Annotated in this window: 52 protein-coding genes and 1 pseudogene (2 of these 53 cut by a window edge); 26 read left to right on the top strand and 27 right to left on the bottom strand. The window is 33.7% G+C overall.

Features of this window, described 5'->3' with window-relative positions:
- The 5 genes and pseudogenes from R2782_RS01880 to R2782_RS01860 form a co-directional block, all read right to left on the bottom strand.
- Positions 1-1,043: the 5' portion of an ABC transporter ATP-binding protein gene (locus R2782_RS01880; protein WP_371266367.1), read on the bottom strand. Its footprint begins 805 nt before the window's first position; 1,043 of the gene's 1,848 nt are visible here — the first part of the coding sequence; its start codon is at positions 1,041-1,043; the stop codon falls past the left edge of the window.
- Positions 1,043-2,770, bottom strand: coding sequence for a phospho-sugar mutase (locus R2782_RS01875; RefSeq protein ID WP_371266366.1), 1,728 nt, complete (start codon positions 2,768-2,770; stop codon positions 1,043-1,045). Before R2782_RS01875 ends, R2782_RS01880 begins: the two co-directional genes overlap by 1 nt.
- Before the next feature lie 5 nt (positions 2,771-2,775).
- Positions 2,776-3,267 (bottom strand): annotated as a pseudogene (locus tag R2782_RS01870) (ORF6N domain-containing protein).
- Between the two features lie 38 nt (positions 3,268-3,305).
- Entirely contained in the window at positions 3,306-4,265 is a 960-nt protein-coding gene (locus R2782_RS01865) for a glycosyltransferase family 2 protein (protein WP_371266365.1), read from the bottom strand.
- Between the two features lie 46 nt (positions 4,266-4,311).
- Positions 4,312-4,824, bottom strand: coding sequence for a DUF4199 domain-containing protein (locus R2782_RS01860; RefSeq protein WP_371266364.1), 513 nt, complete (start codon positions 4,822-4,824; stop codon positions 4,312-4,314).
- 235 nt (positions 4,825-5,059) lie between these two features.
- Between R2782_RS01860 and R2782_RS01855 the strand changes: the two genes are divergently transcribed.
- Entirely contained in the window at positions 5,060-5,311 is a 252-nt protein-coding gene (locus tag R2782_RS01855) for a type B 50S ribosomal protein L31 (protein WP_371266363.1), read from the top strand.
- Between the two features lie 64 nt (positions 5,312-5,375).
- Here R2782_RS01855 and R2782_RS01850 read toward each other — a convergent pair whose 3' ends face one another.
- The 11 genes from R2782_RS01850 to R2782_RS01800 form a co-directional block, all read right to left on the bottom strand.
- A complete protein-coding gene (locus tag R2782_RS01850; protein ID WP_371266362.1) occupies positions 5,376-7,163 on the bottom strand; it encodes an SPOR domain-containing protein in 1,788 nt (595 codons plus the stop codon).
- Between the two features lie 148 nt (positions 7,164-7,311).
- Entirely contained in the window at positions 7,312-8,232 is a 921-nt protein-coding gene (locus tag R2782_RS01845) for an alpha/beta hydrolase (protein ID WP_371266361.1), read from the bottom strand.
- Between the two features lie 2 nt (positions 8,233-8,234).
- Positions 8,235-13,295: a T9SS type B sorting domain-containing protein gene (locus R2782_RS01840; RefSeq protein WP_371266360.1), complete on the bottom strand. Its 5,061-nt coding sequence runs from the start codon at positions 13,293-13,295 to the stop codon at positions 8,235-8,237.
- 32 nt (positions 13,296-13,327) lie between these two features.
- Positions 13,328-15,619, bottom strand: coding sequence for a choice-of-anchor L domain-containing protein (locus tag R2782_RS01835; RefSeq protein ID WP_371266359.1), 2,292 nt, complete (start codon positions 15,617-15,619; stop codon positions 13,328-13,330).
- 16 nt (positions 15,620-15,635) lie between these two features.
- Positions 15,636-16,475 (bottom strand): ABC transporter permease, encoded by an 840-nt coding sequence (locus tag R2782_RS01830; RefSeq protein WP_371266358.1) that lies wholly within the window; start codon positions 16,473-16,475, stop codon positions 15,636-15,638.
- A 32-nt stretch (positions 16,476-16,507) separates the two neighbouring features.
- Positions 16,508-17,404: an ABC transporter ATP-binding protein gene (locus R2782_RS01825; RefSeq protein ID WP_371266357.1), complete on the bottom strand. Its 897-nt coding sequence runs from the start codon at positions 17,402-17,404 to the stop codon at positions 16,508-16,510.
- Positions 17,405-17,489: 85 nt separating this feature from the next.
- Positions 17,490-17,729: a hypothetical protein gene (locus tag R2782_RS01820; RefSeq protein WP_371266356.1), complete on the bottom strand. Its 240-nt coding sequence runs from the start codon at positions 17,727-17,729 to the stop codon at positions 17,490-17,492.
- Between the two features lie 155 nt (positions 17,730-17,884).
- The gene (locus R2782_RS01815; RefSeq protein WP_371266355.1) at positions 17,885-18,943 is read right to left on the bottom strand and encodes a nucleoid-associated protein; all 1,059 of its coding nucleotides are present in this window, start codon (positions 18,941-18,943) and stop codon (positions 17,885-17,887) included.
- A 73-nt stretch (positions 18,944-19,016) separates the two neighbouring features.
- A complete protein-coding gene (locus R2782_RS01810) occupies positions 19,017-19,556 on the bottom strand; it encodes a hypothetical protein (RefSeq protein ID WP_371266354.1) in 540 nt (179 codons plus the stop codon).
- An 86-nt stretch (positions 19,557-19,642) separates the two neighbouring features.
- Positions 19,643-20,221 carry a GDP-mannose pyrophosphatase NudK gene (gene nudK, locus R2782_RS01805; protein ID WP_371266353.1) on the bottom strand — a complete coding sequence of 193 codons (579 nt, stop codon included), beginning with the start codon at positions 20,219-20,221 and terminating at the stop codon, positions 19,643-19,645.
- Positions 20,221-20,583, bottom strand: coding sequence for a hypothetical protein (locus R2782_RS01800; RefSeq protein WP_371266352.1), 363 nt, complete (start codon positions 20,581-20,583; stop codon positions 20,221-20,223). The genes nudK and R2782_RS01800 overlap by 1 nt, the downstream gene beginning before the upstream one ends.
- Positions 20,584-20,831: 248 nt before the next feature.
- Here R2782_RS01800 and R2782_RS01795 point away from each other — a divergent pair, with 248 nt between their 5' ends.
- From R2782_RS01795 to R2782_RS01770, 6 genes are all read left to right on the top strand, one after another.
- A complete protein-coding gene (locus R2782_RS01795; RefSeq protein ID WP_371266351.1) occupies positions 20,832-22,985 on the top strand; it encodes a carboxypeptidase-like regulatory domain-containing protein in 2,154 nt (717 codons plus the stop codon).
- A gap of 229 nt (positions 22,986-23,214) precedes the next feature.
- A complete protein-coding gene (locus R2782_RS01790) occupies positions 23,215-23,835 on the top strand; it encodes a hypothetical protein (RefSeq protein ID WP_371266350.1) in 621 nt (206 codons plus the stop codon).
- An 8-nt stretch (positions 23,836-23,843) separates the two neighbouring features.
- Positions 23,844-25,178, top strand: a complete 1,335-nt coding sequence (locus R2782_RS01785; protein ID WP_371266349.1) for a histidine kinase — start codon at positions 23,844-23,846, stop codon at positions 25,176-25,178.
- A gap of 11 nt (positions 25,179-25,189) precedes the next feature.
- On the top strand, positions 25,190-25,489 hold the full coding sequence (locus R2782_RS01780) for a 2TM domain-containing protein (protein WP_371266348.1): 300 nt from the start codon (positions 25,190-25,192) through the stop codon (positions 25,487-25,489).
- Positions 25,490-25,500: 11 nt separating this feature from the next.
- Positions 25,501-25,809 carry a 2TM domain-containing protein gene (locus tag R2782_RS01775; protein ID WP_371266347.1) on the top strand — a complete coding sequence of 103 codons (309 nt, stop codon included), beginning with the start codon at positions 25,501-25,503 and terminating at the stop codon, positions 25,807-25,809.
- Between the two features lie 97 nt (positions 25,810-25,906).
- Positions 25,907-26,662 (top strand): LytR/AlgR family response regulator transcription factor, encoded by a 756-nt coding sequence (locus tag R2782_RS01770; RefSeq protein WP_371266346.1) that lies wholly within the window; start codon positions 25,907-25,909, stop codon positions 26,660-26,662.
- A gap of 49 nt (positions 26,663-26,711) precedes the next feature.
- Here the strand turns inward: R2782_RS01770 and R2782_RS01765 are convergent, their stop codons facing one another.
- The 3 genes from R2782_RS01765 to R2782_RS01755 form a co-directional block, all read right to left on the bottom strand.
- The gene (locus R2782_RS01765; protein ID WP_371266345.1) at positions 26,712-27,755 is read right to left on the bottom strand and encodes an Omp28-related outer membrane protein; all 1,044 of its coding nucleotides are present in this window, start codon (positions 27,753-27,755) and stop codon (positions 26,712-26,714) included.
- 4 nt (positions 27,756-27,759) lie between these two features.
- Positions 27,760-28,467: a T9SS type A sorting domain-containing protein gene (locus R2782_RS01760; RefSeq protein ID WP_371266344.1), complete on the bottom strand. Its 708-nt coding sequence runs from the start codon at positions 28,465-28,467 to the stop codon at positions 27,760-27,762.
- Positions 28,468-28,561: 94 nt separating this feature from the next.
- A complete protein-coding gene (locus R2782_RS01755; RefSeq protein ID WP_371266343.1) occupies positions 28,562-30,277 on the bottom strand; it encodes an Omp28-related outer membrane protein in 1,716 nt (571 codons plus the stop codon).
- Between the two features lie 207 nt (positions 30,278-30,484).
- Here R2782_RS01755 and R2782_RS01750 point away from each other — a divergent pair, with 207 nt between their 5' ends.
- A complete protein-coding gene (locus tag R2782_RS01750; RefSeq protein ID WP_371266342.1) occupies positions 30,485-30,964 on the top strand; it encodes a TlpA family protein disulfide reductase in 480 nt (159 codons plus the stop codon).
- Between the two features lie 2 nt (positions 30,965-30,966).
- Positions 30,967-32,676: a DUF6029 family protein gene (locus R2782_RS01745; protein WP_371266341.1), complete on the top strand. Its 1,710-nt coding sequence runs from the start codon at positions 30,967-30,969 to the stop codon at positions 32,674-32,676.
- A 64-nt stretch (positions 32,677-32,740) separates the two neighbouring features.
- On the opposite strand, the gene R2782_RS01740 is transcribed toward R2782_RS01745, so the two are convergent.
- From R2782_RS01740 to R2782_RS01720, 5 genes are all read right to left on the bottom strand, one after another.
- Positions 32,741-33,760 carry a COX15/CtaA family protein gene (locus R2782_RS01740; protein ID WP_371266340.1) on the bottom strand — a complete coding sequence of 340 codons (1,020 nt, stop codon included), beginning with the start codon at positions 33,758-33,760 and terminating at the stop codon, positions 32,741-32,743.
- 72 nt (positions 33,761-33,832) lie between these two features.
- Positions 33,833-35,254 carry a CCA tRNA nucleotidyltransferase gene (locus R2782_RS01735; protein WP_371266339.1) on the bottom strand — a complete coding sequence of 474 codons (1,422 nt, stop codon included), beginning with the start codon at positions 35,252-35,254 and terminating at the stop codon, positions 33,833-33,835.
- 3 nt (positions 35,255-35,257) lie between these two features.
- Entirely contained in the window at positions 35,258-35,830 is a 573-nt protein-coding gene (locus tag R2782_RS01730; protein WP_371266338.1) for an L-threonylcarbamoyladenylate synthase, read from the bottom strand.
- A 232-nt stretch (positions 35,831-36,062) separates the two neighbouring features.
- A complete protein-coding gene (locus R2782_RS01725; RefSeq protein WP_371266337.1) occupies positions 36,063-37,166 on the bottom strand; it encodes a glycosyltransferase family 4 protein in 1,104 nt (367 codons plus the stop codon).
- A gap of 6 nt (positions 37,167-37,172) precedes the next feature.
- Positions 37,173-38,024 (bottom strand): glycosyltransferase, encoded by an 852-nt coding sequence (locus R2782_RS01720; RefSeq protein WP_371266336.1) that lies wholly within the window; start codon positions 38,022-38,024, stop codon positions 37,173-37,175.
- A 73-nt stretch (positions 38,025-38,097) separates the two neighbouring features.
- On the opposite strand from R2782_RS01720, the gene R2782_RS01715 reads away from it, so the two are divergent.
- The 3 genes from R2782_RS01715 to R2782_RS01705 all read left to right on the top strand — a co-directional run bounded on the left by R2782_RS01715 (position 38,098) and on the right by R2782_RS01705 (position 40,602).
- On the top strand, positions 38,098-38,862 hold the full coding sequence (locus tag R2782_RS01715; RefSeq protein ID WP_371266335.1) for a Kdo domain containing protein: 765 nt from the start codon (positions 38,098-38,100) through the stop codon (positions 38,860-38,862).
- A gap of 39 nt (positions 38,863-38,901) precedes the next feature.
- A complete protein-coding gene (locus R2782_RS01710; protein WP_371266334.1) occupies positions 38,902-39,717 on the top strand; it encodes a glycosyltransferase family 2 protein in 816 nt (271 codons plus the stop codon).
- Positions 39,718-39,783: 66 nt separating this feature from the next.
- Positions 39,784-40,602 carry a glycosyltransferase family 2 protein gene (locus R2782_RS01705; protein ID WP_371266333.1) on the top strand — a complete coding sequence of 273 codons (819 nt, stop codon included), beginning with the start codon at positions 39,784-39,786 and terminating at the stop codon, positions 40,600-40,602.
- A gap of 2 nt (positions 40,603-40,604) precedes the next feature.
- Here the strand turns inward: R2782_RS01705 and R2782_RS01700 are convergent, their stop codons facing one another.
- Positions 40,605-41,654 (bottom strand): glycosyltransferase family 9 protein, encoded by a 1,050-nt coding sequence (locus tag R2782_RS01700; RefSeq protein WP_371266332.1) that lies wholly within the window; start codon positions 41,652-41,654, stop codon positions 40,605-40,607.
- A 9-nt stretch (positions 41,655-41,663) separates the two neighbouring features.
- Positions 41,664-42,479: a 2,3,4,5-tetrahydropyridine-2,6-dicarboxylate N-succinyltransferase gene (locus R2782_RS01695; RefSeq protein ID WP_371266331.1), complete on the bottom strand. Its 816-nt coding sequence runs from the start codon at positions 42,477-42,479 to the stop codon at positions 41,664-41,666.
- Positions 42,480-42,596: 117 nt separating this feature from the next.
- On the opposite strand from R2782_RS01695, the gene ruvX reads away from it, so the two are divergent.
- The 5 genes from ruvX (at position 42,597) to R2782_RS01670 (ending at position 46,326) form a co-directional block, all read left to right on the top strand.
- Complete coding sequence (gene ruvX / locus R2782_RS01690) at positions 42,597-43,013, top strand: Holliday junction resolvase RuvX (protein ID WP_371266330.1); 417 nt, start codon at positions 42,597-42,599, stop codon at positions 43,011-43,013.
- A gap of 107 nt (positions 43,014-43,120) precedes the next feature.
- Positions 43,121-43,708: a peptide deformylase gene (gene def, locus R2782_RS01685; RefSeq protein ID WP_371266328.1), complete on the top strand. Its 588-nt coding sequence runs from the start codon at positions 43,121-43,123 to the stop codon at positions 43,706-43,708.
- 23 nt (positions 43,709-43,731) lie between these two features.
- Positions 43,732-44,157, top strand: coding sequence for a DUF5606 domain-containing protein (locus tag R2782_RS01680; protein ID WP_371266327.1), 426 nt, complete (start codon positions 43,732-43,734; stop codon positions 44,155-44,157).
- Between the two features lie 60 nt (positions 44,158-44,217).
- The gene (gene mazG / locus R2782_RS01675; RefSeq protein WP_371266326.1) at positions 44,218-44,991 is read left to right on the top strand and encodes a nucleoside triphosphate pyrophosphohydrolase; all 774 of its coding nucleotides are present in this window, start codon (positions 44,218-44,220) and stop codon (positions 44,989-44,991) included.
- 186 nt (positions 44,992-45,177) lie between these two features.
- The gene (locus R2782_RS01670; RefSeq protein WP_371266325.1) at positions 45,178-46,326 is read left to right on the top strand and encodes a T9SS type A sorting domain-containing protein; all 1,149 of its coding nucleotides are present in this window, start codon (positions 45,178-45,180) and stop codon (positions 46,324-46,326) included.
- A gap of 66 nt (positions 46,327-46,392) precedes the next feature.
- Here R2782_RS01670 and R2782_RS01665 read toward each other — a convergent pair whose 3' ends face one another.
- Positions 46,393-47,073 (bottom strand): Crp/Fnr family transcriptional regulator, encoded by a 681-nt coding sequence (locus R2782_RS01665; RefSeq protein ID WP_371266323.1) that lies wholly within the window; start codon positions 47,071-47,073, stop codon positions 46,393-46,395.
- A 104-nt stretch (positions 47,074-47,177) separates the two neighbouring features.
- On the opposite strand from R2782_RS01665, the gene R2782_RS01660 reads away from it, so the two are divergent.
- The 9 genes from R2782_RS01660 to R2782_RS01620 form a co-directional block, all read left to right on the top strand.
- On the top strand, positions 47,178-49,574 hold the full coding sequence (locus tag R2782_RS01660; protein WP_371266322.1) for a heavy metal translocating P-type ATPase metal-binding domain-containing protein: 2,397 nt from the start codon (positions 47,178-47,180) through the stop codon (positions 49,572-49,574).
- A gap of 85 nt (positions 49,575-49,659) precedes the next feature.
- Positions 49,660-49,854, top strand: a complete 195-nt coding sequence (gene ccoS / locus R2782_RS01655; RefSeq protein WP_371266321.1) for a cbb3-type cytochrome oxidase assembly protein CcoS — start codon at positions 49,660-49,662, stop codon at positions 49,852-49,854.
- 2 nt (positions 49,855-49,856) lie between these two features.
- Positions 49,857-52,046: a cytochrome-c oxidase, cbb3-type subunit I gene (ccoN, locus tag R2782_RS01650; RefSeq protein ID WP_371266320.1), complete on the top strand. Its 2,190-nt coding sequence runs from the start codon at positions 49,857-49,859 to the stop codon at positions 52,044-52,046.
- Positions 52,047-52,051: 5 nt separating this feature from the next.
- Positions 52,052-52,225 (top strand): CcoQ/FixQ family Cbb3-type cytochrome c oxidase assembly chaperone, encoded by a 174-nt coding sequence (locus tag R2782_RS01645; protein WP_371266319.1) that lies wholly within the window; start codon positions 52,052-52,054, stop codon positions 52,223-52,225.
- Positions 52,226-52,247: 22 nt separating this feature from the next.
- Complete coding sequence (locus R2782_RS01640) at positions 52,248-53,204, top strand: cbb3-type cytochrome c oxidase N-terminal domain-containing protein (protein WP_371266318.1); 957 nt, start codon at positions 52,248-52,250, stop codon at positions 53,202-53,204.
- A 53-nt stretch (positions 53,205-53,257) separates the two neighbouring features.
- Positions 53,258-54,676: a cytochrome c oxidase accessory protein CcoG gene (gene ccoG / locus R2782_RS01635; RefSeq protein WP_371266317.1), complete on the top strand. Its 1,419-nt coding sequence runs from the start codon at positions 53,258-53,260 to the stop codon at positions 54,674-54,676.
- Between the two features lie 48 nt (positions 54,677-54,724).
- Positions 54,725-55,171 carry a FixH family protein gene (locus R2782_RS01630; RefSeq protein ID WP_371266316.1) on the top strand — a complete coding sequence of 149 codons (447 nt, stop codon included), beginning with the start codon at positions 54,725-54,727 and terminating at the stop codon, positions 55,169-55,171.
- A gap of 64 nt (positions 55,172-55,235) precedes the next feature.
- Entirely contained in the window at positions 55,236-55,937 is a 702-nt protein-coding gene (locus tag R2782_RS01625) for a sulfite exporter TauE/SafE family protein (RefSeq protein WP_371266315.1), read from the top strand.
- 139 nt (positions 55,938-56,076) lie between these two features.
- On the top strand, positions 56,077-57,671 hold the 5' portion of the coding sequence (locus tag R2782_RS01620; RefSeq protein WP_371266314.1) for an elongation factor G. It continues 535 nt past the right edge of the window; 1,595 of the gene's 2,130 nt are visible here — the first part of the coding sequence; the start codon lies at positions 56,077-56,079; its stop codon lies off the right edge, out of view.

Genomic DNA, 57,671 nt, shown 5'->3' with positions numbered 1-57,671 from the left:
GCAGCTAAACCTGTTTTGACTTGATAGGAAGCTTTTGATATAGCTTTGGCCGGAGTGAGAATGTTATAGGCTAACCCCATGTAGGCAAGAAACTTAGAGCCTTCTAATAATGGGCTTCCATTGGCTAATTTATCAACCAGAACCATATTTCCACCGTACCAAAGTAAAATTGCAATTACTAAAATACCCATAAATTCACTTAGTGGAGAGGATAAATTATTTTTTTTACCAATACTATTCGTAATTCTGTATAATCGTTGAATTGAATCATTAAACTTTGCCGTAAATGTTTGTTCTGCATTGTAGCTTTTCACTACTTTTAAACCACCTAATGTTTCTTCCACAATTGAAATGAGATAACCATTTTCATCTTGAGCTTTTTTAGATTTTGATTTAAGACTTTTACCTATTTTTGAAATAATGAATCCGGAAACAGGAATGAATATAAACACAAAAAGCGTTAGTTTAAAGCTAATGGCAACCATCGCACCAATAGTAAACAGAATAGTCATAGGTTCTTTGACAACCAATTCTAAAATGGAAAAGAACGAATTTTTTACCTCATTTACATCGTTTAGCATTCTCGCCATTACATCTCCTTTTCGTTTTTCAGAATAGTAGGAAACCGGTAAGTCGATAATTTTGTCAAACATTTTATTCCTTAAATCTCTTAAGACGCCATTTTTAACCAATAACAAATGATTTAAGGCCAAGTAATTGAACAAGTTTTTCAATAAAAAGGTAATAATAACGATGCAAACTACTAACAATAACGCATATTGAGCACCATTTTCCTCCGTTAACTTGGTTATGTAGTAATATAGATAATCTTTTCCAAAACTAGTAATTTCCCAAATTGAAGTGAATTTTGGTTTTACAATAACTTTTTCTGCATCTTTAAAAAGTACATCTAACATCGGAATTAAGGAGATGAATGAAAGTGTGCTAAAAAGTGCATAAAGAATATTGAAAATAATATTCCACACCACATTGGTTTTATATGGTTTTAGAAACGGAATTATTTTTTTTAAATTTTCATCCATTAGTTTAACTGCATTTCTGCCACGATATTTTTTATTTTTTGATCTAAATGAGCTTCTGTTTTTTTGAAATTCTCTATTGAATTCAAAGGTTCATTTACACTAAAATAAAATTTTATTTTTGGTTCTGTTCCGCTGGGTCTTGCACAAATTTTAGTTCCATCTTCCAAATAGTAAATCAATACGTTTGATTTCGGAATAGAAAGTACTTCAGTTTCACCTGAAATTAGATTTTTGGCGATTGAATTTTCATAATCTTCAATATAAACTACTCGCTGACCATTAATTTCTTTCAATGGATTTTCGCGTAAATCAATCATCATTTGTTTGATTTCGTTGGCTCCTTCTATACCTTTTTTAGTTAATGAAATAAGGTATTCTTTATAGAATCCGTGGTCGACATATAAATTCAATAATTCTTGATATAAACTACTTCCGGCGGCTTTGGCTTGTGCGGCAATTTCGCAAACGAGTAGGGTAGCGGCCACCGCATCTTTATCGCGAACAGCATCACCTACCATGTAACCGAAACTTTCTTCGCCACCGCCAATAAATTTTTGATTCGGAAAATCTTTAATAAACTTAGCAATCCATTTAAAGCCCGTTAAGCCTACTTTACATTCTACACCATAGGCAGTTGCTAATTCTAGCATCATTGGCGTAGAAACAATCGTAGAACCTATGAACTCATTACCTTTTAATCGACTTTGACGTTTCCATTGTTCCAACAAAAAGGCAGTCATAATAACCATAGTTTGATTGCCGTTTAATAAAGTCATTTTACCTTCCAAATTACGAACGGCGACTCCTAGTCTGTCCGAATCCGGGTCAGTACCAATGACAATGTCTGCATTGTTTTTATCTGCTAAAGCCAAAGCCATAGTCAAGGCTTCCGGTTCTTCTGGATTTGGTGATTTTACGGTTGGAAAATCTCCATCCGGAACCTCTTGTTCTTTTACAATATTTACATCCGTATAACCTGCTTTTGCTAATACAGCAGGAATTGCTTTGATGGATGTGCCATGTAAAGAAGTATAAACAATTTTTAAATTTTCTTTTGAAGATGTTGCTGTATTAAAACTTGCATTCTCAACGGTTGACTTAAAGAAAGCTTCATCTACTGTTGCTCCGATGTATTCGATTAAACTTTCGTTGGCCTCGAATTTAATTTCATCATACGCCAAATTCTCAATAACTTCAATGATTTCTTCGTCTTGTGGTGGTACTAATTGTCCGCCATCTTGCCAATATACTTTGTATCCATTGTATTCCGGTGGGTTGTGCGAAGCCGTTAGAACAATCCCTGCGTGACAATTCAAATGTTTTAAAGCAAAAGACAACTCCGGAGTTGGGCGTAATTCTTCAAAAAGAAAAACTTTGATTCCGTTGGCAGAGAAAACATTGGCAACCACTTTGGCCAATGTATCGCTATTATGACGACAATCATAGGCGATGACTACTTTAAGTTCTTCATTTGGAAAAGCTTTTTTAAGGTAGTTAGAAAGGCCTTGTGTGTTTTTTCCAAGAGTATATTTATTAATTCGATTGGTGCCAACCCCCATGATACCACGCATTCCTCCGGTTCCGAATTCAAGGTTTTTGTAAAAGCTCTCTTCTAGTTCTTTAGGAGAAGAAGTCATCATTTTTTTAATTTCCTCTTGTGTAGTGTTATCAAAGGTTGGAGTTAACCACTCATTTACCTTTTTGAGAATATTATCAGGAATATACATGGTGTTTATTTTTTGAATCCTATTTTATTTCTTTCTTTGATTGTAACCGTTTTTTCTTTATCCATTAAAAAATTTAAAATTTTATAAATATCAGGAAACTGTTTTTCTATTTCGGTTATTTTTTTAGTTAGTTCTTTATAATTTAGAGCAAATTGCCTTAATGAAACAAATGTTCGCATGATGGCAATGTTGATGGCTATAGCTTTATCAGAATTTAAAACACTGGAAAGCATGGCAACACCTTGTTCTCTAAAAGCAAAAGGTTTGGCTCCGCCTAGTTTACTTTTTGATGGTATCACAAATTGTGACACCAAATATTCAATTTCACTTTCATCTAGTTCAAACATGAAGTCATTTGGAAACCTATCTCTATTTCGTTTAACAGCTTATTTTAAAGTTCTGGTTTCTATTTCATATAAATCGGCTAAATGAAAATCGAGCATTATTTTTTGACCTCTTAACTCGATAATTTGTTGTTGAATAATTTCTAATTTCATGATTTTGGCGTTTAATAATTTTAATGGCTTTGCGTATTTTAATTCATATTTAATTTGTTTGAAATTTTATAATTTTCGTTTGATTCTTTGTTTCGCAAAATAATTTCTCCCAAAAAACCGGCTAAGAATAATTGTGATCCAATAATCATGGTGGTTAATGAGATATAAAAATACGGACTATTAGTGACTAAATCATAAGGTAAGTCATTATATAATCGGTATAATTTTGAAATTCCGATGTAACCCGCCGTTGAAAATCCGATGATAAACATTAAAACGCCCCATGCTCCAAAAAGATGCATCGGTCGTTTTCCAAATCGGGATAAAAACCAAATGGTAATTAAATCTAGAAAACCATTGATAAAACGTTCCATTCCAAATTTAGTTTCTCCGTACTTTCTGGCTTGGTGTTTGACCACTTTTTCTCCAATTTTAGAAAAACCGGCATTTTTGGCTAAAACCGGAATGTAACGATGCATTTCACCTGAAACTTCAATATTTTTGATGACTAGATTTTTGTAAGCTTTTAATCCACAATTAAAATCATTCAATTGAACACCGGATGTTTTTCGGGCTGCCCAATTGAATAATTTGGATGGTAAGTTTTTGGAAACGATGGAATCATATCTTTTTTTCTTCCAACCGGAAACCAAATCGAAATTTTGATTTAAAATTAAGTCGTAAAGTTCAGGTATTTCTTCCGGATTGTCTTGCAAATCGGCATCCATTGTGATGACTACATCTCCCTGAGCTTTTGCAAATCCGGCATGAAGAGCTTGCGATTTACCAAAGTTTTTCAGAAATCGGATAGCTTTTACGTTCTGATTTTGATTTGATAGTGACTCAATTACATTCCATGAACTATCTGTACTTCCATCATCAATAAAAATGATTTCGTAACTATAATTATGTTTGTTCATTACCTGAACAATCCAAGAATGCAGTTCTAAGAGCGAATCTTCTTCGTTGAGTAGTGGTATTACTACTGATATATTCATATAACTTTTCTAAGAAACGTCAAAAATACGAAGAAGTATCCAAAAATTATTCTTTTTTCATTGCCAATCCTGCAATAAGCGAAATGATAAATCCTAAAAATAAATTAACAACAATGATACCTCCGTATAACATAGGCATAACAAACTTTTGTCCCATTTCTCTTCCTTTTTCTAAATCGGCAGACGAGATATTTGGGTTTTGTTTTACTGCTTCACTCATTTGAGCATCCATTACTTGTTTGGCAAACTCCGGTTCAATGTAGTTGGCAAAAACAAAGAAATAAACAATAGAAATAATTCCGGCCACAGCAGCAATGCCTAAGCCAATTTTAATAGACTGGCTAAGATTTAATAGACCATTGTTTCCTTTTTTAAACAACATGATTGGATAGACCGTTAGGGCTATCATTAAGGCAATTCCAAGAATGCTTTCCCAAACATTTCTTTCTAAATGATTACCCATTGTGTATTTTACTACTGAAATAAGGATTGAAACAACGGCTAAAATTGTTCCGTAAAGTAGAATTAAACTTTTAATAGAATGGTTTTGGTTTTCCATAATGTATATTTTTGGTTATCTAAAATTAGTAATTAAATTCAATTAAATGTTACATTTTTCAGTAAAAAACGAACTTTGAATATTTTTTTAGAACATAATTGTTAATTGAATAAAATTAATTACATTTGCACACTTAAAATAAAATAAATAAAAAGTTGTATAACATTTATACCTTTTCTCGCTGAAAAGCCGCAAAATGAAGTACAGCCATTAATAAGAAAAAGATTTATACAAAATGAAAAAAGGAATTCACCCAGAAAATTACAGATTAGTTGCTTTCAAAGACATGTCTAATGAAGATGTTTTTATTACTAAATCTACTGTTGAAACAAAAGAAACAATTACACACGAAGGAGTTGAATATCCGGTGTTTAAAATGGAAATTTCCAGAACATCACATCCTTTTTATACAGGTAAATCTAAGCTTATCGATACGGCAGGACGTATTGATAAATTCAAAAGCAAGTATGCTAATAGAACAAAATAAGCTATTTCAAAACATAAAAAAATCCCTTTTTAAAAGGGATTTTTTGTTTTAATAACTTATCGTTTTATAAGATTGTTCCGGTTGAAGTATTTACTAACATAATCCATAATTCTCCGAAATATTTTCCCTCTGCATTGGAATAGTAAAATTTGATTGCATCAGACCAATTACTGAATTTTCCAATGTATACACTTTTGAAATTTGTAGTAGGGTTATATAAAATTTGAGCATCCAATCCTTTGTTTTTAAGAAGAGTTTCAAATCGTTCAGCGTTGTTTGGTTTGGCAAAAACGTTAGCAACCAAATAATAACCTTTGGGTTGATTAGGTATTAATACATCAGGCCCAGGCAATACAGTGATTCTTTTGTTTGTATCTGTTTCTGGAATTGCTGCATTTAAATTTTCACTTTCTTTAATCATATCACGAATGCTAAAAAAAGTTCGTTTTGGAGTGATTGGTGTTTTTTGCTCAATAACTGGATTATTATTTGCTATATCTGTTGTTTTATTTATTTCGTTTTGTGATTGAATCGTACCGATAGCTTGTTCCAAGACAGTCTCTTTTTTAGGAATTGAATTATTGACTTCTTTCTCTTCTGTATAATCATTTTTTTGATTACCCATAACCACTGCTTCAGGATTATTGCCAACCGGTTTTGGAGTTTCGATTTTTTCCTTTGCTACTACAAGAGTTGATTCTATTTCTTTTAACGGGTCTTTCACCTCTACATTAAAAGCACTAAAAAACATACTGTATCGATCTCCGGAAGATTTTAATTTTAGTGATACATTAGTAGAATTATTTTGGATAACCGTATTGTTTTCATTGTCAATTGGAATTTGAAAAGTATCATAGCCTAATGTATTTAAACTATTTGGCTTTCTATTTTCAAAATAGGACTCGTTAATTACGATGGTACTATTAAAAAAGTTGTCAACAGGTTTTAGCGGATGGCTTATTAAAGAATAGTTTTTACTATTTCCTGATTTAATTTCTAATTGATCACCAACTAAATTTCGGTCTCCCTCTAAGACGGATCCGGCTAATTTAGCATTCACTTTTCCTTCGGGTAAGGTATTAAATCCTGAGTATAAAATTTCAACCGGTCTTGCAGTTATTCCCACAAAACCATCAAATGAAGTAATGAATTTTCCTGTTTCTGTTTCATCTTCATATACAATAAATAATGTCCAACCACCTGCCACACCTCCGCTTATAATTCCCTGAGTAGCACGAATATTGGCAACAGTATATTCACCATTTGGATTTTGAAGTGATTGTATGTCATTGGTTACATCTGCATATACAGCATAGGGAGCACTTTCTCGGAAACCTTTTTTATTTAAACCATCAAAAATAACTTCTCCGGTAATTTCTAAATAATCATTTTGCCCTGGTAATTTTAGTTTTATTTCGTTTACACTTGTTCGGTTTGCGTCAGTAGCTATGTAATTCCATTTTTTGTCTCTGCTTCCAGAATCATATTTATAGGTGGCTGACCAATATAATCCTGCATATTTAATTTTTTTTGACGATGAGTTAACTAGGTTTAGTGTAGCAGAACTAGAACTAAACGTTGAGGGCTCGTTATCGATATCAATGTAGTTCATTTCAAATTGATCATTCAACTTTGCAATATCAGAAAGGTCATTATACGGCTCGGAAGAAAGAGTCCTGTTTTCAACACGATTAACAATAGTATTGGAAATAACAATCATATCTCCTTTAACATAAGATTGATACCTCACTTTAAACGGAACAGCCAATTGAGCGGTACTAATTTCACATGAAAAAAGAAAAATAATTAATGAGTAGAATAGAAATGAATTCCTGTTGAATAAAGTTTTCATACTGCGAATAGTTTGTTGAATTTTCGTTAACTAAATTAACAATAAACAGTATTGAATTTACGATTAATGATATATTTTTTTAACACTACTTTTTAATAACTTTTTTTTAAAAGATAATATTGATTAAACACTAAATTAATCCAGGCCTTTATTTCTTTAATAAAAATTCTAAAGGAATGTGTAGCCTTTTTTTCCAAGCATTTTCAGAGTGTTCTTCACCTTCAAATTTAAGTGTTGTCCAGTTTTCTTTAGAAAATCCTTTGGTAAACATTATTTCGTCTACCTTTTTTTGTAGCGGTTCGTAAATTGCATCTAAAGTGGCAGTACCATAATCGAAATATATTTTGTGCGATTCAGCTTTTGGAAGTTTTTCTTTTAGATAGGTGTAAAATGCTTCAGGTATAGGGTTGTTTTCGGTATGAAAAATTCCCGGCCAATGTGTAGAGAGACAAGCTGCTCCACCAAAAATAGTTGGGTACTCACATATAGCGTACAACGAAATAAGTCCACCCATGCTTGATCCCGCTATGAATGTATTGGTTTGATCTTGTAGCGTGGCATAAGTAGTATCAATGAACGGTTTTACTTCTTCAACAATAAATTTTAAATACTGATCAGAAAATGGTTCAAAAACAGTATTTATTCTTCCTGATTGAAGTAAAGCTTCATTTACTGTTGCTTTGTCTTTTTTATTTAGATTTTCATAAGGTTTTTGAGGAAAATATTCAGGGTGTCTGTTTTCACCGGAGTTCCATATACCAACAACAATTGTGTTTTTTATTTTTCCTTCTCGAATCAATTTTGTCACACATTCATCAACACCCCATTCTTGTTTATTCCATGTCTGAGTCGAATCAAAAAGCATTTGTCCGTCATGCATATATAAAACAGCATATTTTTTTTTGGGAGTATAATTTTGTGGAAGCCAAACACTAATATTTCTTGGACTTACTTTTGTTGATTTGAAATTTTCGTAAACATCCACAACTCCGTATTTAACATTTATTTTTTGTGAATATGATGTTGTCAAATTCATACAAAAGAAAAATAAGAAATATAGTTTTTTCATGATTATCTTTTTAAAGAAAAATGTCCTTTTGCTGTTCTTCCATCTTCGAATTCAATGGAATACCAATAATCATCTGAGGGTAATGGCTTCCCATTGTATGTCCCGTCCCAACCTTGTCCGGTAGTTCCGATTTGTTTAATTAGTTTTCCGAATCGATTAAAAATATAAATTGTTGAATTGAAATTGTATTTTTCATTGGCTCCTCTAATCTTCCAAGTGTCATTATAACCATCACCGTTTGGTGTAAAAAACTTAGGCACTCCTAAAACCGCAATTTCGCGTTCAACAACACCACAACCATTTAAGTCTTTTACATAAACGTTATATATACCTGCAATTACATTTTCAAAATAATTAGATTCTTGATATAACCCATCGCTAGAATCTAAACTGTAAACATAATCTCCAGAACCGCTTACGAGTACTGTAACGGTATTGTTTTCAACTAAGTCTACCACAATAATATCCTCAAAAGTGGCCGGTTGAGAGTAAACAATTTCAATTGTTCGTTCTTGTTGGCACCCAAAAGAGTTGGTAACAATTACTTTGTATACACCATCTTCATCAACAGTTAGGTTGTAATTGGTTTCATTAGGGATAAGGACATCATTTCTAAACCATTCATAAGTAAAGTCAGAAATGTTTCCTTCTTTCAGCCCTGCATCAAATGTAATAGCATCTACACCAAAACAAATAATTTCTTTAAAACCATCTTCGAGTTGAGGTAAAGGATTTACCACAAAGTTAATGGAAGTAACCGCACTACAATTTGTATTGGTTAAGTTAGTGATTACCGCTGTAATTGTTTGGGTTTTTGTTTGGAATGAAGTAGGTAACGGATTAATTTCAATACCATTTTCATCAAAGTAAGTAACCGACATTCCGGCTTGAGTCCCTAGCAAGCTACTATTGAAGGAAGATATGTCAAAGTTAAAAAAACCATCCTCTTCGCCATCAACATCACAGCTAATTTGATCCATTATTTGGTTAGCGATAAAGGGTAAAGTATCTACCACAAATGTTGCCGTAGTCTCTTCCGAACAAGGTCCGTTCGGATCATTCGTTACTGCATTGGTAACTACAATTTTTATTGTTTGTGAAGGAGATAAAAAAGGATTGGGTAAAGGGCTAGGTAGTGGGTTGTTATCTTGATCAAAATAGGTGATAATAAAATTAGTTGGATTTTGACTGCCTAGCAGCTCCGTTAAAATAGTAGAAGTATCAAACGGAAATTGTCCATCTTGATCATCATCACACTCAACCTTAGTTTCGATTGGAGATAAATTGGGTAGTGGTTCAACGGTTAATTCAATATAAGGCCCCAAACCAAAGCAAGCATTGTCTAATGTGCTTTCAACTCGAACCCAAATTTGTTGAAAGTTTGGGGAACTAGTATTTCTAAAATTACTAATGTTTGTAATTTCTAAAGAATTTCCATTTTCATCTGTTTCAGCAAGTGCATCAGCTTCTGTTTCAAAATACGAAATGGTAAATGGAGTTGATGTCGGTAAAATAGCGATTAAATCAGTTGTGACACTACTGAAATCAAAAGTTGTAATTCCATCTGTGTCATTGTTTGCGGCATCGATAAAATCATCACATTTGGCAAAAGTGCGAAGAAAATTAGACGGAATTTGTGTTGCCGAAACAAAAATATCAATTTGACCGATTTCATAGCAACCCAATGCATTTTCAACCCTGACCCAAACAGAAGTATTTCCCGTATTGTAATCAATGGGATTTAAAATTTTAAATGATGAGTCGTTATTCTCTGCTCCAATTTGTGAGGTAAAATAGGTAAAAGTTTCATTGGTAAAATTGGCTGAAATAACATTATTTTTTTGGAGTAAGTTAACCGCTGAAATACCATTGTTCATGTCGTCATTATCACATTGAATAATTGAAATCGGCGAAGATAATACAGGCGTAGGATTAACAGTTAAAACAGCGTTATCTGAAATTAAACCGCAACTATTTCCATTGCGGTTCAAAACAACTCTATAGCGGTAATTATTCATACTATTCACCGCACCATTAATCTGTAAAATAGCTGATGTTGCACCGGAATAAATGCTGTTATCTATGATGTTGTTCCAATTTGTACCATTGTCAACACTAAGTTGCCATTGATAGCTGTCTGAAATAGTTCCTGAAAATGAAAAAAATGTATTTTCAAAATTACATGTAGTTTGATTAGTTGGTTGAGCAGTAATTTCAATGGGTGCAGCTATCGTATAATTTTGATTGGGTAGGGTATATCCTCCTGAACCAATAACAACTCCATTCGTGTCAACCGAAACAGATGAGTTACCCAAAATGCCATCACTGTTTGCATCGGTAAAACCTGCTTCTATAACATCTGTGCATAAGTCACTATCACTGTCCAATGAAATATAATTTGCTATTCCATCTGCGTTTGTATCAACAACACTATAATTTATAATTCCACTATTAACAAATGTTTCCAGATTATCAGACAATCCATTTACTCCAAAATTATTTCCGTCAATAACTCCGTTAAAATCAACATCCGACGCATTTGAACCGGATTCATTCAGATCATAAATGCCATCATTGTCACTATCTAAGTCCAAATAATCCGGAACTCCGTCACCATCTGAGTCAATAGGAATTAATCCACTTCCGTAAACATCACTGATTCCATCATTATTTAGGTCTTCCGGGGTATACGAAATAAAATTCTGTCCTTGTGCTTCAAGATTATCCGGAATACCATCGTTATCACTATCTATATCCAAAGCATCAGATATTCCATCTCCATCAGTATCTTTAGGCACACAATTGGCAACAATTTTGAATGTTGATTTCGAAAAGTTTTCAGAAATATTTTTATGAGATAACGAAATGAAATCGGTTAAATAGATCATGAATTTAAAAGTACCTGTTCCTGCAGCAAGTGGGGTAGCACTATTTAGGCGGAATCGAATTTGGAAAGAAGAATACTCAAAAACACCATTTTCAAAAATCCCATCATAATTCGTATCCACTAATAGTTGGCCATCCGGATTTAAGAGTGTTATCGTTTTGTTTACATCTGTTTCAATAATAAATTCTCCTGTTGAAGATAATAAATCAGCGTTATTAGCTGTCAATACATACTCCATCGTCAGGCTAATGGGTTGAGCAAAATCTAAACGATACAAAACAGCATTGTCTTTTCCATTGGCAGGTTGTGTTACAAAATCTCCGTTTGCTGAACCAAGAAAAGGTTGAGAAACCGGAGTTCCGGGACCACTCGTGCTAATTGTGCCGGTAAAAGAATTGGAATAATTTGCAACATTAATTGTCCCTAAAGCAGAATTAGTGAGATTAATTGCTTGATTACCATTTGATTCTGTGCAATTGCTAATCCCATCATTATCAAAATCTTGATCTACGTTATCATTTACTCCATCGTTGTCGGTATCTACAGGACAATCGCTAACAGGGATTTCATCGGAAATCAACGTGATGTTACATTCCGTCACCGTAGCAGAAAGATAGTAAAAACCGGGTTGGGTAGGAGTGTATTCCGGATTAGTTGCTCCTACAATTGGATTGCCATTAAAATACCATTGATAGGTGTCAAATGGAGAAAGTGTATTAATTGATAAGTTGACGTTAGGGATACAGTTGGACGAATTTACATCAAGACGATCAAAAGAAATTTCAGGTTTAAATGTAAAACCGGAATAATAGCCACCGTAAGTAGCCGCATTATTAGAGCCAAAATAAGATAGGTATAATTGCTTTGTAGAAAAAACGGATACATTTCCGGTTAGTCCAACAATTTGGTACGTTTCGTAGGCCGTATTTCCCGGTATTGAAAAAGGTCCTTGTACATTAATACCTCCCGGGAGCGTTGTTAGGGTATAATCTACTCCGTCAACAATAAAATTTAGTGCCGCCCCCGTCTCAGTTACTATATTAATACCGCTATTGGTTGTATACGAAATATTTCCAATTAAATTAACTAACGGAATGTTATCAATAATTTTAGGAGTTTGGCAACTGAGTGGAGGTACAAAGTACATCTCTTGATTGGCCTGAATTGCTCCGCCAACTCCTTGGTATGCAAACACATTTTTAGAAGTTTGCACATACATATTTCCGTCTGCACTGTAAAAACTACCGTCAAAAGTTAAATATTCTCCTGCGTTAATTATTTGAGCTAAAGCACCATTAATGGAGACTTCGGTATTGTCTTCGTGAGCTACGATTAATGCTTTCTCTGTTAGGTTGTCACCAAAGCCACGCACAAATATATATTCTGTTCCGGTTCTTTCTACAGAGACAATTTGATCAATCCCTAAATCTAAATTATTATCCACATTACCATTTGTTCCGGCAAATGAACCACAATTAACCACAATTGGTTTGTCTGCACTCACTAACGCCCCAATTAAACCGTCTCGGTTATTAAAATTTGGACCGGTAACGCCCATGATAAAACTTTCACCACTGTTTAACAGAATATTTCCCGGATTATTACCTGCTCCCGCATTATTGATCAATTGAACGCCCGGTTTGATGTCACTAAACGAAATGGTCGTATTATTTTCAGTTGCCAGTATAGCTATAAAGGTCAAATGATTATTTGTATAACCCGTATTAGATAAACCTGTATTTGTAAAAGCACCAATTCTAAATTGTGTTCCTAATCCGGCCAGTCCTTTAGACACTATTCCGGTTGCTTGATTATTTGCCGTTGAAGCAGTAAAGCGAACTGCTGCATAAATCTGATCTTCAGCTTCAATAATAAAGCCTTTGTTATTAAAAACGCTATTTAAGTTTGTCGGAGAAACAAATAAGGGGGTGTTCTCACCAAAACCTATGTTGTACACATAAGGGAAATCCCTTGATACTGTTCCGCTGATTGTAGTTCCTCCAATTGGATTTATGGTGAAATTTACGGGAGTTAAACTGGGAGATGAAATATAAATGTATTGGTTTTGAATCGGTTGTTGAATAGTTCCGGTAATTGGCGGTATATAATGTGTTTTACTAAACTGTGCAAAACAATTCAGTGTAAAGAGGAAAAAAAATAATGCAATTTTTTTCATGTTCTTTTTCAAAGGATAACAAAGGTAATGAATTATCTTTTTAGAGAAAAATGACCTTTGACGATTCTTCCGTTCTCCAAATAAAGAGAAAACCAATAATCTGAAGCCGGAAGCTGAGTACCTAAAAAGTTTCCATCCCAACCGATGCCATCGGGACTAATTTGTTTTAAGAATTTCCCGTAACGATTGAAAATAAAAATTCTTGCTGTAGGTTGATTTAAGTTTTCAATCTTCCAATAATCATTAACACCATCACCGTTTGGTGTAAAAAATTTAGGATAATCTAACACAACTATTGATTCAAAAGAGTTATCACATCCATTCAAATCACGGATGGTTATAATGTATTCACCAGCACTAACATTAGTAAAAACCGGACTGTCTTGGAAATAACTACCATCTAAAGAGAAGACATAATTACCTAAACCGGTAAAATTGACTTTAACAGTATTATTGCTTCCCGCAAAATCATTAATTTCTACCGATGTAATTATAGCGGGACCGGAAGCATTGACTGTAAAAGTTTTGACAGCAATACAACCATCTGTATTTGTAACCTCTACAGTGTACGTTCCTACTTGATTAATTAAAATTTCAGGAGTTGTTTCTCCATTATTCCAAAGATAACTTTCAAAAATAGCATCAACACCAATATTTATGAAATCATTTTCACATAAAAAAAGTGTCTCGTCCTCAAAATTTGTCGGTACAAAAGTGTTGATATTTATAGTAATAGGGATAATTCCAAAACAGCTTACACCATCAGTAATTCTAGCAAAAATAATTTCCTGAAAAGCAGTCAAATTGGTATACGGAGAAGTGATTTGATTCATTTGAATCTGAGCATCTCCCTCGGTTAAATAATAATTTATAAATAATCCGGGCGTAAAATTTGATAAAATGGTAGGCGAAATTTCAGTATTTATATCGATAGCCGTAATTCCATTTTGTTCATCATCACCATCGCAAACTGTAAAAGGAGGAATTGTTATTGTGCTTGTTGACGTAGAAAGTGTTACTTCCGAAACACCAAAACAGCCAAAATTATTTTGCAGTCGAGCATAAATAACTTGATTAACACTTGTATTTTGAAAAGAAGAAAAATTAGCAATTGGATTTTGAGCATTTTCAGCATCTGTTTGGGTGAGGTAATAAAAAGGAGAACCTACATTCGTATTTGAACCAATCACATCCTCATTTGCATCGTTTAAATTGAACATTGCCAAACCATCACCATCCGAATCGCATTGTGTAATTGTTGTGTTGTTTGGAATTGGGTTTGTACTGTATTCAATTTCGATTTCGCCAAAGGAAGAACAAGTCGGATTGAAAATGACTTCTACTTCATATAATCCAAACTCATCAGCCATCAAGGTTGGACCCGTTTCACCAATTAATTCAATTGTATTTCTAAACCATTTATAACCAATAGCTGTTGCATTGGTAGCGTCTAATAGTAAAGTTTCATTCGGGCAAAGCGGATTTCCGGTAGAAATGAGTCGGTCTACGCCTAAATCTGTTTCAACTGTAAAACTACCCCCACCCAAAAATATAGCGGAATCATATAAATTATTTCCTTGATCTGCAATAACTAATTTAATATGATACAAAACACCAGGTGTTACAGTGCTTTCGGCTTTTAATATTTTGGTTTGACCATTGTAATTAGTGGGATGTTCAAAACCATTAAAAGCATCAAAATATTGTTCATTTGCCGGTGGACAAATGGTTCCCGGACCGCGAACAGTAGTTATTTTTACCGGAATGCTTGATCCTGGGACAACGGCAAGATTTGAATAATTTGATGAGCTGGCTTCTTTCAATAAAAAAGCAAAACCGTCAGAGAAATTACATTGATTTGGGTTGGGATTGGATAAGTATTGTTCGGATGAAAAAATATATTCGAAACTAACTTTATTAGCAAACGGAAGAAAGTCAAATTCGATAACTGTTGCGTTGATGGTGTTATTTTCATTAATTGCATTTTGCAAATCATTATCACCGGGCCAATTGGTTGGCCCTTCACTGAGAAGATTTCCATTTGGTCCCACAGCAGAGGCCGCTCGACCTGTCGATATTATTACACCATCTGCGAATGGAAAAGAAGTACCTGAAGCATTAAAATAACCATAACTGTTTCCACTCGAAAAAGCCCAACCGGAAACAGAAATGTTAGACACATTGGCACATGAGGAATTAATTAGAACATTTTCTACTAAATCTTCCACTGTTCGGTTGTCATCCACCTGAATATATTGTGAATAACTGCCTTGTGTAAAAGCAATCGCAATTAGTAAAATGGCAATGTTTTTGGCAAACTTCATAGCGTTTGCAAAGATACTACAAATCTCTTTTCTGTAGAATTTTATATGACATTAAGATGAAAAAAACAATCCAAAAAATCACAATTAAAATAGCATACCAATGAACACCATAATCTTTCATATTAGCTTCTCCACCTATGGTTTCTTCTATGTTTTTAATAACATTCAGCCGAGTAAAAGGCTCTTTTATTAAATTAGACATTGATTCTAAAGGAAGGAATTGTGTTATGTTTTCATAATAATTAGAATTTTTAAAAACATTCCATTTTAAAATACCAATAATAATTCCTTCTATTATATTCCAAACAAAGAGGAATCCTAAGGCAAAAGCAGAACGTTTAACCAATATTCCGAGGAAAAGACAGAATGAAAAAAAAGCCGTCAGTTTTAAAAAGTAGGCAAGTATATATTCTAAATCTGAAAAAATAATATCAACTTCATTATAGGATGAAAAACTCAAACCTAATAATAGTGACATAACAAAAACAAATACAGTTGAAGCCGAAGCAAAAAGCAAAACGGTCAGAAACTTAGATTGAATGAATTCTTTTTTACTAAACCCATCAATTAAATTTTGTTTCAAGGTGCCGTAAGTATATTCATTTGCCATCATCGATACAATTACAATAGCTAGGAAAAACTTTAAAATAGCAGCGATGTAAGTGTTAAAATGCCAAATGTAAGGGAAGTTGAAAATGCCTTGGTCTGCTATTCTAAGTTCAAAATTTCCAATGTTAAACTTAATGGAAGCAATTAGTGCTATGAAAGATAGAATTACAAAATATGCAATCGTTAAAACTCTACTGGCTTTGTTTTTCCATATTTTTTGAAACTCTATTTGGAGAAGTCTTGTCATGATGGTGATTGGTATAAAAATAGGTAATTGTATTAGTTTTTGTTCGTCAATTGTAAAAACTGTTCTTCTAAACTGTGTTTACGCTTCACTAAATGGTTGAGATAAATTCCTTTTTCCACTAAATATTTATTTATGTCTTTGGCTTCCAAAGCGGATTTTAAATAAACTACCAATTTCCCTTCTTCCAAATCCATTTTTTCAATGGCGGGATGATTTTCTAAAACATATTTTAATTCATTTAAATTATCGGATTGAAGTTCAAAAAATCCTTCATTGGAAATCATTCCGTCTACTTTTCCGGAATAGAGAATTTCGCCTTTGCGTAAAACTAAGACATGACTACACACTTTTTCCACTTCGTCCAAAAGGTGCGAAGCCAATAAAATAGTAGTTCCTTGCGAAGCAATGGTTTTAATGATATCGCGAATTTGTCTTATTCCTTGTGGGTCTAAACCATTTGTTGGTTCGTCTAAAATTAAGATTTCGGGATCGTTCAGTAGGGCAGAAGCTATTGCTAAACGCTGTTTCATTCCCAACGAAAAAGTCCTGAATTTGCTGTCTTTTCGGTCTAGAAGGCCAACGACTTCTAGTTTTTCTGCTACCTTGTTATAGGATGCTCCTTTGATTTTACAAACCAATTCCAAATTTTCTTGGGCAGTCATGTAGGGATAAAAATTAGGGCGTTCGATAATGGCTCCCACTTTTTTGAGAGCTTCATGCGTTTCCATCGTGCCGCCAAACCAACGGTATTCTCCGGAAGTTTTGTTCACGACATTCAGCACAATTCCTAAAGTAGTCGATTTACCGCTACCGTTTGGACCGAGAATTCCGTAAACATTTCCTTTTTTTATTTCAAGCGATACGTTTTTAACGGCATGAACCGCTCCAAATCGCTTGTTTAGATTGTCGATGGTAAGAATAGTTTCCAAGATAATTTGTTTAGTCGTTACAGATAGGACGACTAAGATAACAATTTGTTACGGATACTTCTTGAAAAACCTTGTTTTGAATTGGTTACAATTGAATTTGTCTCCTTTTAAAAATCATATTCAATGTTTCATTAATATCCCGTAATTCAGGTGTTAATGAAATTAAACGACCTCTGGTGTCTTCTGTCATTTGTTTTCCGCAACAACGACATTGGTATTCGCTAAAATGATTGGTAATTTTTCTGGTTGAATGAAATTTGTGCCCCAAAATGGAGCAAATAACGGAAGTGCCCGAAACGGACTTAATGTTTGTGTAGGTTTTCATAAATGTGGTATTTTAATTGTAGCAAGCTAAACCTACGTAATTATAGATAAAATACCAAAAAAAATCGATAAAATACTGTAAATTAACACATTAAGCAGTAAAAGATTACAAATAAAAAAATCCTCAAAAAAGATAACTATTTGAGGATTTGTGATTTAGGATTTCTGCTCTTTGTTAAAATAAACTAAGTAGTAATACATTTGTTTTTCTTCATCCCAACCTTTTTCTACAAATTTTTCGGCACTTTCGGGGTTGATGAAATCTAATTTAATTTGAATGTTAGTGTCCAAATTTATCACGTTTTTAATTTTCTTACGGGCATCAGAAACAGCTGCATTGGCAATCGGGAAATTGGTTACATCTTCGATGCTGTATTTTTCGCCTTTATCCACTTTATAACTTTTAAATTCGGGAATCAATTCGGGATTGTCCATGACTTCGTTCAAGAAATTGGTTTCTTCAAACTCATCATTCTTTGCAAAATAATTGACTGAACGATTCATAAACATCACTTCTTGTTTTTTATCTTCAGCCGGAAGGACAACATCTTTGGCAAAATCCTGACAAAATTTCAAGTATTTTTTGGTGATGAAATTTTCATCTTGAAACGCATCTACACTCAAAAAATGTTCCAACCAATACCGAGCATCGTAACGATTGCTGTCCACGGTTAGAATTTTATACCCTTCTTCTTTTTTGTAGTTAAAAATTAAACAACCCTTATCTAATTTATTCAAATTGATGCCGTGTTGAAGCAACATTTCTAAATTCGTTCCTTTTTCTTCAAACTGTAAAAAGTCAGCCTGTAATTCACTTTTAAAAATGCCCAAGGCATCTACTTGATTGTTATCAATCGTTAAATTCGTAAAATGAACCACATAAACTTCCCCATTTTTAATGTGTGGATGATTGGATTGCTCAAACAAATGTTTCGTAATTTTCTTTGAAACATCATGAATATTTGATGGATTTTCAAACACTTCAGAAGTCAATTTGAACATATCATTGTATTCTAAATCTACTTCATGAGCAAATTGATAGTAGTTTTCTTCTTTCTCACGAAACGATTTTAGGAAAAACTCTTTCAATAACGGTGTAATTTCGTCATTGGTTTGATACGGTTGTTCCGATAAAAAAATAGCTTCGTTACGGCTTTTGTTACCAACTCGGTGAATGGAAAGAGATTCAATGTGGGCGTTGAATAAATTTATCATAAGGTTCTAAAGTGCTGAGGCACTAAGGTTCTAAGGTTTATTTTCGGTCTTTAATTTTAAGCTACTCAGCTACTTAATTCCAGTTTTCTTCAAATCCAAAATCCTCAAACGAATCGTCTCCTCCTTCAAACATGTCTAAATCATCTTCGTCTAATTCGTCTTCAAATTCGGAAAATAATGAATCTTCGTCGGCTTCAAAAGTTGGGTCGTTGGCTCCAAGCGGCATTAAACCGTGAGAGTATAATAGTTCCGGATAAGTGGCTCCAATTTGTCTTTCTTCAATGGCGGCTAATTCCACCAAAAACGTCCACATGTTTAGAAAATCATACACATAAATGATTTTGGTTTGCTTTTCATACAACATGTCTGCCAGAGTTAAATCACTCATAATCCGCATTTCGCCCGGCACATCGCCGGTGTCAAAAAGTGGAATTTCATCTTCTTGATTCCAGTTGTCATCGCAGGTGTAAAAGGAAGCCATTTCACTTCCATCAAAGCCAAAAGCATTCACAATGGCATTGTGTAAATCTTCTAAAGTATCCGTGTTTTCAATGGCTAAATCTCTAAAAACATCGTCTTCGTTGTCGAGTATTACTCGTAATTTGTAAATCATCTTCGTTGCATTTTTACGGAAGGCAAAAGTAACGATTATTTACTATTTATCTGGGAAGATTTGTTTTTTGTTGATAAGATTTTGAATCATAAAAGTTGATGATTTTTTGCATGCAATAACAACAGTATTGTCTTTGCATCTTTGATTTCTCCGTTATAAACCATTTTCAAAGCTTGGTTGAAATCGAGTTCTAAAACTTCTATATATTCGTGTTCAGAAGCCAATCCACCACCTTCACTTACTTTCATTTCCGGTTGGTATTCAGCAGTAAAAAAGTATAAAATTTCTGTGACAGCTCCGGGTGACATATAGGCTTCAAATACTTTTTTTACGTCTTGAATGCGGTAACCGGTTTCTTCTTCGGTTTCGCGTTTGATACAGTCTTCAGGATTTTTTTCATCTAACAATCCGGCACAAACTTCAATCATCATTCCGCTTTCATTTCCGTTTAAAAAAGTCGGCAAACGAAATTGACGAGTTAAAATAACGGTTTGTTTTTCTTTGTTGAATAATAAAATTGCAGCACCATTTCCGCGATCATACACTTCTCTGCGTTGAATTTCGGGTTCGCCGTTTTCGGGAGTAAATTCGAAAGTAACTTTGTTAAGTAAATACCAATTATCTGAAAGTAATTCGGTTTTGGTGATTTGGATTTTTGGGTTCATTAAAAAAAAGTGATTGTGTGTCTTTTTCCAAGTTTGAATTTTATGTCAGCATCTGAAAGTATCGAATAAAGCAAAGCTCCAACTAAATTTTCTGTATTGCCGTTACTCATTGGTCCGGGCAGTGCACATGTGGGAGTAAAATCATTATAATTAAAATAACTTTGGTATAATCGCACTTCGCCATTAACAGAATTATAAATGTTATATACTCCCATAAAATCATTTCTTGTATAAAAAAAATGTTGCTTACTAAAAGTTATTTTTGGAATTTTATTTTGTAAATCATCAAATGTTTTCAATTGTTTTTGAAATTCTTCGATTTGTTGTTTTAATATAGTTTTATGATTGTCATTAGTATTCATTACCATATTTTTTGTTGAGTCTAAAAGCCCAATGTTGTATGAATCAACTTTGTTTTCTTGACTATAAACGAATGAGAGACAAAAAAGAAGTAGTATTGAAATTATTTTTTTCATAAAAAACTTATTGAGGTAAAGTTACAAAAAAGTCAATACGTTTACAATTCATCCCTCATTTTTCACAATTCAGTAACATTCAATTTTAATATAATCTAGTTTGAAGCAACTTTGTCTCATCAAAATCAAACGAAATGAAAACGATTATTACTTTTTTACTTTTTATCGTAGCAATACAAAGTTATGCCCAAACCGAAATTTCAGGAAGAATTACCGACGAAAAAGGTATAGCCATTCCCGGTGCAAACATTTATTTGGAAGGAACGTATGATGGAGCTTCATCCGATGAAAATGGAAATTTCACCTTTTCAACTTCAGAAACCGGAACTAAAATAATAGTGGTTAGCTTTCTTTCGTTTGAAACATTTAAAAAAGAAATCGATGTCGTGAATTTCAAAAATCAAACCATCAAACTTAGAGAAAGTGTTAATACTTTGGATGCTGTTATTGTAACTGCGGGAACGTTTGAAGCCGGAGATAAAGCCCGCGTTTCTGTGCTAAAGCCTTTAGATATTGTAACCACTGCCGGAGCTGCCGGAGATATCATCGGAGCGTTAAACACCTTGCCGGGAACGCAAACTGTAGGCGAAAGTGGTCGATTATTCGTTCGCGGTGGTGAAGCCGATGAAACCCAAACGTTTGTGGACGGACTCCGAGTAGCTCAACCCTATGGTGCAACAGCTCAGAATCTACCTACTCGCGGACGTTTTTCACCGTTTTTGTTTAATGGAATTTCTTTCTCAACAGGAGGTTACAGTGCCGAATTCGGTGAAGCCCTTTCCAGTGTGTTAACGTTAAACACAATAGACGAACCGGCACAAGAACAAACTGATATTTCTTTAATGACGGTTGGTTTAGGTATCGGAAATACACAAAAATGGAACAAAAATTCACTCACTTTTAATGCCGCTTACATCAATTTAGAACCGTATCAAAAATTGGTTCCGCAAGCGGTTGATTGGAACAAACCTTATCAATCGTTAGCAGGTGAAATGGTGTATCGCTATCAGTTTAATAATGGTTTACTGAAAGTGTACGGAGCATTTGATGTGTCTCAATTTGATGTTAATCAGGAAGATATCAATCAGCCGGAAAAAGTACGCTTTGATTTACGAAACGATAATTTCTACGGTAATGCTTCATATAAAGGAACCTTTGGCGAAAATTGGAATCTGCATACCGGAGTGAGTTACGGTTTGGGTTTAAACAAAATTGGAATTAATTCAGATCAAGTGAAAAATGACGAAAATGCTCTTCATTTAAAAATGAAATTAGGAAAAAAAATTACTGAACGAATAAAAATTACCGCTGGAGCGGATTATTTTATAACCGATTTTGATGAAAATTTTACAGAATTTGAAGGAGAAACGTTTAATGTTGGTTATCAAAATTCGATAGCTGCGGCTTATGCTGAATCGGATATTTTCTTCAGTAAAAAGCTAGCCATGAAAGTAGGGGCAAGGGCTTCACAAACTAGTTTGTTGGATGGATTTCGAATTTCGCCAAGAGCTTCATTTGCCTACAAAGTCTCAAAAAACGGACAATTTTCTTTTGCTTATGGTGATTTTGTGCAAACGCCAAGAGCAGATTATATAAAGTATTCAGATGATTTTCAGTCAGAAAAAGCAAGTCATTATATCTTAAATTTTCAACATAATAAAAACGGACGTTTATTTAGAGCGGAAGCCTATTATAAAAAATATAAAGATTTGGTTAAATTTGATACTGAAATGGCTCAATTTAATTCCGTTTTCACCAATGAAGGTTCCGGTTATGCGAAAGGAATCGATATTTTCTGGAGAGATAATAAAACCTTTAAAAACACCGATTATTGGGTTTCTTATTCGTATATCGATACAGAACGGGATTATTTGAATTTTCCCAACCAAGTTACACCAAGTTTTGTGGCTGATCACACCATATCGGTTGTCACCAAACATTGGATTGAGGACTGGAAATCTCAAATTGGCTTCTCCTATACGGTAAATTCCGGACGTCCTTATAATAATCCGAATGAAATGGAATTCATGAATGGAAAAACAAAAGCCTATCAAAATTTGAGTTTCAATTGGGCTTATTTGATTTCGCAACAGAAAATTCTTTATTTCTCAGTTTCTAACATCATTGGAACAGACAATGTGTTTGGTTATCAATATGCTAATTCACCGGATTTGAATGGTCAATTTCAACGCAGGGCGATTGGTCAACCCGCTGATCGATTCTTCTTTGTTGGTTTCTTTTGGACGATTAGTGATAATAAGAAAACGAATCAGTTGGAGAATTTATAGGTGCTGAGTTACTGAGATGCTGAGTGAATGAGTTTTTTTACCATCAATTTTCTCAGCAACTAAGCCACTCAGAATCTCAGTTTCTCAGAAAAACAATTCATCCTCAAAAATCAACAGTTCAGTCAAACTCTTTTTTAAAACTACTTATTTCGACTGAAATTTGTTTCATCAAAAGAGTTAATCAGAATTAAACCTTTTAACCTTTTAAACAATTTTAAACTTTTATATCATGACAAAAATTATCATTACCATCGTTTTATTTGTAACTTCTCAACTGTTTTCACAAGGTCAGTTTGAACAAGGAATGGGGAAAGCTTTTGCTCTTTGGGGCGAAGGAAAAAATGCAGAGGCATCGGCTATTTTTGAACGCATAGCTTCTGCAGAAAAGGAAAATTGGTTGCCCAATTATTACGTAGCTTTAGTGAATACAACGACAGCTTTTTCTACTAAAGACAAGGAAAAAATGAATGCTTTGTTAACTAAAGCACAAGCAGCATTAGATAGTGAAATTACTAAATATCCAAATAATGCTGAATTATTGGTCATGCAAGCTATGATTCATACCGCTTGGATTGCTTTTGACCCTATGACAAACGGGATGAAACTATCCGGAAAAGTGATGGAATTGTATGGAAAAGCAGAGCAAATTGAGCCTAATAATCCTAGAGTAGTGTTAAGCAAAGCTGAATTTGAATTAGGTTCTGCTCAATTCTTTGGAACCGATACAAAACCAATGTGTGCTCAAATAGAGAAAGCAATTGAACTTTTTGCTACATTTAAACCTCAAAGTGTTTTTCATCCAAAATGGGGTTTAGAAAGAGCTCAAGAAGTGGCGAAGAATTGTAAATAATAATAAAGATGCAAAAGTATATTAAAGAATTACCCAGAGCAACGTGGATAAGTTTAAGCGTTTTTTTAGCACTTGTATTAATCCGGTTTTTAACAGGTGTACATTTTGCACTGAATCAAGATTTATTAGTAAATTTTGGCTACACCATGCTTTATGGATATTCATTATACTTTGCAAACAGTTATGTTTTCGGGCGATTGGATGCTATTTTTGTAGATAATCGTTTTGCCAAAAAGCGAATTTTCATAGGTGCTTTTGCTTCTTTCCTCGTTTCAATTGTGGTCATTTTTTTAATGAGAGTTTTTGAAGATGTTATTATTGAAAAAAGATCTTTTGTTGATTTTATAGCTAATGAACGACCTGCAAATTATATTGTAGCAATAGTAATTACGATTATCGTCACATTAGGGATACATGCATTTTATTTTTATAAAGCGTATCAAGAAAATAAAGTAAAAGAGCAAAAAGTGATTGCCGGGACAGCATCGGCACAATTTGAAAGTTTAAAAAATCAAATTGATCCTCATTTTCTGTTTAATAGTTTAAACGTGTTAAGTTCATTGATAGAAGAAAATCCGGAAAGTGCTCAAAAGTTCACTACTTCTTTATCCAAAATTTATCGCTATGTACTAGAACAAAAAGATAAAGAATTAGTTTCTGTTCAAGAGGAATTAAATTTCGCTAAAACCTATATGAATCTTTTAAAAATGCGATTTGAAAATAGCATTACGTATGATTTACTTACAGATTTTTCAAATGACGAAGCAAAAGTAGTTCCATTATCATTGCAACTACTGTTGGAAAATTGCATCAAACACAACGTGGTGAGCGAAAGCAAACCTCTTCATATTAATATCTACATTGAAAATAACTTTTTAGTTGTAGAAAACAATTTGCAAAAGAAAGAAGTGTTGTCAGATAGGAAAGGTGTGGGATTGCAAAACATAGTCAATCGCTACGCAATACTAACCCAACGAAAAGTGTTGGTTGAAGAAAAAGAGAATGTATTCAAAGTTTTATTGCCCATTTTAACAAAACAAATTACAATTATGGAACCACATACAAAATATAATGAAGACATAGCTTACAAGCGTGCTAAAGAACGAGTTGCTAATTTAAAAGGATTTTATGGAAATTTAATTGCCTATTGTTTGGTTATTCCTGTTCTGATGTTTATTAATTTGAAAACATCAAATTTTCAATGGTTTTGGTTTCCAATGTTGGGGTGGGGATTAGGAGTTGTTCTTCATGCAATGGAAACATTCGGTTATAGTAAATCTTGGGAGGAACGAAAAATTAGAGAAATACTAGAAAAAGAATCAAAACAAAACAAATGGAATTAAAAAACATAAGTATGGAATCAAAATCAGAATACGAAAACTACCTGAAAGCAAGTAAAAAAGTAAAGGAAATTAAAGGGTTTTACATTCACCTATTGTGTTATGTATTGGTTATTTCATTTTTGGTTTTTATTAACTTAAAATATTCTCCAATTCATTTATGGTTTATTTATCCGTTGGCAGGATGGGGTATAGGCTTAATTGGCCACGCAATTGGTGTTTTTGGTACTGATATGCTTTTCAGTAAAAATTGGGAACAACGTAAGATAAAAGAATTCATGGAGGAGGAAAAAAGAAAAAATACTAATTTATAAAAATAAAAACGATGAATAGTCAAGAAGAAATTAAATACCAAGAAGTAAAGAAAAGAGTACAGAAAATAAAAGGGTTTTACACACACGCAATTGTTTATTTGGTTGTGAATTTAATGATTGTCATCATTAATGTACAAGATTTAGATCCCGGAGAATCCTATTTTCAATACAAAAATTTTATAACGGCCTTTTTTTGGGGAATCGGACTTCTTGCTCATGGATTTTCGGTTTTTGTTCCACAATGGTTTTTAGGAAATGATTGGGAAGAAAGAAAAATAAAGGAAATTATGGAAAAAGAAAAAAACAAGAAATGGGAGTAAAATAAATTAGTTTTGCTTCGATCTGTTCGGCTAGGCTTGAGTCAGGTTGCAAGCAAGAATTCAGTTTACCAATCTTTTAACCGATTTTCCTTATAACATGAGAATAATAATTATTGAAGACGAAAAACCGGCTGCTCGATTACTCCAACGCAAAGTTGAAAAATTAGGACTACAAGTAGAGATATTATTGCATTCTGTTGAAGAAGCATTGCATTGGTTTTATTCAAATGAGCATCCTGATTTAATATTTTTAGACATTCAATTATCGGATGGTTTATCGTTTGAAATTTTTGAAAAAATAGAAATTAAAAGTGCTGTTATTTTTACAACCGCATTTGATGAATATGCGTTACGAGCTTTTAAGTTGAACAGTATTGACTATTTGCTTAAACCTATTGATGAAGATGATTTATCAATAGCAATTACAAAATTCAAAAATCAATTTCAGAAAAGTAGTATATCATCGTTAGACTTTGAAGCCATTAAACGAATGTTAGTCAATCCAAACGAAAAAACATTCAAACAACGTTTTACCATCAAAATTGGAGAACATTTAAAGATGATTACATTAGATGAAGTAGAATGCATTTTCAGTGAAAACAAAGGTACTTATCTTCATACACTTGACAATCGAGATTATTTGTTGGATACTACTTTAGAGCAAATAGAATCAGAACTAAACCCTAAAGATTTTTTTAGGGTAAGCAGAAAATTTATTATTCCTTTAAAAACGATTAAGGATATTGTGGTGTACAGTAATTCACGTTTAAAAGTAATTTTACCCTCATACAAAGCAGATGAGGTAATTGTTAGCCGTGAGCGAGTGAACGATTTTAAAGAATGGCTGGGATAAAAAAAGACTGTCAATTTTGACAGTCTTTTTGATATTGAAAAATATAATCTTAAAGTTCCTCAAAATCCTGATTATCTCCTGAACTTGCTTTTCTTACGTTAATTGTCTTATTGTTTTCGTCTACTACAAAAGCAACAAATTCAATATTATTCAAGTTTGCAATATTACTTGGTACAGGAACAGAAAATGTTTTGGTAAAGGTTTGACCAACCGTAGTATTTGTGATATTCTCGCCTAAAAGCGGAGTAAGACAAGCTTTCAATACATGATCATGTAGAAAATTTGAAATAGTTCCGGGTCCGGTATAAAAATTAGTGTAATTGACTTGGTCGTATATGAGACCATTTTCCAGAACATACACAACAAGTTTTAAATTACTGAAATCTTTACTAAATTTCACTTTCGTTTCAAGGTTGATGGTACTGCCAACAACTGAAGCATCCATAGCTATTCCGAGTTTAGGATTTTCTCCTTGGGTAAGATTAATAACTTGAGGAATGTTATTCTGTTCTAATGGTTGCCAACGCGTCATGCGATTCAACAAAGCTTTTGGATAACCAGACATGTTAAGGATGGCTTCTAATTCAGAAGTGTCATAATTATAAGGGTCATAATTAGCATCAGCAGGGTTAGAGCTGGAACGATGTATTCCAACAGTAACAATTTTGTCGGTTTGAGCACGAGCCAATTCAACAGCATGATTAACTCGAGGACAGTTTCCGCACCAAGTTCCGGTATAATCTTCAATAAGAACACGCTTCACAAAGTTAATTTCTGATCCGTCATGAAATCGAATAGTAAGCGGTTCAGATGCTACACCCAAATATTCCGCTTTTACAGTAAGTTCTCCAACTTCTGTACCAACAATACTATTTTCATCGATTTGACTATCATTCACAAAAATTTTTGCTTGGTCAGTAATATCAGTACCATCATTTGTTTTAACGGTAAACATAATGCTTTCTCCAACAACTTTAACTGAACTGTCAGCGGTCAAACTAATGGATTCAACAGGGTCTAAAATGGTATAGTCGCTACTGCATGAAAAGCAACTGAACAACAAAATGATTATACCAAAACCAAATTTATTCATTGAATTAGTTTTTAATTAATTTGATAGAAGATGATTTGCCTTCTAAAGTTGTAAATTTTGCAATATAAATGGCAGAACTCAAAGAAGATAAGTTTACAGTTTGAACACCTTCAGAAAATTGAAAATTAGAAACCGACTGACCATTTAAATTATAAATTGCGAGATTTCCGTTTTGTGTTGTATTGAAGTTAAAATCACTTTTTATAGAAGTATTGTCAATATTTATTCCGATTGAAGATAAAGCATCAAATGATTCTACACCCAAAAACGGATCAAAACGATAGACAAAATTAATTGCATTATTTTCAAAACCGAGTGGGTATAAAGAAAAATGTAATTCCATTATTTCACCGTTACCGGCGTTAAAATTAACAAAATGATCCCCTTGAGCCGGATTACTTTGACCTGGACTCAATGGATTTTCATACTCAGGATAAACACCATTTAACGCTACACTGTCATAACAAGAACCACCATAACAAAGTTCAAATTGAGTACCATTTGTGTTAACAAGGCTTGTACATTTTACTTTAATATCTAAATCCTGATTACTAGTATTTTGAACTCTAAAGTTAAGGTAATTATCTCCGGGACCATAAGTCAAAATTGTACCATCAGTAATAGGTGTTCCATCTGATTTTTTAAAACTAAACTGCGAAAATGCATTTAGGAATACAAAAGAAAATAAAATTGAGATTGTAATTTTTTTCATTGTTGTTTTTTTTTGGAAATACAAATCTAACGAATAATTAGATTTGTAAAAGAGTAAAGGGTGTTAAAATGTCTTTTTAACACCCTTCTATTATTTATTTAATGATGATTTTATCAGTTTTAGAAAAACTTTCTCCGGCAAAATTTATTAAATACATTCCTGTTGAAAAAGAAGACAAGTTAATGTCACTTTCTCCAGCTTCAGCATGTTGTGTTAACACTTGTTTACCACTTAAATCAGTCAAGGTAATCACGGCAGCTTCAGGTAGCGAAATAGTAATCAAACCGTTTGTTGGGTTTGGATAAAATTTAATTAATGAGGCATTGAATACGTTGATGCTTAAATTTGTATTTACACCAAATTTTCGGGTATCAGAGGTAGTAAATGTTCCGCCACTCATTCCGGGAATCAAAACACCATTTGCTAAAACTTGGTAACCACCAAAACCGTAAGCAGCACTATACATACCGTCACCATAACTATCATTTACTGTTAATGTAAAACAATCATTAGCTAAAGTAACGTTTACATCAGGTTGTGGATAAGCTCCAGCAGCTCCAGCATCGGCATAAGGACCACCGGAAGCAACAGTAACACCGGCTTCGTTTTTTAGATTCCAAGTAGTTTCACTACCGTAACGGTCTGTTGTAATACGGATGGTAATGTTTGTTTGATCAGTCTCTACTGCTTTATTGAAATTAGTACTACCTGTATTATCCGCATTATTATCGTCATTTGGAATACTAATATTCAAAGTATTGGTTGGATTAAGTGTAAAATTATAAGTAGGCAATTCAACGACAGCACTAGCCAAAGGTGCTAAATTTCCAGTCCAAGTATACGTTGCATTTGCCCCTGAATTAATGTTGTATTCAATTGGTAAACTTGTTAAAGGAGTTTGACTCAAGTTTTGAATAGTAACTTTTGGATTAATTGACGAAACGCATTGTGAACTTATACTTTCTATGCTTTTTAATTTAACATCATTGTTGGCTAAACCGGTGTAAGTTGGTTTAGCACCGTTACCACTAATTATTTTTTGTTGTGTTTCTGTTACAAAAGCAACCAATTCCATTTCTCCAATTTCAGCAGGAATACTATTGTAGGCTGCCGGTATAGTGTAGTTGAAAGTTTGCGTATAGAAAGAACCAGTTGATGTAGTTGTAATGTCTGTTCCCCATTGACCTGTTAGCATATGAACCAAACGGTGCATATGGTTGTAGTTGTTACCCATATTTCCTCCGGTTTGTGGTCCCAAAGTATTGTTTTGTAATAATGCAATATTCAATTTATTTGTACTGACTGGACTGTTTCCAGTATAATATACCTCAACAGTTACGGTTAATTGTCTAGTTTGTACATCGATAACACCTTGAACGCCAACGTTTACATAGGAACTTTGAGGAAGTGTTTGATTAGCTGCATTATTCCAGTTACCTCTGTTCATTGCAGTAGTTCCAGCAGCACCTTGCGAAAGACCAGAGAATACAGATCTGTTGACAGTTCCTGCAGGATAACCGGTTAGACCCGATTGATTAGCGATTGCAGTTCCAAAAGGAGTTCTGAAATCAGGTTGCCCGGCACTTGGAGTGGCAAATCCACCAACATGTATATTGATAAGAAATACATTATCAGGATTAGCATTTTTGATACTGTTGGCTATTGCATGTCCTTGTGGACAATAAACACAATTTACACCTGTAAATTCTTCTAAAATAACTTTTTTGTTTTCGGGAGTAGTGCTTACAAAAGTTTGGCTGTTTGCATACCCGAAAGTAAACAGAACAGCTGAGAGTAAAATTTTTTTCATGTTTAGTGGTTTGTTAATTAATAGTTTAGCTTTTTTCAATAAGTTCCAAAAATATACTTTTTTTTTAAAAAAGATATAATTTAATAATTTTTTTTAAACATTTATTCATGTATCAAGCTTAATTAGAAAGTATTTTTATAATATTGTCACATTTTCATACAAAAAGCAAATTATACTTAAAATTTTTTTAAACAAACCACAACAATCATGAAGAACGTTTATCTTGCCTTACTTTTTATTATTAATTGTAATCTTTACGCACAGAAACAAATGCCAAATGTTGTATTGAAGTCTAATGACAATAAATCATACAATGTTAAAAATGACTTCAACGAAAAAGATAGGTTATATGTGTTTACTTTTTGGGCAACTTGGTGTGCTCCTTGTCTTAATGAGTTAGATGCTATTAAAGAAAATTATGCTGATTGGACAAAAGAACTAAATATGGAAGTAGTAGCCGTTTCTATTGACGATACGCGAACACAAAAAAGAGTAAAACCACTTTTAAACGGAAAAAATTGGCCTTACACTGTTTTGTTAGATACTAACCAAGATTTAAAGCGGGCGTTAGCAATTGCTAATGTTCCTTACACCGTTGTCGTAAAAAATCAAAAAATAGTTTATGTACACAATGGATACAGTCAAGGAGCCGAAAAAGAGTTATACAACAAATTGAAACAACTTTAAAAATGCTGTTTAGAAAAATAATTTTAGCAACTTTCTTAAGTTGTTCGGTTTTAGTTATTGCTCAGGTTGATTCAACCGAAGTAAAAAAAGATTACGGAAGAGTATTTGGTGGATTTGAATCAAATTCGCAATGGTATTTGAATGACAAAGGACGCGGAATCATTCAGCCGGAAGATCCAATTCGTTCAAACAATTATTTATTTGCAAATTATCAAATAAAAGGTTGGACGGCTGGTGTGCAGGTCGAAGCCTATGAAAAAAATGCTTTACTTAATTATAATCCTGAGTTTGAAGGAACGAATGTAGCAACCTATTTCATCAATTACAAATCAAATAAATTCGATATTACTGCAGGTTATTTCTATGAGCAATTTGGTAGCGGAATGCTCCTTCGTGCCTGGGAAGACAGAGCTTTGGGTATCAATACCGCTTTACGTGGGGGTAGAATTATTTACCGTCCTTCTGACAATGTTCGGCTTACTGCATTGTACGGACAACAACGAACCGGTTTTCACGTTGCGAAAGGTAAAGTTTTTGCATTTGATTCTGATTTTCAATTAACTCAATTGTTAAAACTTGATAAATCGGATGTCTCTTTCGGATTAAGTTATGTTGGACGTCATGAAGATATTGATGCTGCAATTGAAAACCCTGAATTTGATGAGATTACACATGGAATTTCTGGAAGAGTAAATTATTCTTACAATTCGTTTTATTCCAATTTAGAGTATAATTACAAATCCAAAGATGCTGTTTTAAATCGAATCAGTAATACATTAGATGAGAATTTGATAGAAGATGGTAATGCTATCAGTTTAAATTTGGGTTATTCTAAACAAGGTTTAGGAATTGATGCTACCTTGCGTAGAACCGAAAATATGACTTTTTTGTCAGAAAGAGTGCCAACTGTTTCAGGCGATAATACAAGTTTAAATTTTAATGATAAAGTATTAAATTTTACTCCGGCTCTAACCAAACAACACCATTCTAACTTAGCAAATATTTATGTTTATCAAGCTCAAGTTGGTTTTGATTTTAAAGATCCACGCATTTTAAAAGTGGGTGAAACCGGCGGTCAAATTGATATTTTTTATGAATTTGCTAAAGACACCAAACTAGGCGGAAAATATGGAACTAAAATCGCTGTAAACATGGCTTCTTGGTATAATCTTCCGGGTCAATACCGCTTAACTCCGGCCGAATATAAAACAGACTTTTTTGGCGTTGGAACCAAATATTACTCGGATTATAATTTGGAAGTAAAAAAGCAACTGTCCGAAAATTGGCATACCGGATTTTATTACATTAATCAGTATTATAATAAACCATGGGTTGAAGATGGAAGCTCAGATGTGAATACTAATATTGTTACAGCTGAAGCCGTGTATAATTTTGCATCCAATAAATCCATTCGTATGGAAGCTGAGCATATGTGGGCCGATGCCGATTTTAAAAATTGGGCAGGAGGAACACTTGAATTGAACTTGAACGATAAATATTCTTTCTACGTTTGGGATATTATTAATTATGGTAACGATGATTCATCCAAACAAAAACACTACTATAACTTTGGTGGTGCATACCGAATCAATTCAACCCGAATAGCGATGAATTATGGTCGTCAACGGGGTGGCTTGGTTTGTGTGGGAGGTGTTTGTCGATTTGTGCCGGAAAGTACTGGTTTTTCATTGTCTATCAACACAGCGTTTTAAGAAATAGTTCATTAAAGATAAATTAGCCGATAGATATAGATATATCGGCTTTTTTTGTAATTATTTATTTAGAAAACCGATGCAACACAAATGTCATCGCACTCAATAATATGAAAGCCATCAATTGATGAGCCAATCCCAACCAAAGTGGAACATGAAGTAACAGAGTGAAAACACCTAAAAGAAATTGAAGAAATACAAAAAGAACTAATATGTTTAATCCTTTGGTCTGTATTGTGGTAAGCGAGTATTTTTTACTTTTAAAATATAAAAACAAAATCATTCCAACAACAAAATAAGCAACTGTTCTATGAATAAATTGCACACCGCTTTTTCCTTCGGTTAAGTTTTGTAAAAGTGTTTGTTGTTCCATCCAAACCGTTTCATGAATAAATTTTCCTTCACTCATTAAGGGCCAGTGATTGTGGATTAACCCGGCGTTTAATCCGGCTACAAATCCGCCATAAATGATTTGAATAATCAATACCACCAACGCAATTCGAGCTAATTTTCGCAAGGGTAAAATCACTTCAATTTTGTTTGGATAAATTAAATCCAACGCAACCCAAAGTGTATATGCAAATGTAATGAATGCAAAAGTTAGGTGTAAAGCCAATCGATAATGGCTCACATCCGGATTGTCAATTAAACCGCTTTTCACCATAAACCAACCCAAAAACCCTTGAAATCCACCCATGAAAAGCAGAATGATGCATTTTTTGATGGTTGACGAATCTAGCTTCTTTTTAATTAAAAAATAAACAAAAGGAACGATAAACACGATGCCAATGATTCTTCCGATGAAGCGGTGAAACCATTCCCAGAAATATATAAATTTATAGTCATCAAGTGTAAAGTCGTTGTGAATATTGATTTTTTGGTATTCAGGAAATTTCTTGTATTCTTCAAAAGCATCGTTCCAAGCTTGGTCGGATGTAGGAGGAAAAGTATCGGTAACTAAATGCCAATCGGTCATCGAAAGTCCGGAGTTGGTAAGACGAGTGATGCCACCCACCATTACCATAATAAACAATAAAACACAGCCTGAAAGTAGCCAAATGATAACGGATTTGTTTGTTTTCATGTTTTATAAACTTAATGCAAAATTACATCACTTTTGCTTATTGACTTTTCTAAACAAAAGTTAATCTTACCGTTAATTTTTTTGCTTTTGTAGTCCTAATTTTTCAGCTTTTTTAATTATGAAGGCGTAAGCAGCTTCGTATTCATTCGGAATTTCTCCTTCTAAAATTGCTTCTTTCACCGCTTCTTTTAAAATCCCAATTTCACGAGAGGGTTTTAAATTGAAAATTTCCATTATTTCCTCTCCGGAAATTGGGGGTTGAAAATTTCGTACATGATCACGTTCTTCCACTTCCACAATTTTCTGTCGAACAATCTTAAAATTATTGTGGTACTTTTTAAATTTAGTTGCGTTTTTAGTGGTAATATCGGCTTCGCATAAAATCATTAAATCTTCAATGTCTTCGCCGGCATCAAACAATAAACGTCGCACCGCAGAGTCGGTAACAATATCTTGTGAAAGCACAATGGGTCGTGAACTTAAGGTTACTAATTTGGAAACGTACTTCATCTTATGATTCAAAGGCATATGCAATCGTTCAAAGATTTTTTTTACCATTTTTCCTCCCAAAAATTCATGTCCGTGAAATGTCCAGCCTTGTTTTTTGTTAAACTTTTTGGTTGGAGCCTTTCCGATATCGTGAAGCAAAGCGGCCCAACGTAACCACACATCATCGGTATTCGGACAAATATTATCCACCACTTCTAAGGTGTGATAAAAGTTGTTTTTATGAGTATGACCTTCTATTTCTTCCACTTGATTTAAAGCGGTTAATTCCGGTAAAATCAAATCTAACAAACCGGTTTGATACAATAAAATAAAACCAATAGAAGGTTTTTCTGTAGAAAGAATTTTGTTTAATTCATCCACAATTCGTTCACCGGTTATAATGTTGATTCGCTGATAATTTTTGGTTATGGAAGCCAATGATTTTTCTTCAATCGTAAAATGCAATTGCGTAGCAAAACGAATGGCTCGCATCATTCGCAACGGATCATCCGAAAAGGTTATGTCAGCATCCAAAGGTGTTCGAATGATTTTATTTTGTAAATCTTCCAAACCATTAAAAGGATCGATTAAATCACCGTAATTTTTTTCATTCAGCGAAAAAGCTAAAGCATTGATAGTAAAATCACGTCGGTTTTGATCGTCTTTTAGTGTCCCGTTTTCCACTACCGGATTTCTACTGTCAAAATGATAGCTTTCTTTTCGGGCTCCTACAAATTCGATGTCAATTTCTTGGTAACGAAGCATTGCTGTACCATATGTTTTAAAGACCTGTACTTTGGGTTTATTTGTAAGGAGCTCAGAAACTTTGAGAGCCAAATCAATACCGCTTCCAACAGCAACAATATCGATGTCTTTTTTGAAATCCCGATCGAGTAAAAAATCCCGAACAAATCCACCAATTACGTAGCATTCAACACCTAGCTCTTTTGATGCTTGCGAGATGATTTTAAAGATAGGGTTATGTAGTGCTTTGGTGTAATTCATTTTTTACTTTCGAATAATTTGCACCTGACTATCCAACGTTAATTTGATGATGGTTGAAGGTTTGTCGCAAATTTTTTCGCGGTGCAAATTTACAACATAGTCTACACCTTTAATAATTTCGGGACTAATTTCTTTGAATGATTTTGGAGTGGGTTCACCGGAAATGTTGGCAGAAGTGGAAACCAGGGGTTTTTTCATTCGCTCCATTAATTTATAACAAAACGGTTCTTTCACTATTCGAACAGCCAAAGACTTATCTTCTGCAATAATATTTGGAGCTACATTTCTTGGTTTATCTAAAATTAGAGTGGTTGGTTTCTCAGTTAAATCAAGAATTTGCCATGCTACTTCAGGAATGTCTTTGAACACATTATACATCATTTTTTCGCCATTCATCAATACAATCATACTTTTGGATTCTTCTCTTTTTTTGAGTTCGTATATTTTTTTTACAGCTTCTGGATTCGTAGCATCACAACCAATTCCCCAAACCGTATCGGTAGGGTAGAGAATGATGCCACCGTTTTGAATAACTTGAAAGGCGTTGTGGATTTCTTGGTTTAAGTCAGTTGCCATTATTTGTATTTTATACTCCGAAAAACTTTTTAAATTTTTTACTTAAAACTTTATATCTTAAAATAATTTTATTTTTTTGTTGAATCTTAGTTTAATTAGAAATATTGGGAATTATTTTAATAGCTTAAATATTAATAGTGAAATATATCACAACTGTTCTTATAGATATTAAATGATTTTTGATTTTTAGATTACAAAAGTCAACAATTTTAATATTTCATCAAGAATAATTTTAATTTAAAATAGCTTCCTTGTAGATTTTAATGGTTTGTTCGGCCATAATTGTAGAATCAAAGTTGTCTAAAATTGTTTTCAATCCATTTTCTTTGACTTTTTTTCTCAATGAAGTATCGTCGATTAACTCTAATAAGTTATTTGCAAGACTCTTGAAGTCGTTAGAATCAGCTAACATACCATTATGTTTGTGTAAAATTACCTCAGGAATTCCACCAACATTGGTTGTTATCACAGGAACTTCATAATACAATGATTCTAATATTGTTAAAGGCATACCCTCGCTTTCAGAAGTCATCATAAAATAATCAAACTGAGGTAAAAATTCATGTCCGTTTTGAATAAAACCTTTAAGTTCGATATAGTTTGTTAAGTCCTTTTCAATAATCATTTGATTTATCTCATCTGTCAAGTTGGTAAACCTTCCAATTTGGATAAACTGAATATTTTTAATTTTTTTTACATTCACCAGGTAATCAATTGTTAATATAAAAGTCTTTAAACCTTTTGCTCTAACATGATTAGCAATATTTCCAATAATTATTTTATCATTTGAAGATTTTAAAATGTTTTTTTCTTTAGCTTTATTTTTTTCAAGTTCATTGATATTTATTCCATCTCTTATAACGATTAATTTGTGATGGTTTTTTTTGTAAAGAATTTTTTGAAATCTTTTTTTTATGGCTTCGGTCACACAAGTTGTTTTATAAATACCACTGTAGTTATATTTAATTTTACTAAACAGACTTGAACTTCTACTCATATCCTTTTTGGAAAATATTGCTTTACATTTTAAGTTAAACAATATGTTAGATAACATAAATGTTAAGATAAACTTTCCATTGTGAATATGAATTAAATCAATCTTCTCTTGTTTAACTATTTGATTTAATCTTTTTAATAATTCAAAAGAATAAATTTTTCTTTTAGGATGATTAAAAAAGATAGCTTTTGTTTGATCTTTAAAAATATTCAATTCAGAAGTGTCAAAACAAAAGATATAATTTTTTACATTTTTTTTATCTGATGCTTCAACCAAATGGATTAATTGTTGTTCACTTCCTCCAAATTTAATATTACTGGAAAGATGTAGTATTCTCATTATTTTTTATTTTGCTTTATAAACCCCTAATGTTTTTTTAATTTGTTTACTGAGTAAAACTTGTTTTACATATATATAGTTTTTTAAGCTTAAAAACCACCATTTTGAGAATGATAATTGCTCGCTCTCAATTGATTTTGAAACTTTTTCAGAAATGATGAAGTCATCTTTAAGACTATTCCATTTGATATTTCCATAGCCATCAAATTCGTTAACTTTGTTTTTTCCGTGAATTACAGAAAGCCAAAGCCGTTTTTCTTTTACATGAATTAATCGAGGTTCTTTTTTCCACATATTATGCACATAGTGCCATACTGTTTTCGGGTTTTCGTTTTTTTCGATTAAGCTGATAAACGGATTAAAAATATGCTCTTTTTTACCTAAAATAAAACTAGGTTCAATTTGTAAAGTATAACCTTCAATATTATCGATAGCTAAAAAATCTTGCCGATTAAAGTGTTTTTGAATTTCATTAATAAAATCTTTATGAATACAATCATCATTATCAATTCTCGAAGTTATTAAATATTCAGACGAGCTATTTTTTTTAACATAGTTAAGAATGCTTTCATTGAAAACTGGCATCCCATCAATAAAAAAAATCTTGATATTAGTGTAGTTCTCAATAATTTCTTCAATTTTTTTTCTATGAATAGCATTTGTTGAGACATCAAAATAAAGTAGCCATTCAAAGTTTTGATTGGTTTGATTTATAACAGAAGGAAAACAATAGTTTACAAATAATGTTATACGCTCATTCATCCAATTATCATCTAAAATAGACTCATTGTTTTTTGTTAACTGTTTCCACTCCGGATTTCTGAGATTAAATCTTGTGATTAAAAGATGTTTGAACATGTTCTATTTTTTTGTAAAAATAAATCAAATAAATAAAAAAACTTACTTTTGTTAGATATTAGAAGAAAACATAATGAAGAAAGTTTTTCGCTCAAATTTTAACCATTTAGAAAATCAGTTTGATGATATTTTAAATAAATTTAAAAAAGATGGCAAGTTGATTGGCTCAGAAAAGCGAAACATAATCAAATTCTTTGATTTAACGGACGGAATAAAAGTAAATGTAAAATCATTTAAAAAACCAAATTTCATTAATGCCTTCATCTATGGGTATGTAAGAAAGTCAAAAGCTAGACGTTCATTTGAATATGCCACAATTCTCCAAGAAAAAGGAATTGGTACACCGCAACCGTTTGCTTATTTTGAGAATATCACACTCTTTGGATTGAAAGAAAGTTACTATTTTAGTGAACAACAAGAGGTAGATTGCGAGTTGAGAAAAGTTATTTTTGATATGAATTATCCCGAGAGAGAAATAATTTTTATACAATTAGCCCAATTTTTTTACAAAATTCACAATTTTGGAATAGAGTTTATTGATAATACTGCTGGAAATACACTTGTAAAAAAAGTGAGAGATAAGGAGTATTGCTTTTATTTGGTTGACTTGAACAGAATGGCTTTTCATAAAAGCTTAACCATGCATAAAAGAGCTTCAAATTTAGCAAAACTTACAAATGATAATATTGTTAATGAACTAATTAGTGATGAGTATTCTAGATTAATTAAAGTTCAAAAAGATACTTTTTCTAAACTTTTACAGAGTGAATCAGACCGTTTCTTGAATAACTTCAACCGTAGAAAAAATCTAAAAAAGAAACTCTTTTTTTGGAAGTAAAACATAAAAAGGTTTACTTTTCCATTCTAATCAACTTGGATGAAACTATCGGTTATAATTACAACGTACAATTCAGAAGAATGGCTTGCCAAAGTACTTATTGGTTATAGCGTTCAGACCGAAAATGATTTTGAAATTGTCATAGCGGATGATGGTTCTACCCAAAAAACAAAAGATTTACTGGATACATTCAGTACAAAATTTAAGCACCCTATTATTCATGTTTGGCATGAAGACAATGGTTTTGAGAAACCTAAAATACTTAATAAAGCCATTTTAGCTTCAGGTTCTGATTATTTGCTTTTTACAGACGGTGATTGTATTCCGAGAAACGATTTTGTTGCCATTCATCTGAAGTACAAAGAAGCAGGCTATTTTTTATCCGGTGGTTATTTTAAATTACCTCTTTCTATCTCTAAAAGTATTTGTGAAAAGGATATTATTTCACAAAATTGTTTTGACAGTAAGTGGCTAAGAAGTGAAGGGTTGGCTTTCAATTTTAAATTAACAAAGTTAACTCAACTAAAATGGTTGGCAGTATTCATGAATTGGATTACACCAACCAAACGTTCCTGGAACGGTCATAATTCATCGGGCTTCAAACAAGATATTTTGGATGTCAATGGGTTTAATGAGGATATGAAATACGGCGGTTTAGACCGTGAATTAGGCGAAAGATTGTTCAATAAAGGATTGCTGTCAAAACAAATAAGGTATTCGGCCATCTGTTTGCATTTAGACCATAGTCGTTCTTACGCAACTTCCGAGAGTATCGAAAAAAATAAAGCAATCAGAAAATTTAACAAACAACATCGCATTATTCGGATACCAAATGGAATAAGTAAAGGGATGTAATTCTGGCTCCTAAAGAGCATTAAGAGAAATTATCCTTATTTTTGCACATAATTTACAATTTATACAATGAAAATTTCTGTTATTGTCAGTACTTATAATGCAGAGGAATGGTTAGAGAAAGTGTTAATTGGCTATAGTGTTCAAACCTATCAAGATTTTGAATTAATTATCGCTGATGATGGCTCAAAACCTACTACAAAAGAGTTAATCGACCGATATAGAGAAAATTACCCGGTTCCAATCCGACACTTATGGCATGAGGATGAAGGCTACAGGCGACAAGAAATTTTGAATGTAGCTATAGTAAAAGCAGCCAACGAATACATCATTATGACGGATGGTGATTGTATTCCCAGAAAAGATTTTGTGGAAGTACACGCCAAATACGCAGAAAAAGGTCGGTTTTTATCCGGTGGCTATTGTAAATTAAGTATGAAAGTCAGTAAATTGATTTCAAAAGAAGATATCATCAACGGTACTTGTTTTGATGTAAAATGGCTGAAGAGCAAAGATAAACTGGGTTTCTCTCAAACGTTAAAGTTGTCTACAGATGGTGTTATGGCCACCATAATGGATACCATTACACCTACAACACCTTCTTTTAATAACTGTAATTCCTCAGGATTCAAAGAAGATATGATTGCTATTAACGGCTATGATGAGCGTATGAAATACGGTGGTCCTGATAGAGAATTTGGTGAAAGACTTGAAAATTTTGGTATAAAAGGGAAACAAATCCGTTACCAAGCGATTGTTTTGCATTTGGATCATGCCAGAGGATATAAAACCCCGGAATCATTAGCCGCCAATCTAGCTATTAGAAAAGAGGTGAAAGATAATAAGATTGTTTGGACTCCGTATGGTATTATGAAAGAGAAAAAGTAAAATTAATTGTCAATTCTTTTCAAAAAAGCGATTAATTTTTCTTTGAATAAACCAGGCTGAAATTTTTCATACCATTCCAACGCTTTGTCTTTGAAATTTTTAGGATGTTTATTTTGGTATAAATCAGGATAGTAATCACTCAAATGAACAACATCGTGCAATCCTGTTTCTTCCATAATGTTCCACGATGTTTTATTTATCCATGGAGCATAAATAGTAAAAGTTGGAATGGAAAGTGCTTTCGCCATATTGGTGGCACCGCCTTCGTTTCCAATTAATGCATCACATTGTGCTAAAATACCCAAAAAATCTCGCAATCCATCCGCATAAAAATCCAAATGTATTTGCGATTTTGTCTTTTCATTGCATAAATGATAAAGATGTTCTACTTCTTTTCTCTGTTTTGGAATGTAGTTGAATAAAATTTGTGCTTCTTTATTTTCAGCAATGTAATCCAAAACATTAGCCATGTAAGACGGTGGTAAACTTTTGTTCTTACCGCTACCCAAGACACTAATCATAAAAATCGGTTTGTTGGAAGAAAAAACACTCATTTTAGTTTTGGCTAAATTCAATTCTGATTCCGATAAGTGAATAGCCGGATAAACCAATTCAACTTTTTTATTTAAAGCCGTGCTGGCTAAAAGGAGTCGATAAGCATTGGCAGTTCCATTACATTCAGTATCAGGAACAACTGTTTTAGTATAAAAAAATGTAGTGTACCATTTATAATGGCCGATAATCGTTTTGGCCCCACTAAAATAAGCCGGAATAATGCTTTGCCATTTGCCATATACATCAATTACCAAAGCATATTTTTCTTTTTTTAATTGTTTTCCGAATTGAATTAAGCGAAAAAGTCCTTTGTTAGCTTGTGGGTCAAACAAAACAATTTTGTCAATATATGGATTATTTTCTACTACCGGAAGTGTGTTTTTTTCAATCAAATAATGAATTTTCCAATCCGGATGTTCTTTTTTAAGCACTTCGCAAATGACAGTACTAGCCAAAACATCGCCAATCATTTTATGTTGTATTACCAGTACTTTCATAATAAAAAATTAAACCGCTACGTTATATTCTCGCAATGCATCGTTGAGCGAAGTTTTCAAATCGGTTGAAGGTTTTCTCTGACCAATAATCAGTGCACAAGGCACTTGAAATTCACCAGCCGGAAATTCTTTGGTATAGCTTCCCGGAATCACCACCGAACGTGCAGGTACGAATCCTTTGTATTCCACCGGACTTTCGCCGGTTACATCAATAATTTTGGTTGAACCCGTTAACACTACATTGGCTCCTAAAACGGCCTCTTTTTCTACACGAACGCCTTCTACCACAATGCATCTTGACCCGATAAAGGCTCCGTCTTCAATTATTACCGGAGCGGCTTGAAGCGGTTCTAAAACACCACCAATGCCAACACCTCCACTCAAGTGAACGTCTTTTCCAATTTGAGCACAGCTGCCCACGGTTGCCCAAGTATCCACCATTGTACCTTCATCTACATACGCTCCTATGTTTACATAACTGGGCATCATAATCACACCTTTGGACACATAAGCTCCATAACGTGCAACCGCTGGTGGAACCACGCGAACTCCTTTTTCGGCATAGTTGCGTTTCAATTCCATTTTGTCGTGGTATTCAAAAATACCGGCTTCCCACGTTTCCATTTTTTGAATGGGGAAATACATCACTACGGCTTTTTTTACCCATTCGTTCACTTGCCAACCTGTAGCAGTCGGTTCGGCCACACGAAGTTTTCCGTTGTCTAATAATTCAATGACTTCTCTAATAGCAGCAATGGTCGTTTCTTCTTGCAATAAAGCTCTGTTTTCCCAAGCTTTTTCTATGATAGGTTGTAATTCGTTCATTTTTTTAAAATTTTGACAAAGATAAAATCTTTTGCGGATACATTTTGGTTTGATTTTTGTAAACTTTTTAGCAAAAAAAATAAATTGGTGTAAATTTGTAAAATCAGAAAAAAACAAATGCCCAGAATACTCGCCATAGATTACGGAATCAAACGCACAGGAATTGCCGTGACCGATGAATTGCAAATCATTGCATCGGGGTTAACCACCATTCCATCCGATATAATTATTCCTTTTTTGAAAGACTATTTTTCTAAAGAAAGTGTTTCTACTGTGTTAATTGGCGAACCCAAACAAATGAACGGTCTTCCTTCGGAAAGTACACCCATTATTGAAAAATTTGTAGAAAAATTTTCGATTGAATTTCCACAAATGAAAGTTATTCGTGTCGATGAACGTTTTACTTCCAAAATGGCTTTTCAAACGATGATAGACAGTGGTTTACGCAAAAAGCAACGCCAAAACAAAGGTTTAGTAGATGAAATTGCCGCTACAATTTTGTTGCAGGATTTCTTAAACAGAAAAATGATTTAAAAGAAAAACCTACTTGTTTAAAGACAAAAGTCAGAATTCTTTTTATTACTTTTGCATCCGAATTTAATCGAAATAGTTTAAATTCTAAATTACAAAAAATTGTTCAAATGATTTTATCAATTGTTGGATATGGTGATCCGGTTTTACGCAAAGTTGGTGCAGAAATTTCACCCGAATATCCCAATTTATCGGAACTTATTGTTAACATGTATGACACCATGTACAATGCTTACGGCGTTGGTTTGGCGGCTCCACAAATTGGTTTAGCCATTCGGTTGTTTGTTGTAGATACAGAGCCTTTTAGCGAAAGTGATGATTTGAAACCGGAAGAAAAAGAGCAATTAAAAGGTTTTAAGAAGACATTTATTAACGCTAAAATTGTAAAAGAAGAAGGTGACGAATGGGGGTTTAACGAAGGTTGTTTGAGTATTCCGGATGTTCGCGAAGATGTGTATCGAAAAGAAAAGATTACGATTGAATATTTTGATGAAAACTTCACCAAACACACAGAAGTGTATGATGGGTTAATTGCCAGAGTAATTCAACACGAATACGATCATATTGAAGGTGTTTTATTTACCGATAAAATTTCTACATTAAAAAAGACATTGATTAAGAAAAGACTTCAAAACATAATGGATGGCAAAATCAGAGCCGATTACAAAATGAAGTTTTTCAATAAAAAAGGAAGATAATAAAGTTTAATTTATAGTTTAAAATGAGTTTACAAAAAATATTAGCCATTTCCGGTAAACCGGGATTATTCGAATTAAAGTTACAAACCAGAACCGGTTTTGTTGCCGAAAGTTTAATGGACGGAAAAAAAATTACAGTAGGGATGAGAAGCAATGTGAGTTTACTTTCTGAAATTGCGGTGTACACCTATAACGAAGAAATTAAATTAGCCGAAGTTTTTAAAGCCATTGCAACCAAGGAAAATGAGGGGCCTACCGCTATTTCACACAAGGACGATAACAGTGTTTTGGTCACTTATTTTAGAGAAGTTTTACCCGATTTTGACGAAGAAAGAGTTTATCCTTCAGATATAAAAAAAATAATCAATTGGTACAATATGCTGCAACCCAAAGGATATGTAACACTTGAAGCTTTATCGCAAGAAGAAAAAGAAGAAACAGCCGAATAAATTTTGATAATTAATCCTGCAACAAGCAGGATTTTTTATTTTTACACAAATCAATATACAATGCATACAAGAGAACAGCAATTAGCCGCTTTTGGTCGTTTACTCGATATCATGGACGATTTGAGGGAAAAATGTCCATGGGATAAAAAACAAACCTTAGAAAGTTTACGTCATTTGACCATTGAAGAAACCTATGAGTTGGGCGATGCCATTTTGGATAACGATTTGCAGGAAATCAAAAAGGAATTAGGCGATTTATTGTTGCACATAGTGTTTTATGCTAAAATTGGGAGTGAGACTAATGATTTTGACATAGCCGATGTAGCCAATAGTATTTGTGATAAATTGATCGACCGTCATCCACACATTTATGGTGATGTAGTAGTAGCTAATGAAGAAGAAGTAAAACAAAATTGGGAGAAACTTAAACTAAAAGAGGGTAAAAAATCAGTTTTAGAAGGTGTGCCGAAAAGTTTACCGGCACTCGTAAAAGCCAGCCGAATTCAAGACAAAGTGAAAGGTGTTGGTTTTGATTGGGAAGAACCTCACCAAGTTTGGGATAAAGTACAAGAAGAAGTAAACGAGTTACAAGAAGAAGTAAAAGCAGGAAATTTTGAAAAAATGGAAGCTGAATTTGGCGATGTATTGTTTTCCATGATTAATTATGCTCGGTTTTTAAAAATTAATCCTGAGAATGCGTTGGAACGCACCAACAAAAAATTCATAAAACGATTTATGTATCTTGAAAGTAAAGCATCAGAACTAGGAAAACCATTGTCCGAAATGACTTTGGCCGAGATGGATGTTTTTTGGGAAGAAGCAAAAAAAGTATAAAACAGTAACGAAAACGTTTTCGTAATTTCTTGTGCTATTTAGTGAAAAATCAGAATAAGTATGCGTTTTTGATTTTTAGGAGTTATACTTAGTGTTTTATTTTGAAATATTCATAATTATTTTTTTGTTTTTTTGATTTTGATGATAAGTAAGTTAAATTTGTTAAATAACTTAAAATCAATTAGTATGATTAAACATTTACTCTTAACCTTAATGTTGTTATTAAATAGTTCAATTGTATTGGCACAATTTGATAACATCTCTATTATCGGTCAGTTCACAAATTGGGCAGCCGATGTTCCGATGGCTACAGAAGACGGAGTTATCTATACGCTTTCTTCCCAAAACTTTGCCGTTTCCGGTGGAGCAAAATTTAGAAAAGATAACATGTGGGATACAAATTGGGGTGCAACTACTTTTCCAACAGGTACAGCTACCCAAGGAGGTCAAGATATTCCGGTCCCGATGGGAACTTATGATGTAGAGTTTAACAAAGAAACAGGTACATACATTTTTACTGAAGTTGCCTCTGAATTTGATAATATTGGAATAATTGGAGGATTTAACAGTTGGGCTGAAAGTGAACAGATGGTTACATTTGACGGTAGTTTGTATACGTTGGATGATTATTATTTTTCAGCAGATGAGGTTAAATTCAGAAAGGATAATAATTGGGATGTTAACTGGGGTGGCTCTACTTTTCCTTCAGGTGAAGCAATTGCTAACGGGAATAATATTCCATTAGTTGCAGGGTTTTATAATGTTGCTTTTAACTACTCCGGTTTGAATTATTCTTTCATTCAAGTTCCGGTTTCTTTGATTGGTGATGGAGCTCAGGGTTGGGAAACCGATATTGCATTACCTTCGTCAGATGGAGGCGTGACTTTTTTGATGCAAAATTTTGAATTAGTAGACGGTTTTGTGAAATTTAGAGCAAATTCTTCTTGGGCCAAAAATTGGGGGAGTTCTGATTTTCCTATGGGTACCGGTACTCAAAATGGAATGGATATACCAACAGTTGCAGGAATATACAATATCTCATTTAATAGAATTACCGGAGAATATAACTTTGAAGAAGTCTTGAGTGTAAATGACCCGTTAAAGGTTAGTGCAAAAGTTTATCCAAACCCAACACAAAATAACTGGACATTTGTTTTCGAAGACAATCAAATTGAATCAATTGATATTGTTGATATGACCGGAAAAACGGTTTATTCAAATCAATTTAACTCAAATGAAGTTTTAGTAGATGCTACTAACTTTTCAACCGGAATATATTTTGCAAAAGTGAGAACTGGAGAAGCAGTTCAAACTATCAAGTTGGTTAGAAAATAAAATACAAAATCAACATTTTTTGAAAGCCATGAGTTTAAAACTTGTGGCTTTTTTTAAAGGCGAAAGTTACTCAGCTATTCTTTTTAATTTCATTTTATCAATAATGCTTATTTTCTTTCCTTTAATATCAATCAAACCTATTTTATTAAATTCTGATAAAAGTCGAATACAACTTTCTGTCGCCGTTCCAATCATACCGGCTAATTCCTCTCTGGAAAGTTGAATATGAAGTGAACCATCTTCATTTTTGCCAAATGTATCTTCTAAATACAATAATGTTTCAGCTAAACGTTCTTTCACTGTTTTTTGAGCCATTGAAACCATGTGATCGTCTGCTTCTTTCAAATCACCGCAAATGGTTTTCATCACATTCATCGAAAACTGATTATTATTATTAAAAAAGCCTAATACATCTGATTTAGGTATAAAGCATACTTCCATGTCTTCCAAAGCTACGGCACTTAAATTGGCCGGTTCATCACTAATCATGGAGCGTTGCCCTAAAAGTTCTCCGGGCTTAACCAATTTTACAATTTGATCTTTACCGTTAGCACTTAATTTAGAAAGTTTACAAACCCCATCTTTGACACAATAGATACCGTTAACCGATTCTCCTTCCTCAAAAATAGGTTCCCCTTTTTTAATAGTGTATGAAGACTTGCAGTTAGCCATTTTTAAAAGCTCTTCTTTATTCAAAGCTTTTAGAGAACTAAATTCTCTCACAATGCACTGTTCGCACTTACTCATGCTTTATGTTTTTAGGTATTCACAAATATAATTAAAGTATGACAAATATCATATTTTAATTTTTATCCTTTTGCAACCTTTGTTACAGGTAAAATGAGCAAAAAATGGATGCTGAAAATTGTTTCCATTGTGGTACTGAAATACATAAAAAAGAAGAAGTTATTTTTGATGAAAAAAGGTTCTGTTGTAACGGTTGCAAAACAGTCTATGAAATTTTTAGTCAAAATGATTTAACCTGTTACTATGATTTTCAAGAAGCTCCCGGAGCAACACCACAAGATATACAAGGTAAATATGATTTTTTAAACAATGCAGACATTGTTACAAAACTATTGGAATTCCAAGAGGATACAACACATGTTGTTTCACTTTATATTCCGCATATACACTGTAGTTCGTGTATTTGGATTTTGGAAAATTTACAAAAAATTCAATCAGGAATAAATTCATCTCAAGTAAACTTCCCTGAGAAAAAAGTTCGAATCACTTACGATGCTACTAAAACAACATTAAAAAAAATCGTAGAACTGCTTAGCTCAATTGGCTATGAACCGTATATCAGTTTAGAAAATTTTGAATCGGGAAAAAAAGAGATAGACCGTAGTTTAATTTACAAAATAGGTGTCGCCTTTTTTTGTTTTGGAAACATCATGTTGCTCTCTTTTCCTGAATATTTTGAAGCAGAAGAATTTTGGATTAACCAATACAGAGGTTTCTTCAGATGGCTTATTTTTGCTATTTCGCTTCCGGCTTTTTTTTACTCAGCCAGTGGGTATTACCTTTCGGCCTACAAAAGCATCAAATCTGGTTTGTTAAATATTGACATTCCTATTGCTTTGGGAATCATAATCATGTTTATTCGCAGTACTGTGGATATTATTTTTGATTATGGACAAGGTTTTTTCGACAGTATGACGGGACTCATTTTCTTTATGCTGCTTGGAAAGTTATTTCAGCAAAAAACCTATGCATTTCTTTCGTTTGAACGTGATTATAAATCTTATTTTCCAATTGCTGTAACCAAAGTAGCAGCAGATGGCTCGGAAACATCAGTGCAAGTCTATCAAATAGAAAAAGGCGACAGATTATTAATCAGAAATCAAGAATTAATTCCGGTAGATGGAATTTTAATTTCTGAAAAAGCCTCCATAGATTATAGTTTTGTCACCGGTGAAGCAGTTGCCATAGAAAAAAAATCGGGTGATAAAATCTTTGCCGGAGGAAAACAAATTGGAAAAGTTATTGAAATGGAAGTACTGTTTTCCGTTTCTCAAAGCTATCTCACCCAGTTGTGGAGTAATGATGTTTTTCAGAAAAAAGTTGTAATTAAACACAAGACAATTACAGATACAATCAGTCGCTATTTTACACCTGTTTTATTGAGTTTGGCTTTTATTTCATTTTTATATTGGATTTTTATTGATTTGAACACTGCCTTCAATGTATTTACGGCTATTTTGATTGTAGCCTGCCCTTGTGCTTTGGCTTTGACAGCTCCATTTACATTAGGGAATGTATTGCGAATTTTAGGAAGACGAAAATTATATCTCAAAAATGCAACGGTGATTGAACAACTGGCACAAGTAGATACAATTGTTTTTGACAAAACAGGAACCATTACCACCAACAAAAAAACAGCAATTACGTATGAAGGTATTCCGTTAACAACTACTGATTTACAGCTACTAGGCAATGTTCTAAGAGGCTCTAATCATCCTTTGAGTAGAAGATTATATGATTTTATTCCACTTCAAATCAAATTAAATCTTACTCATTTCGAAGAAATAATTGGAAAAGGAATTGTAGCAGAAATAGAAGGGAACACCATCAAATTAGGTTCCTCTCAATTTTTAAAAACTATGACTGAGAATACCCACAAGAAAACAAAAGTACACGTGGAAATTAATCAAGAATACAAGGGTAGTTTCGTGTTTAATAATCAATACAGGATAGGTTTAGAACAATTGTTTCAAGAATTAGCAAAAAAATACAACTTGTCTGTTTTATCGGGAGATAATGATGGCGAACGAAAGATTCTAGAAAAAATGCTACCTGAATCGACCACTTTGGTTTTTAATCAAAAACCGGAACAAAAGCTTCAATACATCAAAGAACTTCAAGAAAAAGGTAGAAATGTGTTGATGATAGGGGATGGTTTAAATGATGCTGGAGCATTGGCACAAAGTAACATTGGAATCTCAATCTCCGAAAATGTGAATGTTTTTTCACCCGCATGCGACGGAATTTTGGACGCTTCACAGTTTCAAAAAATTAGTTTTTTTATGCAATATTCAAAAAATGCCATGAAAACAATTTACATGAGTTTTGGCCTTTCGTTAATGTATAACTGTATAGGACTTAGTTATGCTATTTCCGGAAATTTATCACCATTAGTTGCTGCAATTATTATGCCTTTAAGTACTATAACAATTGTGAGTTTTGTTACAATTATGTCTAATATGTATGCCAAGCAAACCAAAAAAGTAACTCAAGATTTTTGACCTTTTCCTAAAAAAACAGTAGTATGATAAATATCATATTTTATAAAAAGGAGTAAGTCTAATTTTGTTAACATAAATTTAAGGTATGAGTGTTATTTACATTTTAATTTCCATCAGTATCATCGTGGCCGTTTTTTTTCTGTACGCATTTATCAGAGCAGTACGCAAGGGGCAGTATGATGATGATTACACCCCGTCTGTCAGAATCCTTTTTGACAATGAACTCAAAATCAAATCAAACAAAAAACCAATACAAACAATTAAAGAAAAACAAGTATAATTATGGAGATGCAACAATTTTATTACGATAACAAAATTGTAAAGAAATTCCTCTACGCCTGTATCGTGTTTGGGGTAGTCGGAATGTTAGTAGGCCTTATCTTGGCCATCCTATTTTTGTTTCCCAATTTAACCGATGGAATTTCATTCCTGAGTTTTGGTAGATTAAGACCTTTACATACCAATGCAGTTATTTTCGCTTTCGTAGGTAACGCCATTTTTGCAGGAGTGTATTATTCCATGCAACGTTTATTAAAAACCAGAATGTACAGCGATGTACTGAGTAATATCAACTTCTGGGGATGGCAATTAATCATTGTTGCCGCTGCCATAACATTACCACTTGGTATTACAACCTCAAAAGAATATGCCGAATTAGAATGGCCAATCGATATAGCCATTGCTTTAATTTGGGTCGTTTTTGGTATCAACATGATTATGACTATCATTAAGCGTAGAGAACGTCATATTTATGTGGCCATTTGGTTTTATATCGCCACATTTGTAACCGTTGCCATTCTTCATATTTTCAATAGTCTGGAACTTCCTGTTTCTGCCTTAAAAAGTTATTCAGTTTATGCCGGTGTGCAAGATGCGTTGGTGCAATGGTGGTACGGACATAATGCAGTGGCGTTCTTCTTAACGACTCCATTCTTAGGTTTGATGTATTATTTTGTACCTAAAGTGGCCAATCGTCCTGTGTATTCATACCGATTGTCAATCATCCACTTCTGGTCATTGATTTTCATTTACATCTGGGCTGGTCCTCACCATTTATTATATTCCGCCTTACCGGATTGGGCTCAAAATTTAGGTGTGGTTTTCTCTGTAATGTTAATTGCTCCATCTTGGGGAGGGATGATTAATGGTCTTCTGACATTAAGAGGTGTTTGGGACAAAGTACGTACAGATGCTGTATTAAAATTCTTCGTGGTTGGTATTACCGGTTATGGTATGGCAACGTTTGAAGGACCAATGCTTTCCCTTAAAAATGTTAACGCTATTGCTCACTTTACCGATTGGATTATTGCCCATGTTCACGTGGGTGCCTTAGCATGGAACGGATTCATGACATTCGGTATGATTTATTGGTTGATTCCTCGTATGACGAAAACCAAATTGTATTCTGAAAAATTAGCCAATTTCCATTTCTGGATTGGAACATTGGGTATCATTTTATATGCATTGCCACTTTACGTTGCCGGATTTACACAAGCGTCGATGTGGAAACAATTTAATCCGGATGGAACCTTAGTGTATGGAAACTTCTTAGAAACGGTTACCCAGATTATGCCAATGTATTGGATGCGTGCCATTGGTGGAACACTATATGTAACCGGTTTAATCGTATTAGTATACAATGTAGTTAAAACTGTTTCAGCAGGCTCCAAAGTTGAGGATGAATTAGCGGAAGCTCCAGCTTTAGCTGTCATTTCATCCAGAAGAATGAAAGGTGAAAAATGGCATTCATGGTTGGAAAGAAGACCAATTCAATTTACAGTATTGTCATTAGTGGCTATTTTAATTGGTGGAATTATTCAAATTATACCAACAATTGTTGTTAAATCCAATATACCAACCATAGCTTCGGTTAAGCCTTATACTCCATTAGAATTAGAAGGTCGTGATTTATACATCCGTGAAGGTTGTGTGGGTTGTCACTCTCAAATGATTCGTCCGTTCCGTTCGGAAGTGGAACGCTATGGTGAATATTCTAAAGCGGGTGAATATGTTTATGACCATCCATTCTTATGGGGTTCTAAACGTACCGGTCCAGATTTAAAACGTTTAGGTGGAAAATACAATGATAATTGGCATTTTAACCACATGTGGGATCCGCAAAGTACCTCACCGGGTTCTATCATGCCAGGTTACAAATGGTTGTTTGATAATAAACCAATGGATTATTCTCAAATTGAGAAAAAAATGGAAGTGATGGTTACATTGGGAGTTCCCTACACTCCGGAAGAAATTGCAAATGCTAGAAAATCAATTGATGAGCAAGCTACTCTAATTGAGAAAAATTTACATGCCGATCCTGATTTTGTGAAATCGTATGAAGAAAGTAAAAAGAATGCAGCTACTCGTGGTGAGGAATTTGTTGCTATGAAAGATAGAGAAATTACTGCTCTTATTGCTTACTTACAGCGACTTGGTACAGATATTAAAGTAAAAGAAACTGCTCAAAAATAATTGTTATGCTCAAGTTTATTAAAGGTCATATGGACAGTATCTCAGGGATTGAGATTTATCCGATTATTTCGCTCAGCATTTTCTTCATCTTCTTTGCTTTACTTTTATTTTGGGTATTCACTTATAGCAAAGAAAAAATTAATGAATTAAGTGATATCCCTTTAAACGAAGATAATTAGTTAACCTTATTAGTTGTAAAATATGAAAAAATTAATTCCATCATACGTTCGTGTTCCGTTGATTTTTGCCCTTGTAATGGGTGCAATGGAATATTTTATTGACTCCGGCGATAAGCCTGCATTTATAGAATACCCTATGGTAGCTTTGTTTTTAGGGGTTTTCTTATTCCTGTTAGTTGCCATAGAAATTGTGGTCAGTGCAGTTGATAAAGTAACTTATCATTTACTTTCTGAAGAACAGAAAAAACAATTGGAAGAAGCACAAGCTTTACCATTTACAGAAAGTGCTTTTTATCAAGGAATCATGAAAAAATTAACACGTTCCAAAGAAATTGAAGAAGAACATGATGTAATGTTAGATCATGATTATGATGGCATCAAAGAATTGGATAATGTGCTACCTCCATGGTGGGTGAACTTATTCTACTTAACCATCATTTTTGCTTTTGTCTATTTAGTAAGGTTCCATATTTTCAACGACTATGACCAAGCTTCTGAATTTGAAACAGAAATGGCCATTGCTAAAGCAGAAGTTGAAAAATATAAACTAACAGCACCGGATTTAATGGACAAAGAAAAAGTAACACTTTTAACGGATGTCGCTGCCTTAGCAGAAGGGAAAACCATTTTTGAAGCAAAATGTGTGGCTTGTCACAAAGCGGATGGAGGTGGTTCTATCGGACCAAACCTCACCGATAACCACTGGATTTTGGGCGGTGGAATCAAAAATGTGTTCAATACCATTATGGAAGGTGGTCGTGAAGGAAAGGGTATGGTGTCTTGGAAAACAGAAATCAAACCTTCTGATATTCAAAAAGTGGCCAGTTATGTGTTGTCTTTACAAGGAACTAATCCAAAAGAAGGGAAAGCTCCTGAGGGCGACGTTTGGGTAGATGAAAATGCTCCAAAAACAGAAACAATCAAAGATACTACAGTTATCGATACCACAAAGACAGAAATTGTAGCGGTAGTAAAATAAAAAAAACAAATCCCGGTGTAAATCGGGATTTGTAAAATCTAAATTTTTAAGGTATGAGCAAGTTACCCGACGAAAGTTTTAGAGATACAATCGGAACAATTAATAAAGAAGGAAAGCGAGCGTTTATTTTTCCTAAAAAGCCGAAAGGACCTTTTTATGATAAACGAAAACTTTTGAGCTATTTTTTATTGGTTTTCTTATTGGTTGCTCCTTTTGTCAAAATTAACGGACATCAGTTTTTGATGTTCAATGTGTTAGAAAGAAGATTTAATATTTTTAGTTTTCCCTTTTGGCCTCAGGATTTTCATTTGTTTGTGATTTCAATGATTATCGGAGTAGTGGGATTAGCACTTTTTACTGTTGTCTTCGGAAGAATATTTTGTGGCTGGTTTTGTCCGCAAACCATTTTCATGGAAATGGTTTTCCGTCGCATTGAATATTGGATAGATGGCGATAGAGGTGCTCAAATTCGATTACAAAAACAGGAATGGAATGCTGAGAAAATCAGAAAACGAGTGACAAAATGGTTCATCTTTTTTGTGGTATCATTTATAATTGCTAATGTGTTTTTAGCCTATTTGGTGAGTAGCGATCGTTTACTTTTGATGATAAAAGAAGGTCCTGCCTTACACACCAGCACTTTAATAGCCTTATTGATTTTTACAGCCGTATTTTATTTTGTATTTGCGTGGTTTAGAGAACAAGTGTGTATCATTGCTTGTCCATATGGTAGAATGCAGGGGGTTTTGTTGGATAACAAATCGATTAATGTAGCCTACGACCACGTGCGAGGCGAAAAAGAAATTGGTAGAGCTAAGTTTAATAAACAGGAAGATAGAGCTTCAACAGGGAAAGGGGATTGTATCGATTGTAAGCAATGTGTTCATGTTTGTCCCACCGGAATTGACATTCGTAACGGTACGCAGTTAGAATGTATCAATTGCACAGCTTGTATTGACGAATGTGATACCATCATGGAAAGTGTAGGTTTACCTAAAGGGCTAATTCGTTATGCCAGTGAAGACGAAATTGTAAAAAAAGAAAAATTTGTCTTTACAACCAGAATGAAGGGATACACCGCTGTTTTAACTATTCTCATAGGTGTCTTAATCGGGATGTTGTTTTTACGAAATGATGTAGAAGCCACCATCTTGAGATTACCAGGTCAATTGTTTGAACACAAGGGAGAAAATATCAGCAATGTATATACCTATAAAATTGTCAATAAAACCACAAAACAATTTGATGAAGTCTCCTTCAAATTGGTTGAACCAATAGGAAATATTATCGTTGTAGGAAAATCAAAAATAAGAATAAAACCGGACGGCATTGCCAAAGGAACTTTATTTGTAGAGGTCAATCCGGCTTATTTAGAAGGCGATAAAATAAAATTGAAAATTGAAGTCTATGATGGTGAAAATTTAATCGAAACCACCACTACAAACTTCATGGGACCAAGAAGCTTTAATTAACAATATAGCTTAGTTACTCAGTAACTCAGCTACTAAGAATCTAAAAAAATGAAAATCAATTGGGGAAAAGCCATCGTTATCGCATTTGGATTGTTTATGACATTCATCTTATACTTTGTGTTTAAAGTGCAATCTGACAGTAAATATGACAACGAATTAGTAGTGCAAGAATACTATAAACAAGAACTTGTTTTTGAAAAACAAATGGAAAAAGAGCAAAATGATAAAAATTTAGCTCAACCTGTTCAAATTACTTCTCAGGAAGAAGGATTAAAAATTACTTTTCCTGAAAGTATGGATATACAAAAAATCAAAGGAAAAGTGTCCCTTTACAGACCGTCTAACCAAAAACTGGATTTTGAAGTTCCGATTTCACTTTCCGGTCCATATTTGCTCATACCTAAAAACAATTTGGTAGGCGGTCGCTGGGACATTTCAATTGATTGGACGTATGAAGGAAAAGAAATTTTAACCAAGAAAACTATTTATTTATAAATTCAGTTGTAGGTTGTCTGTTATCCGTTAACCGACAACCAACAACCGACAACCAAGAACAGTTATGCTCTACACAGCACTCCTATTCGGATTAATCAGTAGTTTTCATTGCATCGGCATGTGTGGTCCGATTGCGATGATGATTCCCGTTGACCGAAATAATGCAGCGAAAAGAATCATCCAAATTTCATTATATCATTTGGGAAGGTTAACGGCTTACGCAATGCTAGGTTTGTTTTTTGGAATGTTAGGGAAAGGTTTATTCTTAGCCGGATTACAACAACAATTGTCAATTATCGTTGGTGTTTTAATGATTTTGTTTGTCATTATTCCAGAACGGAAATTGGCTCAATACAATTTTTCAAAACCCATTTATAGAGTTATTTCAAAAGTAAAAAGTCATCTTGGAGCACAATTCAAAAGAAAAACGTTTGATGCGTTATTTACGATGGGTTTATTAAACGGCTTTTTACCTTGCGGAATGGTCTATGCCGCACTTTTCGGTGCCATTGCTATGCAAAGTGAATGGTTAGGTGCAACCTATATGATTCTATTCGGAGTAGGAACAATTCCCATGATGAGTGCCGTGGTGTTAATCGCGAATTTTATCACTGTACCTGTTCGCAATAAAATTCAAAAAATGATTCCCATCATGGTATTCATCATCGGTAGTTTATTCATCGTGAGAGGAATGGGATTGGATATCCCTTACCTTTCTCCTAAAACCACAACGTTAATTGTTCAGGCCAATCCGGATTGTCATTAATTGATTAGTTTTTCAGTTTTTTTTGAAAACGAACAGCTTGTAAATAGGTTGTTCGTTTTCTTTTTATAACCTGATGAAAGTCATGTTTTAACTGCTTATTTAATCCGAAATTTATAGTATAATTTCTAAATGAACAGTTATGTTACAGTTTGACAGTAAACACGTAAAAAATGTAGTGCTACTGGGTCACACCGGTAGCGGTAAAACGACGTTGGCAGAAGCCATGTTGTTTGAATCAGGAATCATTAACAGAAGAGGTTCCGTAGAGGAAAAAAATACAATTGCCGATTATACCGATATTGAACATGAAAAAGGGAAAACGCTTTTTTCTAAATTGGTCAATTCAAAATGGAAAGGCTATAAAATCAATATTTTAGACACACCGGGTTATGATGACTTGTCGGGAGAAATCATCAGTGCGATGCGGGTTTCTGAATGTGGAGTGATGCTTCTGAACGCCAGAATGGGAGTAGAAGTTGGAACCGATATTATTTGGCAATACACCAATGAATTCAAACTCCCTGTTATTTTTGCGGTGAATCAACTCGATCATGAACAAGCGGATTTTGATAAAACAGTAGCCGAAGCAAAAGCTCACTTTGGCAACCAATTGGTAATTGTGCAATATCCGATTAATCAAGGGGCAAATTTTAATGCGGTAATTGATGTATTGAACATGGTGATGTATCAATATCCTTCCGATGGCGGAAAACCGGAAAAACTTCCCATTCCGGATACAGAAAAAGAAAAAGCAAAACAATTGCACCAAGAATTAATTGAAACCATTGCTGCCAACGACGAACGTTTGATGGAAAACTATTTTGAAAAAGGGGAATTGAACGAAGATGAAATGAAACTAGGTTTGCATCATTCGCTTATTAAACACGAAATTTTCCCGGTTTTTTGTGTTTCCGCCAAGCAAAATAAGGGTGCAGGACGATTGATGGGGTTTATTGATAATGTGTGTCCGTCCGCCTATGAAATGCCACCTCAGCTGACTATGGACAACCGTGAAATTCCATGTGATGAGCATGGGAAAACCGCCATTTTTATTTATAAAACGGTTTCTGAACCGCATGTGGGCGAGTTGAGTTTCTTTAAAGTACTATCCGGAACAATAAAAGTTGGAGACGAACTAACCAATGAAGATACCGGACAAGTGGAAAAAATCATGCAACTGTTTGAAATGGAGGGTAACAAAAGAATCGCAGTGGATGAGTTGACAGCCGGTGATATTGGAGCAACGATAAAATTGAAAGATACGCACACCAACAATACTTTGCATGAAAAAGGTTTTCCGATTGCCATTCAACCGATTCAATTTCCAACGCCTACTTATTCAATGGCTGTAGAAGGCACTAAAAAAGGGGAAGAAGAAAAACTCTCGGCGGCATTGCATCAATTGGTGGAAGAGGACCCAAGTATAATAATTGAAGTTTCTGCTGAGTTAAAACAAACGATTATTCATTGCCAAGGGGAATTACACATGGCTGTCATTCAATGGAAATTAGAAAATACACATAAATTAGCAGTGAATTTTAAAAAGCCAAAAGTAGCTTATCGCGAAACCATTCAAACCGAAGCGGACACAACCTATCGTCATAAAAAACAATCCGGTGGAGCAGGGCAGTTTGGTGAAATTTCAATGAAAATATTCCCCATTACTGCAGATAGCGAAGACCCAAAAGGCTATCCCATCCGGGGTAAAGAAGTGATTGAATTACCTTGGGGAGG

The sequence above is a fragment of the Flavobacterium sp. genome, from assembly GCF_041392085.1.
Classification (GTDB): domain Bacteria; phylum Bacteroidota; class Bacteroidia; order Flavobacteriales; family Flavobacteriaceae; genus Flavobacterium.
This window is presented reverse-complemented; position numbering and strand designations above follow the sequence as displayed.

Bases quoted from the DNA above. Each gene is read 5' to 3' on its own strand.
- R2782_RS01875 (WP_371266366.1), bottom strand. From the start codon at position 2,770: ATGTATATTCCTGATAATATTCTCAAAAAGGTAAATGAGTGGTTAACT.
- R2782_RS01865 (WP_371266365.1), bottom strand. From the start codon at position 4,265: ATGAATATATCAGTAGTAATACCACTACTCAACGAAGAAGATTCGCTC.
- R2782_RS01860 (WP_371266364.1), bottom strand. From the start codon at position 4,824: ATGGAAAACCAAAACCATTCTATTAAAAGTTTAATTCTACTTTACGGA.
- R2782_RS01855 (WP_371266363.1), top strand. From the start codon at position 5,060: ATGAAAAAAGGAATTCACCCAGAAAATTACAGATTAGTTGCTTTCAAA.
- R2782_RS01850 (WP_371266362.1), bottom strand. From the start codon at position 7,163: ATGAAAACTTTATTCAACAGGAATTCATTTCTATTCTACTCATTAATT.
- R2782_RS01845 (WP_371266361.1), bottom strand. From the start codon at position 8,232: ATGAAAAAACTATATTTCTTATTTTTCTTTTGTATGAATTTGACAACA.
- R2782_RS01840 (WP_371266360.1), bottom strand. From the start codon at position 13,295: ATGAAAAAAATTGCATTATTTTTTTTCCTCTTTACACTGAATTGTTTT.
- R2782_RS01835 (WP_371266359.1), bottom strand. From the start codon at position 15,619: ATGAAGTTTGCCAAAAACATTGCCATTTTACTAATTGCGATTGCTTTT.
- R2782_RS01830 (WP_371266358.1), bottom strand. From the start codon at position 16,475: ATGACAAGACTTCTCCAAATAGAGTTTCAAAAAATATGGAAAAACAAA.
- R2782_RS01820 (WP_371266356.1), bottom strand. From the start codon at position 17,729: ATGAAAACCTACACAAACATTAAGTCCGTTTCGGGCACTTCCGTTATT.
- R2782_RS01815 (WP_371266355.1), bottom strand. From the start codon at position 18,943: ATGATAAATTTATTCAACGCCCACATTGAATCTCTTTCCATTCACCGA.
- R2782_RS01810 (WP_371266354.1), bottom strand. From the start codon at position 19,556: ATGATTTACAAATTACGAGTAATACTCGACAACGAAGACGATGTTTTT.
- nudK (WP_371266353.1), bottom strand. From the start codon at position 20,221: ATGAACCCAAAAATCCAAATCACCAAAACCGAATTACTTTCAGATAAT.
- R2782_RS01800 (WP_371266352.1), bottom strand. From the start codon at position 20,583: ATGAATACTAATGACAATCATAAAACTATATTAAAACAACAAATCGAA.
- R2782_RS01795 (WP_371266351.1), top strand. From the start codon at position 20,832: ATGAAAACGATTATTACTTTTTTACTTTTTATCGTAGCAATACAAAGT.
- R2782_RS01790 (WP_371266350.1), top strand. From the start codon at position 23,215: ATGACAAAAATTATCATTACCATCGTTTTATTTGTAACTTCTCAACTG.
- R2782_RS01785 (WP_371266349.1), top strand. From the start codon at position 23,844: ATGCAAAAGTATATTAAAGAATTACCCAGAGCAACGTGGATAAGTTTA.
- R2782_RS01780 (WP_371266348.1), top strand. From the start codon at position 25,190: ATGGAATCAAAATCAGAATACGAAAACTACCTGAAAGCAAGTAAAAAA.
- R2782_RS01775 (WP_371266347.1), top strand. From the start codon at position 25,501: ATGAATAGTCAAGAAGAAATTAAATACCAAGAAGTAAAGAAAAGAGTA.
- R2782_RS01770 (WP_371266346.1), top strand. From the start codon at position 25,907: ATGAGAATAATAATTATTGAAGACGAAAAACCGGCTGCTCGATTACTC.
- R2782_RS01765 (WP_371266345.1), bottom strand. From the start codon at position 27,755: ATGAATAAATTTGGTTTTGGTATAATCATTTTGTTGTTCAGTTGCTTT.
- R2782_RS01760 (WP_371266344.1), bottom strand. From the start codon at position 28,467: ATGAAAAAAATTACAATCTCAATTTTATTTTCTTTTGTATTCCTAAAT.
- R2782_RS01755 (WP_371266343.1), bottom strand. From the start codon at position 30,277: ATGAAAAAAATTTTACTCTCAGCTGTTCTGTTTACTTTCGGGTATGCA.
- R2782_RS01750 (WP_371266342.1), top strand. From the start codon at position 30,485: ATGAAGAACGTTTATCTTGCCTTACTTTTTATTATTAATTGTAATCTT.
- R2782_RS01745 (WP_371266341.1), top strand. From the start codon at position 30,967: ATGCTGTTTAGAAAAATAATTTTAGCAACTTTCTTAAGTTGTTCGGTT.
- R2782_RS01740 (WP_371266340.1), bottom strand. From the start codon at position 33,760: ATGAAAACAAACAAATCCGTTATCATTTGGCTACTTTCAGGCTGTGTT.
- R2782_RS01735 (WP_371266339.1), bottom strand. From the start codon at position 35,254: ATGAATTACACCAAAGCACTACATAACCCTATCTTTAAAATCATCTCG.
- R2782_RS01730 (WP_371266338.1), bottom strand. From the start codon at position 35,830: ATGGCAACTGACTTAAACCAAGAAATCCACAACGCCTTTCAAGTTATT.
- R2782_RS01725 (WP_371266337.1), bottom strand. From the start codon at position 37,166: ATGAGAATACTACATCTTTCCAGTAATATTAAATTTGGAGGAAGTGAA.
- R2782_RS01720 (WP_371266336.1), bottom strand. From the start codon at position 38,024: ATGTTCAAACATCTTTTAATCACAAGATTTAATCTCAGAAATCCGGAG.
- R2782_RS01715 (WP_371266335.1), top strand. From the start codon at position 38,098: ATGAAGAAAGTTTTTCGCTCAAATTTTAACCATTTAGAAAATCAGTTT.
- R2782_RS01710 (WP_371266334.1), top strand. From the start codon at position 38,902: ATGAAACTATCGGTTATAATTACAACGTACAATTCAGAAGAATGGCTT.
- R2782_RS01705 (WP_371266333.1), top strand. From the start codon at position 39,784: ATGAAAATTTCTGTTATTGTCAGTACTTATAATGCAGAGGAATGGTTA.
- R2782_RS01700 (WP_371266332.1), bottom strand. From the start codon at position 41,654: ATGAAAGTACTGGTAATACAACATAAAATGATTGGCGATGTTTTGGCT.
- R2782_RS01695 (WP_371266331.1), bottom strand. From the start codon at position 42,479: ATGAACGAATTACAACCTATCATAGAAAAAGCTTGGGAAAACAGAGCT.
- ruvX (WP_371266330.1), top strand. From the start codon at position 42,597: ATGCCCAGAATACTCGCCATAGATTACGGAATCAAACGCACAGGAATT.
- def (WP_371266328.1), top strand. From the start codon at position 43,121: ATGATTTTATCAATTGTTGGATATGGTGATCCGGTTTTACGCAAAGTT.
- R2782_RS01680 (WP_371266327.1), top strand. From the start codon at position 43,732: ATGAGTTTACAAAAAATATTAGCCATTTCCGGTAAACCGGGATTATTC.
- mazG (WP_371266326.1), top strand. From the start codon at position 44,218: ATGCATACAAGAGAACAGCAATTAGCCGCTTTTGGTCGTTTACTCGAT.
- R2782_RS01670 (WP_371266325.1), top strand. From the start codon at position 45,178: ATGATTAAACATTTACTCTTAACCTTAATGTTGTTATTAAATAGTTCA.
- R2782_RS01665 (WP_371266323.1), bottom strand. From the start codon at position 47,073: ATGAGTAAGTGCGAACAGTGCATTGTGAGAGAATTTAGTTCTCTAAAA.
- R2782_RS01660 (WP_371266322.1), top strand. From the start codon at position 47,178: ATGGATGCTGAAAATTGTTTCCATTGTGGTACTGAAATACATAAAAAA.
- ccoS (WP_371266321.1), top strand. From the start codon at position 49,660: ATGAGTGTTATTTACATTTTAATTTCCATCAGTATCATCGTGGCCGTT.
- ccoN (WP_371266320.1), top strand. From the start codon at position 49,857: ATGGAGATGCAACAATTTTATTACGATAACAAAATTGTAAAGAAATTC.
- R2782_RS01645 (WP_371266319.1), top strand. From the start codon at position 52,052: ATGCTCAAGTTTATTAAAGGTCATATGGACAGTATCTCAGGGATTGAG.
- R2782_RS01640 (WP_371266318.1), top strand. From the start codon at position 52,248: ATGAAAAAATTAATTCCATCATACGTTCGTGTTCCGTTGATTTTTGCC.
- ccoG (WP_371266317.1), top strand. From the start codon at position 53,258: ATGAGCAAGTTACCCGACGAAAGTTTTAGAGATACAATCGGAACAATT.
- R2782_RS01630 (WP_371266316.1), top strand. From the start codon at position 54,725: ATGAAAATCAATTGGGGAAAAGCCATCGTTATCGCATTTGGATTGTTT.
- R2782_RS01625 (WP_371266315.1), top strand. From the start codon at position 55,236: ATGCTCTACACAGCACTCCTATTCGGATTAATCAGTAGTTTTCATTGC.